Genomic DNA, 57,671 nt, shown 5'->3' on the forward strand with positions numbered 1-57,671 from the left:
TGTTCCAGAACCGTCCCGAGTGGCGCGCCGATGCTGGCGTGGGCAAGACTGTGGTCAGCAGTGGCTTGATTGATCGGGTGGCGGCGCGTATGGGTCGACGCCTGTATGAAGTGCCAGTGGGTTTCAAGTGGTTTGCCGACGGGCTGTTTGACGGCTCCCTGGGCTTTGGCGGCGAAGAAAGTGCCGGCGCCTCGTTCTTGCGCAAGGACGGTAGCGTCTGGAGCACCGACAAGGACGGCCTGATCCCGGCCCTGTTGGCGGCGGAAATGACCTCGCGCAAGGGCCAGGACCCCAGTCAGATCTACCGTGGGCTGACGGATGCACTGGGCGAGCCGTTTGCCATTCGTGTTGATGCCAAGGCCACGCCGGCGCAAAAAGCCTTGCTCGGCAAACTGTCACCGGATCAAGTCACGTCCACACAACTGGCCGGGGAAAGCATCCAGCAGATCCTCAGCCATGCGCCCGGTAACAACCAGGCGATTGGCGGGCTGAAAGTCATGACCGAAAACGGCTGGTTCGCCGCGCGGCCATCGGGCACCGAGGATATCTACAAGATCTATGCCGAGAGCTTTATTGGCGAGGATCACCTCAAGCGTCTAGTGCAAGAGGCTCAGGTGTTGGTGGATGGGGCGATTTCGTCCAAGTAACACCGTGGATTAGAGGTGGGGCGGTTGGGTACATATCCGTTATTTTGGTTAGGGCGGCTTAGGGTTACGCCCTTACGGCGTGTCACTTTGCAAAAGCGGCAAAGTAACCAAAGCGCTCTTGCCCCACCACTTGGTGCCTCGCTTAGGCTCGGCATGCCTTCACTCCGGCATTGCTCCGTGGGCCGCCGCGATGGGCCATCCTTGGCCCAGCGCGGCTAAACCGGCGTCCTGCCGGTTTACCCACGGATCAATGCCTGCGTTCAGCCATCGTGGTTAACGGGGCGCCTTAGATCAAGATCAAAAGCACGGCGGCCTGGTAGCCGACCTGAGTGGTGAAAAGCAAAAGCGGATCTACTGCCCACTGTCCACTGTAGGAGCGAGCTTGCTCGCGATGGTCGTTAACGATGACGCTGGCTTCCTGGATGAACGCGGTGCCCTCAGGTTCTTCGCGAGCAAGAACTAGGCGTCCCCCTCGCTCCTACAGAAAAGCGGATGGGCACTGGCTTTGCTCTGCTCTTGATCTGCCTGCCCATAAAACCAGAGGCCGAACGCAGGTATTGCGCAGTGGGTAAACCGGCAAGGATGCATGTGCGGTGTAACTGACCTACCTCGGGATACCTAGCCCCTGGCCGGCCCATTGCCAATCTGCCAGACAAATGGCGGTTCAGTCCCGTTGATCACCCAATCCCCGACAATCCGTGCCTTGTAGATCACCGGGTTGTGGGACGACACCGTGCGCGCATTGCGCCAATGCCGATCCAGGGATTTACCCTCGCGGATATCCGAAGCCCCCAGGGCATTGAACAGCTCACTGCTGGCGCGCTGGATCAACTCTGACACCACCACCTGAGCCGTGGCCGACTCGATCTCGGCAGCGACATTGGCCTCGCGCTCCAGCGCGTCATCCCCGCCAAAGCGCGCCAGGTAAGCCCGCTGTGCCGGTATCGTCGCTTTCAAGGCGCTGGCCTCGGCGGCGTATACCAGGGCGGCGACTTCACCGACCACCTGCTGAATCTGTGCATCCTGGCTGACACGGGCGGCATTGCCGTGGCTGTAGATGCGTTTACGCGCACGAACCTGATAAGCCACATCCTTGAGCGCCGCGCGGCCGATACCGGCCAATGTTGCCAGCAGCACCAACTGGTAAAACGCCGTCTGGTATTTGAAGCGCGTGGCAAAGTCGATCACGTTCTCGGCATCAACCACCGCATCGGTAAACCGCGATGTGCCGCTGCCCGTGGTGCGTTGGCCAAAACCGTCCCAGTCATCGCTTTGCACAATCCCCGGCTGGCGAGTGCGGGTGGCGGCAATCACGTCGCCGCCGGTGTCGCTGCGCTGGGCGTAGACGTCGATCCAGTCGGAGAAAATGCTCCCGGTGCTGTAGAACTTCTCGCCGTTGAGTTTCCACTTGTCGCCGTCGGGGCTGACCTTGGTGATTACATCACCGATGGCAACGCTGCCGATTTCGGTCCAGGCACAGCCGACGATATCGCCGTCGACAAAGCGCTTGAACCACAGATCCCGACCAGCGCCGGGCGGTGCATTCAGACGGTCCTCGGCAAAGGCGAAGTGCCCGCGCAGGGCCTGGGGTACGTTGGAGTCGGCTTCAGCCAACTCAATCAACAGTTCAAACAGCTGAGGCAGGGACGCGCCGCCACCACCGTATTCCACCGGCACCCGCACCGCGCCGAAACCAGCTTCTTTCAGCCACTGGATCGGCTCACGGGGCAGGGCGCGGGTTTGCTCACGCTCCACGGCACCTTCGGCGATACGCTCAAAGATCGGCCGGAAGCGCTCGGTCAGGGCCTGGTAATCGACGCCGGTGGACAGTGGGTTGATGACATGTTGCTCGGTCATGGGGACAGCTCCTGGGCAGGCAAAAAAGGCGGTGCGTTGCCAAGGTGTTTGCACGGTCCATGCCGAGGTTAAAACCCCGTATTTACAGGGCAACAACCTGCTTCAAGTGTTGCGCCACCAACAGCAATCCAACAAACCCCCGATATCTGCAACATCAGACAGTGCGGGGTGTCCACACCCAATTACCGCCCCAGAGCCCTGGCTTCGGGCATCTGCAATACGCTGGCACGCTTGCTGCTCCATGCCCTGCATATCCCCTTGTGTGAGGTACCGTTCAATGAGTCAGCAAGCAGTCAAATTTGCCTATTGGGTGCCCAACGTCAGCGGCGGGCTGGTGGTGAGCAAGATCGAGCAGCGCACCAGTTGGGGCATCGACTACAACCGCAAACTGGCGCAACTGGCCGAGGAAGCCGGGTTCGAATACGCCCTGACCCAAATCCGTTTCACCGCCGGCTATGGCGCCGAGTACCAGCATGAATCCGTAGCCTTCAGCCACGCGTTGCTGGCGGCGACCACCACGTTGAAAGTCATCGCGGCGATCTTGCCCGGCCCGTGGCAACCGGCCCTGGCGGCCAAGCAACTGGCGACCATCGATCAACTGACCAACGGCCGCGTCGCCGTCAACATCGTCAGCGGCTGGTTCAAGGGCGAGTTCCAGGCCATCGGTGAACATTGGCTGGAGCACGACGAGCGCTATCGCCGCTCCGAAGAATTCATCCGCGCCCTCAAAGGCATCTGGACCCAGGACAACTTCACCTTCAAGGGTGATTTCTACCGATTCAACAACTACAGCCTCAAACCCAAGCCTCTGGGCGAACCCCATCCGGAGATTTTTCAGGGTGGCAGCTCCCGCGCAGCACGAGATATGGCCGCACGTGTCTCGGACTGGTACTTCACCAACGGCAACACCCCGCAAGGTATCAAGGCCCAGGTCGATGACATTCGCGCCAAGGCCGCCGCCAACAACCACTCGGTAAAAGTCGGGGTCAACGCCTTTGTCATCGCCCGCGACACCGAAGAGGAAGCCCGCGCGGTGCTCGCTGAAATCATCGACAAGGCCGACCCCGAAGCGGTCAATGCCTTTGGCGACGCGGCAAAACAAGCTGGCAAGGCATCACCGGAAGGCGAGGGCAACTGGGCCAAGTCCAGCTTCGAAGACTTGGTGCAGTACAACGACGGCTTCAAGACCAACCTGATCGGTACCCCGCAGCAGATTGCCGAGCGTATCGTCGCGCTCAAAGCGGTGGGCGTGGACCTGGTACTGGCGGGGTTCCTGCACTTCCAGGAGGAAGTGGAGTACTTCGGCAAACGGGTATTGCCGCTGGTACGCGAGCTGGAGGCCAAGGCCGGGATCAAGCAGGTAGCCTGATCGCTCACCTGGCATACACCACGACCGCCGCGCGCAACTTGTTATTGCCAAACCGGCACATCCGTTCGAACTCCCCGCGGCTGACAGGCAGGTGCTGGCAGTCCAGGGGCTGGCGGTGCTGGCTGTGGTCCACGTCCGGGTCATGCAGGTAGACAAAGTCTTCGTCGCAATCGGTGACGATCACCCAGTGGGGTGACTTGGAGCGGGTCAGGCGGTAGCTGCTGATCAAGACCAGCGGTTGCCCGCCATCACGCAGTACCTGCGGCAAATCCAGCGGCCCGCCGAGCACCTGCTCGACATCGCTGCTGGCCAGTTCTTCCTCGAAGGCGTCATGCACCAGGCGCATGACGTCTTTTTTGTGCTGATCACGCACCCCGTCCAGAAACAACGGCCCGCTGACATTGACCTGCATGTGCACCCGAAAGCCTCGACGCCAGGCTGACAGCGCCAACCCTTGAGGGCTGCAGCCGCCATGGCCGGCGGTCATGAACACGGTGGTCGCCTCGCGCCAGATTTGCAGTTCTTCGCGCCGCTGAGCCACACGCTCAGGTTGCAGGGCGCCCATGGCCATCAGCAAGCTCGCCGCGCCGCAGGTGAAGTCGGTGGTCTGCTGGTAATACGGCACGCTCAGGGCCCTGGCTTCCTGATGCTGGAGAATGCGCTTCTCCAGGCGCAGAGCGTCGGTGTGATCTTCGTAATAGTCATTGATCAGGGCAAAGCGCCGGTAGCCATTGCGCTCGTACAGGGCGATGGCGCCGGGATTGTCGGTGCGCACCTCCAGGCGCAGGTAGGCACAGTCATGTTCCACGGCGCAGTCTTCAATACGCGCCAGCAGTTGCTTGCCCAGCCCCATGCCACGGGCAGGAGCGGCAATGGCGATTGAATACAGGCGTGCCAGCGAAGTACCACGATGGAACAGCACCAGCGCGTAGCCGAGTAGCTGCTCTTCGTTTTCGGCCACTAGCAGGCGCCCGTTGGCACGGCTGATCATCCACTGAAAGCTGCGGGGCGAGAGCCGGTCAGTGGTGAAGCAATGCTCTTCCAGTACCACTAAGGCCGGTAAGTCATCAAGGGTTGCAACGCGAAAGGAAAGAGCCATATGACCGCCGTAAAAGTTGCGTAACGAAACGGGACTTCTCTGAAATATCGTGCTTAATAGAAAAGGTCTAGTTCTCTAAAGCGGATCAATCAATATGTCAGCGGTACAAGGTCATTGGCGTGAAGTATCCGAGCAAACAGTGGCGGCGACAATAACTTCCGCCGGTTATTTTCCCACACCTCCCAAGCCGTCAAGTCAAGTCGTGATTATTGTTGAGCGCAAGGAGGACTGGGCCTCCTACTTCCCCAGCGAAGACATTGTTACCGCCCAGGAATACCTTGAGCAAACCCGGGAAAGCGAAACCGGCAAGCGGGTCCAGGTGATCAACCTGTGTCGCAGCTACAAGTACCTGGGACACGGCTACTACTGCTCGCTGCTGGCCGAGGCGCGTGGCCACAAGGTTATTCCGTCGGTGCGCACCATCAGCGAGCTGACGAAAAAATCCCTCTACGGCCTGGCCCTGGATGACCTGGATAAAACCCTTGATAAAGCCCTGAGCCATCATCTTTATAGTAATACCGAAGGTTTTACCCTGACACTTTATTTTGGCCGAACGAATATCGAGCCACTGCAGGACTTGGCTCGCCAGTTGTTTGAAGCGTTTCCGTGTCCGATATTGCTAGTTGAGTTTCGTAAGAATAACGGCTGGCATATCGAAGGCATAAAATCTGGCGTGTTGCATAAGTTGCGTGACGATCAGGAAGATCAATTCGCCAACGCCCTGGACAACTTCAGTCGCAAGATCTGGCGACAACCACGCTCCCGCCGCCTGGCCCGTTATGACCTGGCGATCCTTCATGATCCCCAGGAACAGTTGCCGCCGTCCAACGCCAAGGCGCTGGAGAACTTCGTGCGAGTGGGCAAGGGCTTGGGCATCGATGTCGAGCTGATTGAACGCAAGGATTACTCCCGCCTGGCCGAATACGACGCCCTGCTGATCCGCGAGACCACCAGCGTCGACAACCACACCTACCGCTTCGCCAAGAAGGCTGAGAGTGAAGGGCTGGTGGTGATGGATGACCCCGCCTCGATCCTGCGTTGTACCAACAAGGTCTACCTCACCGATATGCTGAAAAGCCATCAACTGGGCATGCCCGCCACCGAGATCCTCTACAAGGAGCGACCGGAAGATTTCGAACGGGTCGGCGAGCGCCTGGGCTTCCCCCTGGTGTTGAAAATACCCGACGGTTGTTTCTCCCGAGGGGTGATCAAGGTGGAAAGCCAGCAAGAGCTGCTGACGGCCACCGCCGAATTGTTCGAACATTCTGTGCTGTTGCTGGCCCAGGAGTTTTTCTACACCGAGTACGACTGGCGCATCGGCGTGCTCAACCGTAAGCCGATCTTTGCCTGCCAGTACTTCATGTCCAAGGGCCATTGGCAAATCTACAACCACAAGGCCATCGGCCAGGACATCAACGGCGAGTGCCGCACCATGGCGGTCCACGAAGCGCCCAAAGCGGTGGTGGACCTGGCGGTGAAGACCGCCAACCTGATCGGCGACGGGCTGTACGGAGTGGACCTCAAGCAGTCCGGCGACAAAGTGGTGGTGATCGAGGTCAACGACAACCCTAACATGGACGCCGGTATCGAAGATGCCTACCTGCAGGACGACTTGTATTCCCTGGTGCTGGAAGAATTTGTCCGCCGCCTGGAACTCAAACGCCAAGGCCAGGGGTGGTAATGCACGATGATTCAGTGCTTTGAATTGACCGATGGCGCGCTGCGCAGCAGTCAGCGCGAGGCCGCCGACATCATGCTGTTCAACAACCCCGATGCCCACGAGCGGGAACTGCTGCGCGATCACTACAAGCTTGACGAGCACGCCCTGGCCTCGGCGCTGGACCCGGACGAGGTGTCTCGCATCGAGTTTCACCCTGACAACCTGTTCCTGATCTGGAAACGCCCGGAAAACTACTCCGGTGCCGGCAACCTGGTGTTCGAAGTATCGTCCTGCGGCCTGCTGTTTTCCCAAAACCGCCTGCTGGTGATTGCCACCGGCGACAGCCAGCTTTCAGGCCTGGGCGCCCGCAGACCCCTGTATACGCCGTTGGATGTGCTGCTGGACTTGCTGCTCAACAACGTCCATCACTACCTCGGCCACCTCAAGGTGATCAAGATGGTTGCCCGTGAGTTGCAGCAGCAATTCAACGCCTCCATGCACAATCGCCATCTGATGCAGATGTTCAACCTCAGCGAAAGCCTGATCTATTACATCAACGCCTTGCACAGCAACGGCGCGGTGCTGGCCCGCTTGCGCAACCACGGCGAAAAGGAACATTTCAGCGCCCAGACCCTGGGGTTGATCGACGACCTGATCATCGAGAACAACCAGTGCTACAAACAGGCGGAGATTTATTCCAACGTGTTCTCCGGGTTGATCGAGGCCCGGGGCAACCTGATGAACAACAGCACCAACAACCTGCTGCGCAAGCTGACGTTGATCAACGTGGTGTTCCTGCCATTGAACCTGATTGCCAGTATTGGCGGCATGTCCGAGTTCAGCATGATGACGACGGGCACGCCGTGGTGGGTGTCGTACCCCTTGTTCCTGACTGCGATGGGATTGGCGGCGGGGTTGATGGTGCTGGGGCTAAAGCGCATTGCAGGAGGCGCCCACCCGTAGAGACCCTGTTCGCGGTCAAGCTTTAGCGAGGCTGCGTTGGGGGCTGATCTGATGGTGGCGGTGTGGCGCCGACGTAGCCTCGCTGGAGCTCGACAACTGCTACGGTGGTTTTTGTGTAGATACTCCCCTGTATGGGCTTTATGTTGGCTGTAAAGTCAACACCTCAAACCCGTCCGCCGTCACCACCACGGTATGTTCCCACTGCGCGGACAAGCTGTTGTCACGGGTTACTACCGTCCAGCCATCTTTCAAGCTGCGCACTTTGGCGCTGCCCTGGTTCAGCATTGGCTCAATGGTGAACACCATGCCTTCACGCAACTCCATCCCCGTGCCGGGACGCCCGAAGTGCAGGATCTGCGGTTCTTCGTGCATTTCCCGGCCGATGCCATGCCCGCAATACTCACGCACCACGCTGTAGCCATTAGCTTGGGCGTGGTGCTGGATGGCATGACCAATATCCCCCAGGCGCGCACCGGGCTTGACCTGACGAATCCCGGCCCACATCGCCTCAAAGGTCATTTCCACCAGGCGCCGGGCCTTGGGCGTCACCGTGCCGATCATGTACATCTTGCTGGAGTCGGCGATAAAGCCGTCTTTCTCCAGGGTAATATCGATGTTGACGATATCGCCATCCTTGAGCACAGCCTTGGCATCCGGCATGCCATGGCACACCACTTCATTGATCGAGGTATTGATGGAAAAGGGGTAGTCGTATTGCCCAAGGCTTGCCGGCCGGGACTGCAAATCCCGTCGGATAAAGGCTTCGACGGCACGGTCCAACTCCAGGGTCGTCTGACCTGCGCTCACAAAACCGTCGAGCATGCTGAAGACCTGAGCCAGCAGGCGGCCCGACTCACGCATCAGTGCGATCTGTTCGGCATTCTTGATCATCAGCCACGGCCCCGGATCAGGTCAGGCTTGTCCAACAGCAGCTTGTTGATCAGGTCGTTGTAGGCCAGGTGCGGATTGAGTTCGGCCAGCAGGCCGATCTTGATCCAGAACTCCGCCTGGGCGTTGATGGAGCGGTCCATGGTGGCGCTGGCCAGACGGATTTGTTCATGCAGTTGATCGGTGATCTTGACGATGCCCATGAGCTTCACTGTGCAGGTTGATATACGAAGCGTATACGTTGCGTATATCAATAGTAAAGTCAGGGTTACGCGGCAGCTTGCGATGCCTTGGCCGATTGACGGTCCTGCAACCCGCGAACCACCAGGTACAGCAGTGGCCCAACGGACACGAAAATTGCCGTGAGCAACAGGTACGGCAGCACCGACAGTGCTGACCGACCACGGCTGCGAGCATCCTTGTACATCCAGATGCCGGCGAGTGTTGCCAGCAGGTACAAATCAATCACCACCTGCGCTGTGTCGGGGCGAGACATCAGGCTGATGCCGAAATCGAGCAAGGACTGCTCAGCTTGCAGCATCACCGAGACGGTGTAGCCGACGAAGGCGATGAGGGCGACCAGGGGCAATACAAGCTTTTTCATAGACGTTCCTTCCTTGGACAGGCAGCAAAGAGCTGCTCAGATTAGCGGAACGACTCCACAACTCAATGGCCGTTTGCCATTGACTTGTCATAAGCCGCCGGTTAATTTTGATTCATGACATTTCAAGCTTTACGTTCACAGCCAAACATTATTACCGCCATTTCTCATTTGGCGGGATAGCGCACGGCTGCACCCAAACCCGCCCTAGAGGCGGGTTTTGTTTTTCCGTCTCCAGAGCCTTGAACCAAAAGCCAGGAGACATCGATGAGCACCAGCCAGCCACGTCCCGTGACCCAGACCGTTGAGCGGGGACTGCTTGAGCACTATGTAAAAAAGAGTCTCGCGGTGTCGGTCAACTACGACGACACCCGCTCCATCACCGAGACTTCGGGCGCCTTGGCCGTTGCCGGTATCCGCAACCATGTTGCGAAAACCGGCGTCCAGGGGCAGACATAGGTAGCAATAAACTCCGGAGCCAATATCAACTTCGACAGCTTGCGCCATGTTGCCGAGAGGGTGGCCGCCCAAGAGCCGGTATAACCATGGATTAAACGTTTAAGCGAAACTATTCGGCGGCGGTTTTATTGACCGTGGCCGACGCTGACCAGACTCGATAGCGAACTTCGACATCTTTTGGCACATATATAACGATGGGCAACTTGCTGTTGTAGCGCAGGACGAATCCATCGCCTACCACCGGTACAAAGTCGGTACGGGTCTTGCCATCCGGACACGCCAATAGCGTACTCATCGGGCCGCTGACTTTATCTAGGCGGTAATAGGAATAGCCCCAGCCCTCAAGGTTCTTTTCTTCCAGCACGCCGCCCAATCGTTGGCGATTGCAATCGACAGGCAAGGTCTTTGCGGCAAGGATTTCTACCTTGAAGTTATCTTCCTGAGGGTGCGCCGGAAGATGGATGACCTGACGAACGAAACCCGCGTCCGCCTTGGGGTAGGGTGCAATATCTTCGAGTTTTGCGGCATTGGCCTGGGTGCAAAGACCTGCCATGCCAAGGAGGGCGAGTGAGATGCGCAGAGAGGGAATCATGAGGCGTCCTTGGGAAAATATACGGATAGAGCATTCATTTGGATGGGTCGCTTTGAAAGCGTCACTGGGCAAAACGAACGTGTCCACGATGCCAGCCTGCGCGCCTTGCTGCAAATTGCATGATTGCACGCAGGCTTAATTGCAGAATGCACGAGCCGTCAAACGTGAGTAATTGGCAAATCATTGATCCTGGTGCGCGCGGACTCGTACTCGCACACGGCATGTTTAATGCTACGAATATATTTTGTTACCGCGCGATTGAGTTGTCGGCGTAGCAATGAACCACTTCAAACGGGTGAGTGCTAGCGGTCTGCCACACAACTTATGTAAGTATCGCTGCCGCTTATGAGAAAAGGGTCCAACGCTTCAAGACTCAGCCGAGTAGGCTTGGTGGTTGAAACCGTCTTCCATGGTTGGCAAGGCGCAACAGGCAGGCGCAACCGTGCGGCTGCCAACGATACGTACATCCATAAAAACCTATTGGCAGTCTCAAAAAAGGAGAGGTTGGCCATGCTTTCGGATCTAGAGTTACGCAGCATTATTGAAGGAAGTTTCCTGCCTAAACGTTGCGAATGCATCAAGGCCGAGGATGCTTCGCTGACGGTCAAAATCTACGACGACAAAGACCATGAGCGAGTGAATCTGCTAGTGACGGGCATTCGGGCGGATAAACTCGATAGCAGTCGAGCCATCTGCAATCTGATCACCGGGTTGCGCGAAGACCTCAAGCAGCAACACATCCCTCCTCTTACAAGAGTCGGTGCGCGTCCCTACTATTATTAAAGGGAGGGCTGCGGCTGTGTAAGCGCTGACTTCTGGGCCTGGATAAATGCCAGGCCCAACGCCGCTTCTGTGATCACCGCCAGCAAAATTCCGGGCCCCGCGTGGCCGTTGAGCCATTCGCCGACTCCCAGCACCGCCAGCGCAAAACAGCCGGTCACAAAGCCTGTGGTCATGGCTCGCCGTGTGGCCGATGGCAGGGCATGCCGGACTCGATAAAACATAATGCCGATGCCCAGGAACAATGCGGCGTTGCGTCGGGAGACCAATCCCGTGGCGCTCGAATACTCGACACTCCACAGCCACAGCAGCAGGTCGGGCCGCAGCCCCCAGATGATCGCCAGGGCGAAACACAGCAGGGCGGTGAAGGTGGCGACGGTACGGAAGCTGAGCTGCATGGCGAATCCTTTCGGCCGTTTCAGAAGGGCAAAAGCATACCGGGTGATGAGGCGCTTGTCCCGAGTGCTTACCGTCCCGCGCCATCAATTCTGCAAAGTACACGCATCGAAAGTCCCATGCCTTTTCCTCTAACCAGAAAAGTCTGATACGGCGAGGTTGCGCGCTGTTGCTAACGTCTCTGTCGGAGCCATCCACGTGATGGAAAACAGGTAGGCGGACATGAACAACAGGCGGAATTAACCTTGCAACAAAAAATCGCAGCAGAGTTTCTCGGGACGTTCTGGCTGACGTTCGGCGGTTGTGGCAGTGCAATCCTAGCGGCGGAGTTTCCAGAGTTGGGTATCGGCTTTGCCGGCGTTTCCCTGGCGTTTGGCCTGACGGTGCTGACCATGGCCTATGCGGTGGGCAGTATTTCTGGAGCGCATTTCAACCCGGCAGTGACCATCGGCCTGTGGGTCGGGCGTCGAATGCCGGGGGGCGATGTGTTGCCTTACATCATTGCCCAGGTTGCCGGAGCTATTGTGGCGGCTGCGGTTCTGGCACTGATTGCCAGCGGTCGTCCGGATTTTGAGTTGGGCGGGTTTGCCGCAAATGGGTTTGGCGAGCTGAGTCCGGGGCAATACAGCCTGCTGGCCGCGATAGTGGCAGAAGTGGTGGCAACGTTCTTTTTTGTATTCATCATCATGCGAGTCACCTCACCCGGTGCGCCGGTGGGGTTTGCCCCCATCGCCATTGGCTTGACGCTGACGTTGATCCATCTGGTGCTGATTCCAGTCACTAATACATCAGTGAACCCGGCCCGCAGCACAGGGCCGGCGTTGTTTGCCGGTGGTGCGTATCTGACACAACTCTGGGTGTTCTGGGCTGCTCCAATAGTGGGAGGTGTGGCGGGAGCGCTGGTTGCCCGGGCGGTCAGGGAGAAATAACGCTGTAGGCGCGCACCGACACGGTCGGCGCGCGGTTTGTCCAAGTCAGTCCAACTGGTGACGATACGGCAAGTCCGGACCGGTCTTGGCGCAGGTCAAGGCGGCGGCGCGAATGGCAAACTTGAGCATGCTGTCGAGCTGTTCACGCGTCAGCTGTTGCAGCCCATCGACCGAGTCCAGTTGCTGCTCGGTCAACCAGGCGATCAACGCCGCCTGGAAGGTATCACCAGCGCCGACGGTATCGGCCATCACCACCTTGACCGCAGTCGCCGACCAACTGCCGTGCTGACGGCTAAACACCGTGGCGCCATCGCCGCCACGGGTCAGGAAGATCAGTTGGCAACGGTGCTGCAACCAGCCTTGCAACACGCTTTCCGGGGTTTGGCCGGGGTAGAGCAGGTGCAAGTCCTCATCACTAACCTTGATTAGGTCGGCATGCTTGACCAACTCGGCCACGCGCTGGCGCCATAGTTCGATGTTCGGCTCGGGATTCAGGCGAACGTTGGGGTCGAGGCTGATCAGGCGTTTGCCACTTTCCCTACGGACCAATGCCAACAACGTGTCGGCAATCGGCTGCACCACCAGGGAGAAGGAGCCTATGTGCAAGCCGCGAACTTCTGGCCCCAGCGCTGGTAAATGCTGCACCTGTAATTGCCGGTCAGCGCAGCCTTCACCGCGAAAGCTGTATTGCGGTGAACCGTTGGCGCCCACGGCAACCATCGCCAAGGTGGTCGGTGCGGCAAACTCCAGCAGGTAATCCTCGCGTACGCCTTCCAGCTTGAGCACCTGCAGCAAACGCTGCCCCAGGTAATCACTGGATAAACCAGCGAACAGCCCGGCGTCGATGCCCAGGCGGCGCAGCCCCACCGCAACGTTGAACGGCGAGCCGCCAGCAATGGCCTTGAAATTGACCTTCGATGCCTGGCCGCTGGCATCGTCTTCGCTGAAAAAATCAAACAGCGCTTCGCCACATACCAAATACATATTCGTTCGCTCTTAAAGGGATGCTACGTGCTGTTGATAACGCTCATAGGCGTGTTGATAGGCGCTGACGCTGGTTGCCACAGGCTTGCTCAGGCTGGCCGGATCGACACTGACGCAACGAGCGCAAAGGGCCGCCAGGCTTTCACCAGACTGGCACCAGGCCGCCTGGATCGCCGCGCCCAGGGCCGCCGCTTCACTTTGTTCGGTACAGATGACTTCGGTGTTCATGATATCCGCGACCATCTGCCGCCACACCGGGCTTTTCGAGCCGCCACCGATCAGGCGGATACTTTGACTTTGCAGGCCGGCCTGGCGCAACAGGTCCAGACCGTAGCGCAAACCGAAGGTGGTGCCTTCGACCACCGCGCGACACAGATTGGGTCGGGTCAGGTTGGTCATGGTCAAGCCATGTAGGCTGCCGGTGGCGTGGGGCAGGGCGGGCACTCGCTCGCCGTTGAGGAACGGCAACATGCTGACGCCATCGGCACCAATCGGGGCCTGGGCGACCTGGGCGTTGAAGCTGGCCAGGTCCAGGTCCAGCAGCTCGCGGATGACGCCGGTGGCGTTGGTCAGGTTCATGGTGCAGATCAACGGCAGCCAGCCGCCGCTGGACGAACAGAAGGTTGCCACCGATGCCTGGGGGCTGACGCTGGGTTGATCACTGAAGGCGTAGACCGTGCCGGATGAGCCGAGGCTCATGGTGATCACGCCAGGGGCGATGTTGCCGGTGCCGATAGCGCCCATCATGTTGTCGCCGCCGCCGCTGGACACCACGGCATTGGGGTTGATGCCCAGGCGTTCGGCGATGGCCGGGAGAATGCTGCCCACTGCCTGATTGGCCTCAATCAACTGCGGCAGTGCCGCTTCCAGGCGTCCGTCGGGGTCGATATGACGCAGCAGTGGCAGATCCCACTCACGGGTTCGCACGTTGAAGTAGCCGGTGCCCGACGCGTCACCGTATTCGGCGCATGCGCGGCCGGTGAGCCAATAGTTGAGGTAGTCGTGGGGCAGCAGGATATGGGCGATGCGGGCGAAAACGTCCGGGTGTTGCTCGCGGGTCCAGAGCAGTTTCGAGACCGTATAGCCTGGCGCGATGGCCACGCCCAGGCGCTCCAGGGAACCCTGTTCGCCGCCCAGATGTTGCAGCAGTCGATCGTTTTGCGGGGCGGTTTCGGTGTCGCACCACAGCTTGGCCGGACGCAATACCTGGCCTTGGTCATCGAGCAACACCAGGCCATGTTGCTGGCCGGAGACGCCAATGCCGAGGATGTCCTGGCCGTCGACCCCTGCCTGCTGAAGCGCACGGTGAGTGGCTTCGGTGAAGGCGTCCAGCCACTGGTGGGTGTCCTGTTCGCGGCGGCCATTGGCGCCGCTGATCAGCGTATGGCTGGCCGCGCCCAGGCCAAGAACCTTGCCGCTGGTGGCGTCGATGACGATGGCCTTGGTGCCCTGGGTACCGCAATCGATACCTAGGAAAAGGTTTTGCTGGGTCATTACGGGTTCCTTCAACTGATATTGGCCAGCAACCGCTCCAGCGTCTTGCTCACACCCACATCGCGCAAACTGGCAAAACACCGTTCAAACGCTGCCACAAACGCTGGCGAGTTGGGAATGGAGGTGCCAAAAATCTCTTCCACCCCCAGCAAGCGTTGACTGATCAATGCATCGTCAGTCACCAGGCCCTGGCAAAATTCGGCACGGGGATCGGGGATCTTGTAGCTCACACCGTTTTCATCCACACCCTTCAAATACAGCGCCCAGGCTGCTACGACCAGCGCCGCACGCTCGGTCTCGCGACCGTCGGCAATCAGCCGATTGATGGTTGGCACAGTGAACTTGGGAAATTTCGACGAACCATCGGAACACACTCGCTCCAACTGATCGGCAATCGCCTGGTTAGAGAAGCGATCCACTAGGGTCTGCTTATAGTCTGTCAGGTCGATGCCCGGCACGGGCGCCAGTTGCGGCGTCACATCCAGGTCCATATAAGCACGCATATAAGCCACGAACAGCGGATCGTTCATGGTTTCGTGGACAAAACGATAGCCCTTGAGAAAACCCAGGTACGTCAGCGCCAGGTGACTGCCGTTGAGTAGGCCAATTTTCATCTCTTCATAAGGCGTAACGTCATCGGTGAACTGCACACCGACCTTTTCCCAGGCCGGGCGGCCGTTGACGAACTTGTCTTCCAGCACCCACTGCACAAACGGCTCGCAGACCACCGGCCAGGCGTCGTCGATGCCGTGTTCGTCATGCAATTGCAGGCGATGGGCCGAACTGGTCATCGGTGTGATGCGATCGACCATGGCATTGGGGAAACTGACATTGGCCTTGATCCAGTCATACAGGTCGGCATTGTGCAGCGCAGCGAAGGCCAGCAACGCCTTGCGGGTGACGGCGCCATTGTGTGGCAGGTTATCGCAGGACATCACGGTGAACGCAGGAATGCCGGCGGCACGGCGCTTGCTCAGGGCGGCGCAGATAAAACCGAACACGGTTTTCGGCGCGCCCGGATGGGCCAGGTCATGCTGGATCTGCGGCAGGTGGGCCATGAATTCGCCGCTGCTGTCGTCGATGCAGTAGCCGCCTTCGGTGATGGTCAGCGAGACGATGCGAATCTCTGGGCTGGCCAGTTTGTCGATCAGCACCTGGGCACTGTCTTGCGCCAGCAGCATGTGGCTGATAGCACCGATAACCCGCACTTCGGTGTCATCGGTATCACCGAGTTCATACAGGGTAAACAGATAGTCCTGACTCGCCAGGTCATCCCGCGCCTTGCGGTCTTCTGCCCGTAGGCCAACGCCGCAGATGCTCCAGTCCAGGTCCACACCGGTGTTCATCAAGGCATCGGTGTAATACGCCTGATGAGCCCGATGGAAACCGCCGACGCCGATATGGGCAATGCCCTGTTTGGTATCGGCAATGGCGTAGGCTGGCAATTTCACTTCGGGGGCCAGTTGCGTGAGGTTTTGCTTGTTCAGTTTCATCAAGGGTTCTCGCGAAATCAGGCGGCAGCGCGCAGTGGACGGGCCACAGCCACGCCATCGGTGTCGAAAAGATGGCAGTGCACCGGGTCCAGGTGCAGCTTCAACGTTTCGCCATACTGGCTGGCCATGTCGCCACGGATGCGCAGGGTCAGCGGTTCGCCGTTTGATGTAATGACGTGGCAAAAGGTGTCGCTGCCCAGGCGCTCGCCGACATCGGCGGTGACGGTCAGCGTGGTATCGCCGGGCGAGGCGAGTTCCAGGTGTTCCGGACGAATACCCAGGGTCACCTGGCTGCCGATGCTCAGGGTTGGGCTGCTCAAGGGCAGACTGATGCGCGTGCCAGCATCCAGCTCGACTTCGCAGCCCTGGCTTTCAAGCCGCGTGACCTTGCCTTTGAGAAAACCCATTTTTGGCGTGCCCAAAAAGCCCGCGACAAACAGATTGGCCGGTTGGTGGTACAAGTCCAGCGGCGAGCCGACCTGTTCAATACGGCCGCTGTTGAGCACCACTACCTTGTCAGCGAGGGTCATGGCTTCCACTTGGTCGTGAGTTACGTAGATCATGGTCGCTTGCAGTTCTTTATGCAGGCGCGCCAGCTCCAGGCGCATCTGCACCCGCAACGCGGCGTCAAGGTTGGACAGCGGTTCGTCGAACAGGAAGATTTTCGGATTGCGCACAATGGCGCGGCCGATGGCGGCCCGTTGACGCTGACCACCAGAGAGCTGCTTGGGCTTGCGTTCCAGCAACGGGCCGAGTTCGAGAATGCGCGCCGCTTCATTGACCTTGCTTTCGACGATTTTCTTGTCGACACCCGCCAGGTCCAGGGCAAACGACATGTTCTTGCGCACGCTCATATGCGGGTACAACGCATAGGTCTGAAACACCATCGCCAGGTCGCGCTTGGCCGGGGTCACTTCGGTGATGTCGCGGCCATCCAGTTCGATGGTGCCTTCGCTGACTTCTTCAAGGCCCGCAATCAGGCGCAGAAGGGTGGATTTACCGCAGCCTGACGGGCCGACGAAGACTACGAATTCCTTGTCATTCACTTCCAGGTCGATGCCCTTGATGATGGAAAAGCCTTCGAAACCTTTTTGCAAGTTCTTGATTTTCAGGTTGGCCATGATGGGCCTCCACTTCTAATTATTGGTGTTGAAAGGGCCGTTATTTCACGGCGCCGAAAGACAAGCCGCGGACCAGCTGTTTCTGGCTGATCCAGCCAAAAATCAGGATCGGCGCGCAGGCCAGGGTCGACACCGCGGACAACTTGGCCCAGAACAAGCCTTCGGGGCTGGAGTAGGAGGCGATCAATGCGGTCAATGGCGCAGCGTTGGACGAGGTCAGGTTCAGCGACCAGAACGCCTCGTTCCAGCACAGGATCAGCGACAGCAACACCGTGGAGGCCAGGCCACCCTTGGCAATCGGCAGCAGCACCCGGACCATTTCCTGCCACAGCGTGGCGCCGTCCAGGCGCGCGGCTTCGAGGATGTCCTTGGGAATGTCCTTGAAGTAGGTGTAAACCATCCAGACCACGATCGGCAGGTTGATCAAGGTGTAGATGATGATCAGCGCAACCCGCGTATCCAGCAGGCCAAGGCTCTTGGCCAGTAGGTAGATCGGCATCAGTACGCCCACTGGCGGCAGCATTTTGGTGGACAACATCCACAGCAGCGTGCCCTTGGTGCGCTGGGTTTCGTAGAAGGCCATGGAGTAGGCCGCCGGCACCGCAATCAGCAGGCACAAGGCGGTGGCGCTGAAGGAAATCACCACCGAGTTCCAGGCGAAGCTGAAGTAGTTGCTGCGCTCGTTGATGTGCAGGTAGTTCTCAAGCGTGGGCGTGAAAATGAACTGCGGCGGCGTGGCAAAGGCGTCGATTTCGGTCTTGAAACTGGTAAGCACCATCCAGAAGATCGGGAAGAAAATCAGGATCGCGATGGCCCAGGCCAATGTGCCGAGCAGCAGGCTTTGCAGGCGGCGGGATTGTTGAAGCGTCATGGCGCGGCCCTCAAGGCTTGTCAGTCAGGTTTTTGCCGAGCATCCGCACCAGGATGATCGCCGCGATATTGGCAATGACCACGGCAATCAAGCCGCCGGCCGACGCCATGCCCACGTCGAACTGCACCAGCGCCTGGTTGTAGATCAGGTAGGCGAGGTTGGTCGAGGCGTAGCCGGGGCCACCGTTGGTGGTGGTGAAGATTTCAGCGAACACAGAGAGCAGGAAGATGGTTTCAATCATCACCACCACGGCGATGGGGCGCGCCAGGTGGGGCAGGGTCAGGTGCCAGAAAATCGCAATGGCACCGGCACCGTCCAGGCGGGCGGCTTCCTTTTGCTCCTGGTCGAGGGACTGCATGGCGGTCATCAGGATCAGGATGGCGAAGGGCAGCCATTGCCAGGACACAATGATGATGATCGACAACAGCGGGTAATGGGCCAGCCAGTCCACAGGCTGGGCGCCGAACAGCTTCCACACCGCCGCCAAAACGCCAGACACCGGGTGGAAAATCAGGTTCTTCCAGATCAGCGCACCAACGGTGGGCATGATGAAGAACGGTGAAATCAGCAAGACCCGCACCAGTCCTCGGCCGAAGAACTCGCTGGCCTCAAGCAGGGCACTGATCAGCACGCCCAGCACCACGCTGATCAACAACACGCTGCCCACCAGCAACAGAGTATTGGTCGCACCAGGCAGGAAGCCTGAATCGGTAATGAAGTAGGTGAAGTTCTCAAGGCCCACGAATTGGTTTTCGCCGGGATAGAGCAGGTTGTAGCGGATCAACGAAAAGTACAGGGTCATGCCCAGCGGCACGATCATCCACAGCAGCAACAAGGCCACCGAGGGGCTGACGAGGAACCAGCCGGGGTTGATCAGGCGGCTTTTACGCGCCTTTTCTGGCTGAGCAGTTTGCACTTGGGCAGTGGTGGTATTCATGGTGATCACATGCTGAGTAGTGTCAGGGCGAAGTTACCCTAGGCGCTCCGGCTTATTGTTGTGTTGTGGCGAGCGGGCTTGCCCGCTCGCCACAAAAACGCCCTCGCCACAAGTTACTTGGGGTAGCCGGCACGCTTCATTTCGCGCTCGGTGGTGGTCTGCGCCTGCTTGAGCGCATCGTCGACGGTCATCTGCCCGGTCAGCGCACCCGAGAAGAACTTGCCAACCTGGGTGCCAATGGCCTGGAATTCAGGAATGGTCACCAATTGGATGCCGATGTACGGCACAGGCTTGAGGGTCGGCTTGGTCGGATCGGCCACTTTCAGCGACTCCAGGGTCACCTTGGCAAATGGCGCGGCCTTCATGTATTGCTCGCTGTAGGTCGAGGTACGCGTGCCTGGCGGAACGTTGGCGATGCCGTCGGTCTTGGCCACCAGTGCACTGTATTCCTTGGAAGTGGCCCAGGCACTGAACACCTTGGCGGCGTCCTTGGCCTTGGAGCTGGTCGGGATTGCGAGGGACCAGGAATACATCCACGACGTGCCTTTGTCCGTGACCTGATGGGGCGCGAAGGTGAAACCGACATGATCGGAGACCTTGCTTTGGGTCTTGTCGGTGACAAACGAGCCGGCAACGCTGGCGTCGACCCAGATCGCACACTTGCCGCTGTTGAACAGCGCCAGGTTTTCATTGAAACCGTTGCTGGAGGCACCCGGCGGACCGGATTTTTTCATGTTATCGACATAGAAGTTCAGCGCGTCCTTCCACTCGGGGCCGTTAAATTCCGGCTGCCATTTCTCATCGAACCAGCGTGCACCGTAGCCATTGGCCAGGGTGGTGATCAGCGCCATGTTCTCGCCCCAACCGGCCTTGCCCCGCAGGCACAGGCCGTATTGTTCCTTGTCCTTATGGGTGAGCTTTTCGGCAAACTCGCCGATCTGCGTCCAGGTGGGATGCTCAGGCATGGTCAGCCCAGCGTCCTTGAACAGGTCGGTGCGGTAATAGGTGATGGAGCTTTCGGCGTAGAACGGCAGGGCGTACAGCGAACCCTTGACGGAAAGACCGTCGCGCACTGAAGGGAAAACGTCGTCCAGGTCGTAGGTCGCCGGCAGATCCTTCATAGGTTCCAGCCAGCCCTTGGCTCCCCAGAGTGCGGCTTCGTACATGCCGATGGTCAACACATCAAACTGTCCGCCCTGGGTGGCGATGTCCGTGGTCAGGCGTTGGCGCAGGACGTTTTCTTCGAGCACCACCCAATTGAGCTTGATGTCCGGATGTTCGGCTTCGAAAGTTTTCGAGAGCTTTTGCATGCGGATCATATCGCTGTTGTTGACGGTGGCAATGGTCAGGGGTTGCGCGCCAAGACTGACGGCGCTGAGGGTCATGCAAGTAGAGGCAAGCAGTGCTTTAGCTGTGAACTTCATCGCGCACTCCATTTCCGCACCCAAGGGCAACGGAAGGACAGTTTTTGTTGTTGTGTCTTCCAAGGCTGCTGGAAGAGTGTGCGTTGATTACAGCCTTCTAATGGCGTGCTGACAAATCCTTGGGAACACAGGGACTGATACTTTTTTGCACTGAGCCCGAAATCAGCTGAAACGATTTCCCCGATTATCCGTAGCGTTGTCGAGCCCCTCAACGCTTGACCGTCTGCGTCTCAGGCCAGGTTCTGCTCGGTCAACCGCTGCACCGCCAAGTGCCGATAATGGGATGGCGTCATACCCTTGAGCTGCTGGAAGCGCCGATTGAAGTTGGAAATATTGTTGAAGCCAGATTCAAAGCACACATCCGTCACTGCCTTGTCGCCATCGGCCAGCAGTTCACAGGATTTGCTGATGCGCAGCCGATTGACGAACTCGATAAAAGTGCGCCCAGTGGCCTGTTTGAATACCCGGGAAAAATAGGTGGGCTTCATTCCCAGGTAGTCGGCCACTTCTTCCAGAGGCAGCTCCCGCGCGTAGTGGGCAAAAATGTAGTCCACCGCGCGGTTGGTGCGGTCGATGCTGTGTTCATCGGCCAATTGCGGCGTGGTCACGCCGGAGAGCAGCTGATAATCCTCGCAGGCGCTGAGCACCTCCAGCAGGATAAAGAAATGCCCGAGGCGCGCTATGCCTCGGGCGTCTTCGATGCGCTGCATCAGCGTCATGGCCTGGGCGATGGTGTGCTTGCAGCGGAACTCGATGCCGTACTGCGCCCTGTCCAGCAGCGGGGCAAGGGCCTTGAGTTCGGTGAAGATATGGCTGGCGCCGTCAAACAGCTCATCGGTAAAGTTCACCAGCATGTCGCGCTTGGGCACCACTTCGTCTTCCGCCACCTGGCTGATCCAGTTGTGGGGCAGGTTGGGGCCAGTGAGGAACAGGCTTTGCGGATAGAAGTTGCCGATGTAATCGCCGATGAACACCTTGCCGGAGCTGGCGACGATCAAGTGCAGTTCGTATTCCTTGTGGAAATGCCAGCGCACCAGCGGACACGGGAAACCGTGCTGGCGATAGATGATGGACAGGCCGTTGTGGTCGTCCATTAACTCGTAGGAAGGATCGGTGATTCTCGCTGCTCGGGTCATGCTGCAGTCGCTTTTATTGTGGTTGCCCACAGGATAATGCCCCCATGGGCGCAACCTCGCCAGCGCCTGTGTTTAAAGTGTGCGGTTTTTTGCCTCGATCCACTGTGCCATGTACTGGGTACTTTTATGCAGGTGGTGGCGCAGCATACTGCCGGTGAAGTTGATGCGCCGGTGCTGGGCCAACTCGCCACGGCACTGATCCAGCCGCTCGACCAGCGCCGGGCCGTGTACGTCTTGCGAGTAACGGCGGGCAAGCAACTGCCGGCCGTCTTCCTGAGCCAGGGTCCAGCGGTCGCGGTCCTGATACAGGGCAACCGCTGCGGCGGCCAAGGCGCTGGCGCTTTCTTCAATAACGCCGGGCCAGGCTTGCTCATCGTTCATGCCTTCAGCACCCATAGGAGTGGTGATATTCGGCGTGCCACAGAGCATCGCATCCGCCAGTTTGCCCTTGATTCCTGCGCCAAAGCGCAGCGGCGCCAGGCAGATACGCGTGGCCGACATCACCGCCAGCGCATCCTCGGCCCAGTTCATCACATGAAAGCCCTGGGCCGGATTGTGCAGCGCGGTGGCCTTGGGCGGGGTGTAGGCACCGTATATATGCAACTGGACGCCGGGCAGTTGCTGGCGGATCAACGGCCACAGGCTGTTCTTCATCCAGAGCACCGCATCCCAGTTGGGCGCGTGGCGGAAGTTGCCGATGCTGAGAAAGTGCGCGCGGTCTTCAAAAGGCGTGAAGGCTTCAGTCGGCGGCTCCAGCATCAACGGGCACCAGTGGAGCAGGGCGGCCGGCACCTTGAACTGCTCGGTGAGCAGGCGGATTTCAACGTCGGAGATCATCAGGCTGATATCGCAGCGGTAAATTGCTGCGATCTCGCGCTTGGCCAGGTCGGTGTCGGCCATCAACTGGAATTCTTCCTCCAGCGCGGGGGCGAACAGTGCGCCGAAATCGTCGCCGTCCGGATCGGCCTTGAGGTGGTCCTTAAGGCGCTGATGACGGGCGTCCCGCAGGCTTTGCAAGTCTGAGGTTTCCAGCACCCGCAGCGCATCCGGGCAATGCTTTTCGACGCGCCAGCCAAACTGTTCCTCCATCATGAAACGATCGAACAGCACGACATCCGGGGCTAGTTCACAAATAAAATCGTCGAAACTGCTGTTATTGAGCTCGATGGCGCATTCGCCAATACCCAGCGCCAGCAAGTCGGCCTTGTGTTCGCCAATCGTTGCCGGGCTGCTGAAGGTAATGTCCCAGCCTTGATCAAGGAAACTGTGCAGAATCTGCATCATGTGCCCGCCTGCGGCCGACGAGCGAGGTTCCGGCCAGACATAACCAATGACCAGGACTTTGGTGGCGGGCTGATTCATTGACGGCGGTTTCCTTGAAGGGCGGGCGAAAAGCGCGCAATTAAACCACAACCGCGTGGCGTGACAATTTGTGTCTTGCGGTAGGTAGCCACGGCACTTTGTGGTTAACTTCGGCCTCTCGAATTCGTTTAACCAAAACCCAGCATAAGGATTCTGTTCATGGCTCAAGTCACCCTTCGTGGTAACCCTGTCCAGGTTGAAGGCGAATTGCCGCAAACCGGCTCCAAAGCTCCAGCCTTTACTCTGACCGCTGGCGATCTGTCGGAAGCAACCCTGGCCACTTTCGCCGGCAAGCGCAAAGTGCTGAACATCTTCCCAAGCGTTGATACCCCCACCTGCGCCACTTCGGTTCGCAAGTTCAACGCCCAGGCCAACGAACTGAACAACGCAGTAGTACTGTGTATCTCCACCGACCTGCCCTTCGCCCAGGCGCGCTTCTGCGGCTCCGAAGGCCTGGAAAACGTGAAGAACCTGTCGGACTTCCGCGACGCTGCCTTCGCCGTTGACTACGGTGTGGCAATCGCCGAAGGCCCACTCAAAGGCCTGACCGCTCGCGCCGTCGTGGTGCTGGATGAAAACGACAACGTGCTGCACAGCGAACTGGTATCTGAAATTGGCCAAGAGCCTAACTATGAAGCAGCCCTGGCTGTTTTGAAGTAACTGTTACGGCAAATGACTGTCGCTTTGCAGTAACACGCTTGATGCATGATTGCGGCCTGGCCTAGTCCAGGCCGTTTTTATTTGCGGTTCAGCGGCTTAGCCCTGATACCGGATGTTGTAAGTCAAAACGTAGATGTTTGTAGGCTCGAAGGTAAATAGCCGGTAAAGGCGCTTTTCTTAAAGCCCGACAGTGCTTATCTTTCAGCCTCCCCAAGAAGAAGCTCTCGCGCCCAATGGTTGATCACTCCATGCAATCCTCCCCCCGCAACTCCCGCCGCTGGCTGTTCGGCTTGTTCGTCCTGTTGGTTATCGCCGGCCTGTGCTGGAAATTCTGGCCAACGGGGGCTGCCCAAAATGAAGCACCGGCTGGTCGCACCAGCAAAACCGGGATGATGCGCCCCGGCTTCGGCGGTTCCACCGCCCCGATACCAGTCCGCGTGGCGCCGGTGGTGCAGGGGGAATTCCCTGTGTACTACAAAGCCTTGGGCACGGTAACGGCGTTGAACACCATTAATGTGCGTAGCCGGGTCGGGGGAGAGTTGGTCAAGATTGCCTTTGAAGAAGGGCAAATGGTCAAGGCAGGCGACCTGTTGGCGGAAATAGACCCGCGCAGTTACCAGAATGCCTTGCTCCAGGCCCAGGGCACGCTCTTGCAGAATCAGGCCCAGTTGAAAAACGCCCAGGTCGATCTTGAGCGTTATCGCGGTCTCTATGAGCAGGACAGCATCGCCAAGCAAACCCTGGACACCGCAGCCGCGCTGGTTATGCAGTATCAGGGAACGGTCAAGACCAACCAGGGCGCGGTCGACGACGCGAAACTCAACCTCGAATTCACCAAGATCCGCGCTCCCATCGCCGGGCGCGTAGGCCTGCGTCAACTGGACGTCGGCAACCTGGTCGCCGCCAATGACACTACCGCCCTGGCCGTGATCACCCAGACCCAACCCATCAACGTCGCCTTCACCTTGCCGGAAAACTCCCTGCAAACCGTGCTCGCCCGTTATCGCACCGGCAACAAGCTGCCAGTGCAAGCCTGGGACCGTGGCGACGTGAAGCTGCAAGCCACCGGCGTGTTGCAGAGCCTGGACAACCAGATCGACGTCACCACCGGCACCCTGAAATTCAAGGCGCGCTTCGATAACCAGGACCAGGTGCTGTTCCCCAACCAGTTCGTCAACGTGCGACTGCTGGCTGACACCCTCAAGAATGTGGTGTTGGCGCCGTCGGCGGCGATCCAGTTCGGCAACAATGGCACCTTCGTCTATGCCCTCGATGGCGACAAGAAGGCCAAGATCCGCCCACTGGTGATCGGCGACACCGACGGCGAAAATACTGTGATCAAGGAAGGCCTGGCCGCCGGCGACCGCGTGGTCCTGGAAGGCACCGACCGCTTGAAGGACGGCAGCGACATCGAAGTGGTCAACGACAGCGCCGATGTCCCGACCAGCCCTACCGAACACTTGCAGGGCAAGCCGGCGGCGAAAGGCGAAGGCAGCCCGGCTAATGCCGGCAAGGCGCAAAAGGCCGGCGCATGAACCTCTCACGGCTGTTCATCCTCAGGCCCGTCGCCACCACCCTGAGCATGCTGGCCATCGTCCTGGCAGGCCTGATTGCCTACCACCTGCTGCCGGTGTCGGCCTTGCCGCAGGTGGATTACCCGACCATTCGCGTCATGACCCTGTACCCCGGCGCCAGCCCGGACGTGATGACCAGCGCGGTCACCGCTCCCCTGGAGCGTCAGTTCGGGCAAATGCCCGGGCTGACCCAGATGGCGTCCACCAGCTCCGGCGGCGCCTCGGTGCTGACCCTGCGCTTCAACCTCGACGTCAACATGGACGTCGCCGAGCAACAGGTCCAGGCCGCGATCAACGCTGCCACAAACCTGCTGCCCAAGGACTTGCCGGCGCCCCCGGTGTACAACAAGGTCAACCCCGCAGACACGCCAGTGCTAACCCTGGCCATCACCTCAAAAACCATGCTGCTGCCCAAGCTCAATGACTTGGTCGACACCCGCATGGCGCAGAAAATCGCCCAGATCAGCGGCGTCGGCATGGTCAGCATCGCTGGCGGCCAGCGCCAGGCGGTCCGCATCAAGGTCAACCCAGAGGCTCTTGCCGCCAATGGCTTAAACCTGTCGGACGTGCGCACCTTGATTACCGCCTCCAACGTCAACCAGCCCAAGGGCAACTTCGACGGCCCGACCCGCGTCTCGATGCTCGACGCCAACGACCAGTTGGTCTCGCCCGAGCAATACGCTGAACTGATCCTTGCCTACAGCAATGGCGCGCCGTTGCGCCTCAAGGACGTCGCGCAAATCGTCGACGGCGCCGAAAACGAACGCCTCGCTGCCTGGGCCAATGAAAACCAGGCCGTGCTGCTGAACATCCAGCGCCAACCGGGTGCCAACGTTATCGAGGTGGTGGACCGGATCAAGGCGCTGCTGCCCAGCATCACCGACAACCTGCCGGCCGGCCTGGAGGTAACGGTGCTCACCGACCGCACCCAAACCATCCGTGCTTCTGTTACCGACGTACAACACGAATTGCTGATCGCCATCGCCCTGGTGGTAATGGTGACGTTCCTGTTCCTGCGCCGATTCAGCGCCACCATTATTCCGTCGATTGCGGTACCGCTGTCCCTGGTGGGCACCTTTGGCGTGATGTACCTGGCCGGTTTCTCCATCAATAACCTGACGCTGATGGCCCTGACCATCGCCACTGGCTTTGTGGTGGACGACGCCATCGTCATGCTGGAGAACATTTCCCGCTATATCGAGGAAGGCGAAACACCCATGGCCGCGGCGCTCAAGGGTGCCAAGCAGATTGGCTTCACCCTGATTTCCCTGACGCTGTCGCTGATCGCCGTACTGATTCCGTTGCTGTTCATGGCTGATGTAGTGGGGCGCCTGTTCCGCGAATTTGCCATCACCCTGGCGGTGGCAATCCTGATCTCCCTGGTGGTGTCTCTGACTCTGACGCCGATGATGTGCGCGCGCCTGCTCAAACGCGAACCAAAGGAAGAGGAACAGAGCCGCTTCTACAAGGCCAGCGGCGCCTGGATCGACTGGCTGGTCGCCGCCTACGGGCGCAAGTTGCAGTGGGTGCTCAAGCACCAGCCGCTGACCCTGCTGGTGGCTATCGCTACCCTGGGCCTGACGGTGGTGCTGTACCTGGTGGTGCCAAAGGGCTTTTTCCCGGTGCAGGACACTGGGGTGATCCAGGGCATTTCCGAAGCGCCGCAATCTATCTCCTTTGCCGCCATGAGCCAGCGCCAGCAGGAACTGGCGAAAATCATCCTGGAAGATCCGTCAGTCGAAAGCCTGTCGTCTTACATCGGGGTCGACGGTGATAACGCGACCCTCAACAGCGGCCGCCTGCTGATCAACCTCAAGCCTCACCGCGAAAGAGACCTGAGTGCCACGCAGATCATCACTCGCCTGCAACCGCAACTGGACAAACTGGTAGGCATTCGCCTGTTTATGCAGCCGGTGCAGGACCTGACCATCGAAGACCGTGTCAGTCGCACCCAGTACCAGTTCAGCATGTCCTCGCCGGATGCCGACTTGTTGGCGCTGTGGAGCGGCAAGCTGGTGCACGCACTGAGCGAGTTGCCGGAACTCACCGATGTCGCCAGCGACCTGCAGGACAAGGGCTTGCAGGTGTATTTGGTGATTGACCGTGATGCAGCCTCGCGCCTGGGCGTATCGGTGGCGACCATCACCGATGCGCTGTACGACGCCTTCGGCCAGCGACAGATTTCTACCATCTACACCCAGGCCAGCCAGTACCGCGTGGTATTGCAAGCCCAGTCCGGGGAAAGCCTGGGGCCGGACGCTCTGAACCAGATCCATGTGAAGACCACCGACGGCGGCCAGGTACGGTTGTCGAGCCTGGCCCATGTCGAACAGCGCCAGGCACAACTGGCGATTACCCATATCGGTCAGTTCCCGGCGGTGATGATGTCGTTCAACCTCGCGCCCGGCGTGGCGTTGGGCAAGGGTGTGGAACTGATCAACCAGATGCAGAAGGACATCAGCATGCCGGTGGGCGTGCAAACCCAGTTCCAGGGCGCCGCCCAGGCGTTCGAGGCTTCGCTGTCGAGCACCTTGCTGCTGATCCTGGCGGCGGTGGTGACCATGTACATCGTGCTGGGGGTGCTCTACGAGAGCTATATCCACCCGATCACCATTCTCTCGACCTTACCATCGGCGGCGGTGGGGGCCTTGTTGGCCTTGCTGCTCAGTGGCAACGACCTGGGGATGATCGCCATCATCGGCATCATTCTGCTGATCGGTATCGTCAAGAAGAACGCGATCATGATGATCGACTTCGCCCTCGACGCCGAGCGCAACCAGGGGCTTGACCCGCAAACGGCGATTTATCAGGCGGCGCTGCTGAGGTTCCGGCCGATCCTGATGACCACCCTGGCGGCCTTGTTCGGTGCGGTGCCGTTGATGTTGGCCACGGGTTCCGGCGCCGAATTGCGCCAGCCGCTGGGCCTGGTGATGGTCGGCGGGTTGCTGTTGAGCCAGGTGTTGACGCTGTTCACGACGCCGGTGATCTACCTGTACTTTGACCGCCTTGGCCGCCGCTGGCGCAAACAGCCCGAGCGCCTGGAGCCGGTTGAGCCATGAACCTGTCCGGACCTTTCATTCGTCGGCCGGTAGCCACCATGCTGCTGAGCCTGGCGATCATGCTGCTGGGCGGCGTCAGCTTCAACCTGCTGGCGGTGGCGCCATTGCCGCAGATCGACTTCCCGGTGATTGTCGTGCAAGCCAGCTTGCCCGGCGCCAGCCCCGAGGTGATGGCGTCTACAGTGGCAACGCCATTGGAACGCTCCTTCGGCGCAATTGCCGGCATCACTACCATGAGCAGTTCGTCGAGCCAGGGGTCGACCCGGGTGATCCTCGCCTTCGACAGCGACCGCGACATCAATGGCGCGGCGCGGGAAGTACAGGCGGCGATCAACGCCTCCCGCAACTTGCTGCCCAGCGGCATGCGCAGCATGCCCACCTATAAAAAGATCAACCCGTCCCAGGCGCCCATCATGGTGCTGTCGCTGACCTCGGACGTGTTGCCCAAGGGCCAGCTCTACGACCTGGCCTCGACCATTCTGTCCCAAAGCCTGTCCCAGGTGCCGGGGGTCGGTGAAGTACAAATTGGCGGCAGCTCCCTGCCGGCGGTGCGCATTGAACTGGAACCCAAGGCCCTCGACCAGTACGGCGTGGCCCTGGACGATGTACGCAACACCATCGCCAATGCCAACGTGCGCCGCCCCAAGGGTTCGGTGGAGGATGGCCAGCGCAACTGGCAGATCCAGGCTAATGACCAGCTGGAAAAAGCCAAGGACTACGAGCCCCTGGTGATTCGCTACCAGGACGGCGCGGCACTGCGCCTGAGCGACGTAGCCAAGATCAGCGACGGTGTCGAAGACCGCTACAACAGCGGTTTTTTCAACAACGATTCGGCGGTGCTGCTAGTGATCAATCGCCAGTCCGGCGCTAACATCATCGAGACCGTGGCGCAGATCAAGGCGCAGTTGCCGGCGCTGCAGGCGGTGTTGCCGTCCAGTGTCAAGCTGAACCTGGCCATGGATCGCTCGCCGGTGATCAAAGCCACCTTGCACGAAGCCGAGATGACCCTGCTGATCGCCGTGGCCCTGGTGATCCTGGTGGTGTACCTGTTTCTTGGTAACTTCCGTGCGTCGTTGATCCCGACATTGGCGGTGCCGGTGTCCCTGGTGGGCACCTTTGCGGTGATGTATCTGTTTGGGTTTTCCCTGAACAACCTGTCGCTGATGGCATTGATCCTGGCCACTGGCCTGGTGGTGGACGACGCCATCGTGGTGCTGGAGAACATTTCCCGGCACATCGACGACGGTATCCCACCCATGAAGGCCGCGTACCTGGGGGCCAAGGAAGTCGGCTTTACCTTGCTGTCGATGAATGTGTCGCTGGTGGCGGTGTTCCTGTCGATCCTGTTCATGGGCGGAATCGTCACCAGTTTGTTCCGGGAGTTCTCCATCACATTGGCGGCAGCAATCATTGTCTCGCTGGTGGTCTCCCTGACCTTGACCCCGATGCTCTGCGCCCGCTGGCTCAAGCCCCATGTCAAAGACCAGGAGAGCGGCTTGCAGCGCTGGAGCCGCAAGGTCAACGACCTCATGGTCGCCGGTTATGCCAGTAGCCTGGACTGGGTACTCAAGCACCGGCGCCTGACCCTGCTCAGCCTGTTCGTGACCATTGGCGTCAACGTCGCACTGTACGTGGTGGTGCCGAAAACCTTTATGCCGCAACAGGACACCGGGCAGTTGATCGGTTTTGTCCGCGGGGATGACGGGCTGTCCTTCAGCGTCATGCAGCCGAAGATGGAAATCTTCCGCAAGGCCGTATTGCAAGACCCAGCGGTGGAAAGTGTGGCGGGTTTTATCGGCGGCAACAGTGGCACCAACAATGCCGTGATGCTGGTGCGGCTCAAGCCCATCAGCGAGCGCAAGATTTCCGCGCAGCAGGTCATCGAGCGCATGCGCAAAACCGTGCCACCGGTGCCGGGCGGGCGATTGATGCTGATGGCCGACCAGGACCTACAGTTTGGCGGGGGCCGCGACCAGACCTCCTCGCAATACTCCTACATCCTGCAAAGTGGCGACCTGGCAGCCTTGCGCCTGTGGTACCCGAAAGTGGTCGCCGCCTTGCGTGAATTGCCAGAGTTGACCGCCATCGACGCCCGCGAAGGCCGTGGCGCGCAACAAGTCACGCTGATCGTCGACCGCGACCAGGCCAAGCGCCTGGGGGTGGACATGGACATGGTCACCTCAGTGCTGAACAACGCCTACAGCCAGCGGCAGATTTCCACCATCTATGACAGCCTCAACCAGTACCAGGTGGTCATGGAGGTCAATCCGAAATATGCCCAGGACCCGATCACTCTGAAGCAGGTGCAGGTGATTACCGCAGATGGCGCACGGATTCCCTTGTCGACCATCGCTCACTATGAAAACAGCCTGGCGGACGATCGTGTCAGTCACGAGGGCCAGTTCGCCTCGGAAGACATCGCTTTCGACATGTCCCCGGGAGTCACGGTGGCGCAGGGCACAGCCGCCATCGAGCGGGCAATTGCCAAGGTCGGTCTGCCGGAAGACGTCATCGCCAAGATGGCGGGTACCGCCGACGCCTTCGCTGCCACCCAAAAAAGCCAGCCGTGGATGATCCTCGGCGCCCTGGTGGCGGTTTATCTGGTTCTCGGGATTCTGTATGAAAGTTACATCCACCCGTTGACCATCCTCTCGACCTTGCCCTCGGCCGGTGTCGGTGCCTTGCTGTCGATTTACGTGTTGGGCGGTGAGTTCAGCCTGATCTCCCTGCTCGGGCTGTTCCTGTTGATTGGTGTGGTGAAGAAAAACGCCATCCTGATGATCGACCTGGCGCTGCAACTGGAGCGCAAGGACGGCATGGAACCGCTGGAGTCGATTCGCAGCGCCTGCCTGCTGCGTCTGCGGCCAATCCTGATGACCACCCTGGCGGCGATCCTCGGCGCGTTGCCGTTGCTGCTGAGCACCGCCGAAGGCGCGGAAATGCGCCAGCCCCTGGGCCTGACGATTATCGGCGGCCTGGTGTTCAGCCAGATCCTGACCCTTTACACCACCCCGGTGGTTTACCTTTATCTCGACCGCCTTCGCCGCCGTTTCAACGGCTGGCGCGGGGTGCGTACCGATGCTGCCCTGGACACTGCGCTATGACTGATTCCACATTTGCAAAGGGCGCCATGACTCGCGGCTCCAGCCTGCTGGCTCTGGCGCTCTGCGCCTTGATGCTCAGCGCCTGCGCCATCGGCCCCGACTACAAGCGCCCGCAGCTGAGCGAGCCGGTCCAGTACAAAGAGGCCAAGGGTTGGCGCCAGGCCTCGCCAAGCGACTCTTTGGCTCGTGGTGCCTGGTGGGAGTTGTACGGTGACAAACAGCTCAACGATCTGGTGGATAAGCTCAACAACGCCAACCAGACCGTCGCCCAGGCCGAGGCCCGCTACCGTCAGGCCCAGGCATTGGTGCGCAGCTCAAGGGGCGCGTTTTTTCCCACCGTGGACTTGAGCGCCGGGAAAACCCGTGCCAGCCAGGGTACCGGCAGCAGCAGCGCCAGCCTGAGCAGCTCCAGCAGCGGAATCCGCGATACCTTCAATACCCAGTTGGGCGTCAGCTGGGAAGCCGATATCTGGGGCAAGTTGCGCCGTGGCCTGGAAGCCAACGAAGCCAGCGCCGAAGGCAGCTCGGCGGACTTGGCGGCCATGCGCCTGAGCCAGCAATCGGAACTGGTGCAGAATTATCTGCAACTGCGGGTCATGGATGAGCAGACCCGCTTGTTGCAAGCCACGGTCGAAACCTACCAACGCTCGCTGCAAATGACTGAAAACCAGTACCGCGCCGGCGTGTCCGGCAGGGACGCCGTGGCCCAGGCGCAGACGCAGCTCAAAAGCACTCAAGCCAGCATGATCGACCTGATCTGGCAGCGCGCCCAGCTGGAAAACGCGATTGCCGTGCTGATCGGTATTGCACCCACCAACTTTGAGCTGGCAGTGAGCAAGGACATTCCCGCCCTGCCGCAGATTCCGGTCAACCTGCCATCGCAACTGCTGGAGCGCCGCCCGGACATCGCCTCGGCGGAGCGCGCAGTGATTGCCGCCAACGCCAATATCGGCGTGGCAAAGACCGCCTACTACCCAGACCTGACCCTAAACCTTGCAGGCGGCTATTCCAGCAGCACCTACGCCGACTGGATCAGCCTGCCGAATCGCTTCTGGTCGGTGGGGCCGAAACTGGCCATGACCCTGTTCGACGGCGGCCAACGCTCGGCGGAAGTCGACCGCGCCGAAGCGTCCTACGACGAAACCGTGGCCAAGTACCGCCAGACCGTACTCGACGGCTTCCGTGAGGTGGAAAACTACATGGTCCAGCTCAAGGTCCTGGAAGATGAGGCAGGGGTGAGCAACGAAGCGCTGGAAGCCGCTCGCGAATCCTTGCGCCTGACCCAGAACCAGTACAAGGCCGGGCTGATTGCCTACCTCGATGTGGTCACCGTCCAGGCCACCGCCTTGAGCAACGAGCGCACCGTGCTGACCTTGCTGCAAACCCGCCTGGTGGCCAGCGTACAGTTGATCGCGGCATTGGGCGGCGGTTGGGATGGGCAGATGCAGGTGAGCGACAAAGAGTAAACAAACACCCTGGTGGGGACTACCTGCAGCAGTTGTCGAGCCCAGCGAGGCTGCATCCGGTCGCACCGCCGCCACCAAGCCAGGCACTGGCACCAGTCGCCCCCGACGCAGCCTCGCTAAAGCTCGACAGCTGCCACGGAAATAGCACCAAATCGTCACTAGTGGCCTTCTGATAATATTCCCCCTGCGCGGGAATTAATCTAGCTACAATCGCCGACTTTTCCATCCAGCACGGATGCCATTCGGCCCGTCGGCCACGAGACGTCCCATGCTCACCGGTAGTTACTCCCCCACGCTGGTCCTGATTTCCCTGTTTGTGGCGATCCTCGCTTCCTATACCGCTCTGGATCTGACCGGGCGTATCGCCACGGCCAAAGGTCGCACTGTGTACTTGTGGATGGCGGGCGGCGCCCTGGCCATGGGCATTGGCGTCTGGTCGATGCACTTTATCGGCATGCTCGCGTTTCACTTGCCCATTAGCCTTGGCTACGACATAGGCATCACAGCGCTATCGCTGTTGATCGCGGTTCTCTCCAGCGGCTTTGCCCTCTGGTTGGTGAGCCAGCCACGTTTGCCGGCCTGGCAACTGGCGTTTGGCGCGTTGATCATGGGCGCGGGCATCAGCGCCATGCACTACACCGGCATGGCGGCCATGCGCATGACGCCTGGCATCGACTATGACCCAACGCTGTTTGGCGCCTCTCTGTTGATTGCCGTCGGCGCCTCGGCTGCGGCCTTGTGGATCGCCTTCAACCTGCGGCGCAATACCCCTTATGTGCGCCTGGCACGAGGTGGCGCGGCGCTGGTCATGGGCGTGGCAATTGTCGGCATGCACTACACCGGCATGGCTGCTGCGCGGTTTGCCGACGGCAGTTTTTGCGGTGCCGCTCTGGATGGTTTGACTGGCAAGGGCCTGGATAGCCTGGTGCTGATCACCACCCTGGCGGTGTTGGCCATTGCGCTGTTGACCTCATTGCTGGACGCCCGCCTTGAAGCCCGCACCGCCGTGCTGGCCGACTCCCTGACCCAGGCCAATCAGGAGCTGACCCACCTGGCCCTGCACGACACCCTGACGGGGCTGCCCAATCGCACCCTGCTCGCCGATCGCATCCAGCAGGCCACGCAACTGGTAGCCGAGCAGGGCGGCTGTTTCGCCCTGATGTTTATCGATCTCGATGGCTTCAAGCCCGTAAACGATGCCTTCGGCCATCACATGGGCGACCAGTTGCTGCGCGAAGTCGGCCTGCGCTTGCGCGAAGACTTGCGCAGCCAGGACACGTTGGCGCGAATCGGCGGCGACGAGTTCGTGCTGTTGGTGCAATTGAACCAGCCCGACGATGCGCTGCGCCTGGCGGAACGTCAGGTAGGCCTGATCAATCAAGCCTTCCGTGTGGCGGAGCATGAGCTGAAAATTTCTGCCAGTGTCGGCATCGCGCTGTTCCCCGGCAACGGCGCCACGCCCCAGGAATTGCTGATGAACGCTGACGCGGCGATGTATCACGCCAAAAGCATGGGCAAAAACGGCTACAGCTTTTTCGACGTATCGATGAACACCAACGCCCGCAAGCAGCTGCAGTTGTTGCAGGACTTGCGCAACGCCGTGGATCAGCAGCAATTGCGGCTGTTCTACCAACCCAAGTTTGACGCCCTCAGCGGTCGGCCGGTGGGTGCCGAAGCACTATTGCGCTGGGAACACCCGCAACACGGCTTGTTACTGCCGGACAAGTTCATTGAACTGGCAGAAAAGACCGGGCTGATCATCCCCATCGGCGAATGGGTGCTCAATGAAGCCTGCAGGCAGATGCAGGTGTGGTTTGCCCAAGGATATCGCGACTGGCGCATTGCGGTGAACCTCTCGGCCTTGCAGTTTTGCCATGCCGGGCTGGTCACCAGTGTCGCCAACGCCCTGAAGCGTCACCAATTGCCGGCCAACAGCCTGACCCTGGAAATCACCGAAACCACCGCCATGAGCGATGCCGATGCGAGCATGACGGTATTGCAGAAACTCTCGGAAATGGGCGTTGACCTGTCCATCGATGACTTTGGCACCGGCTACTCCAGCCTGATGTACCTCAAGCGTTTGCCGGCCAACGAGTTGAAGATCGACCGGGGCTTTGTGCGCGACCTGGAGCACGACAGCGACGACGCCGCGATTGTCTCGGCCATTGTTGCGCTGGGTCAGGCCCTGGGCCTGCGGATTGTCGCTGAAGGGGTGGAAACCGATATGCAGCAAAATTTCCTGACGCGACTGGGCTGTGATTCATTGCAGGGCTATCTGCTGGGGCATCCGTTGCCGGCGGACGGTTTCATGAGCGCCATTGTGGCGAAGGAACTCGCTGGCGTGCCTCAAGTAGCGACACCCTGAGATCATTGACCTCAGTCCATGCAAAACCCGACTAGCGCAGGTATTCTTGAATCCAACCGTTATACGTTGATTCAGGAGACCGTACACATGGACAAAGTCGTCATCATCACCGGTGGCAGTCGTGGGATCGGGGCCGCCACGGCCTTGTTGGCGGCGCGCCAGGGTTACCGAATCTGTATCAACTTCCAGTCCGATGAAGAGGCAGCGCTGCGTGTCCTGGAGCAGGTCCGCGCCCTGGGCGCCCAAGCGATTGCGGTGCGTGCCGATGTCAGCATCGAGGACGAAGTGATCAGCCTGTTCAACCGGGTCGATGCCGAGCTGGGCCGAGTCACTGCGCTGGTCAATAACGCAGGCACCGTGGGGCACAAGTCGCGGGTCGATGAGATGTCCGAGTTCCGCATCCTGAAAATTCTCAAGACCAACGTGCTGGGCCCGATCCTCTGTGCCAAGCACGCAGTGCTGCGCATGTCGCCCAAGCATGGCGGGCAGGGCGGCAGTATCGTCAACGTCTCATCGGTGGCCGCTCGTCTCGGCTCGCCCGGTGAATATGTTGACTACGCGGCGTCCAAAGGCGCAATGGACTCCTTCACCATCGGTCTTTCGAAAGAAGTGGCGGGTGAAGGCATCCGGGTCAACGCAGTGCGCCCTGGCTACATCTACACCGATTTCCACGCCCTGAGTGGCGACCCGGATCGGGTCAGCAAGCTGGAGTCGGGTATCCCGATGGCCCGTGGCGGACGTCCGGATGAGGTGGCGGAAGCGATTGTCTGGCTGCTGTCGGACAAGGCGTCCTACGCTACCGGGACCTTTGTTGACCTCGGTGGTGGCCGCTGAAAAACTGCCTGCTCCTGCGGGAGCGGGTCGCTATCAACCCGTTGGTCCCTGGGGCTATTCAAGTCAGGTATTTATTGCCCGCCTCAATCGCTCAAAAAGACCGCACGATCCGTCCCAATGTCTCCATGGCCTTTTCCGAGGCCTCATCCCAGGGACTGCCATAGTTCAAGCGAATGCAGTTCCTGAACCGCTGGGTCGGCGAAAATATCGGCCCCGGCGCAATGCTGATGCCTTGGGCCAACGCCATCTGGAACAACTTCAACGAGTCCGTTTGCTCGGGCAATTCCAACCACAGGAAATACCCACCCGCTGGCTGGCTCACGCGGGTTTGTGCCGGAAAATAGCGGGCGATGGCGGCAAGCATGGCGCTTTGCTGTTCTTCCAGGGCATAACGCAACTTGCGCAGGTGCCGGTCGTAGCCACCATGTTGCAGGTAGTCGGCAATCGCCGCCTGGGCTGGCATTGACGCGCACAACGAGGTCATCAATTTCAGCCGTTCGATCTTCTGCGCATAACGCCCGGCAGCCACCCAACCGATGCGATAACCAGGAGCCAGGCTTTTGGCGAAGGAGCCGCAGTGCATCACCAAACCTTCGGTATCGAACGCCTTGGCCGGTTTAGGTGCCTGTTGGCCGTAGTACAACTCGGCGTAGACATCGTCCTCGATCAGTGGCACCTGATGGCTGCGCAACAACTCCACCAGTTCCTGTTTCTTGGCTTCGGGCATGGTGGCGCCCATGGGGTTCTGGAAGCTGGTCATGCACCAGCAAGCCTTGATCGGGTAACGTTCAAGACTTTGGGCCAGCACTTTGAGGTCAATGCCATCGCGCGGGTGTACGGGAATTTCCACGGCCTTGAGTTTCAGCCGCTCCAGCACCTGCAGGCTGGCATAAAACGCCGGGGCTTCGATGGCCACCAGGTCGCCGGGCTCGGTCACGGCTTGCAGACACAGGTTCAGCGCTTCCAGGGCACCGTTGGTGATCAGCAACTCCTCCATGGGCAGCATCAAGCCGCCGACCATGTAGCGCAGGGCAATTTGCCGGCGCAATTGTGGGTTGCCCGGTGACATGTCCGTGACCACCATGCGCGGGTCCATCTCCCGACTGGCACTGGCCAGGGAACGGGCCAGGCGCTGTAGCGGAAACAGCGTCGGACTGGGAAAGGCCGAGCCGAAGGGCACAGTCTGCGGGTCCTTGATGGAGTCGAGCACCGAAAACACCAGCTCGCTGACGTCGACTTCGGTGGATTCGTGTACATGTGCACTGACCACCGGCTCGGAAAACGGGCTTGGCGCATGGGTGTTGACGAAGTACCCGGAACGCGGCCGGGCGCGGATCAGGCCACGACGTTCCAGCAGGTAGTAGGCCTGGAACACCGTGGATGGGCTGACGCCGTAGGTCCGGCTGGCATAACGCACCGACGGCACCCGCTGGCCAGGCCCCAGGACGCCGGAGCGGATCAGTTCTGCGATGTCGTCGGCGAATTTTTCGTAGCGTTTCATCGGAGCCTAATAGGGTAAGTAAGTTAAGAGCAAACTCTGCTCCTGTGGCGAGTCCGCTCACAACAACATCATCAACGGTTAAGCGGCGACACAAACCGGCTGTCGGCGACACTATAAACGCCCGGCTCATCAATATCCGTGACCTTGAAGCTGATGGTCTGGGAGCTGCTGGCAGGCTTGTCGCTGGTCATCGCCACCGACACCGGCACATCGGTTATTTCCCCCGGTGCCAAACTGATCTCGGTCTTGCCCTGAAGCTGGAAGCCATCACCGTCCACTAACTCAAGACGATAATCCTGACGCTGCTGGGTCTTGTTGATGACCTTGAGGCTGTAGATGTTCTCGATCAAGCCTTGGCTGTTTTCGCGAAACATCCCTCGGTCCTTGGTCACGTCCAGCGACACCATCGGCCGCTGCACCAGCGCCATCACCAAGGCTGCGATCATCACCAGCAGCACCGCACTGTAGCCGATCAACCGTGGCCTGAGCAGGTGGGTCTTGCCGCCTTGCAACTGATGCTCGCAGGTGTAGCTCACCAGGCCACGGGCATAGCCCATTTTGTCCATGATTGAATCACAGGCGTCGATGCAAGCCGCACAGCCGATGCACTCCATTTGCAAACCGTCGCGAATGTCGATGCCGGTGGGGCAGACCTGTACGCACAGGTGGCAGTCGATGCAGTCACCGAGGCCGACATCCGCAGGTTTCACTTCGCGTTTACGTGGGCCACGGCTCTCGCCACGGGCCACATCGTAGGAAATGGTCAGGGTGTCCTTGTCGAACATCACGCTCTGGAACCGTGCATACGGGCACATGTGCATGCACACCGCTTCGCGCAACCAGCCTGCGTTGATGTAAGTCGCGCCTGTGAAAAACAACACCCAGAACAGGCTGACACCGCCCATCTGCCAGGTCAGCAGCTCCTCGGCCAGGGGCCGGATAGGCGTGAAGTAGCCCACAAAGGTCAAGCCGGTGAGCACGCTGATGGCCAGCCACATCGTGTGTTTGACTGAACGCCGCAGCAGCTTGCTCAGGCCCCAGGGGGAGGCCTGCAGCTTGATGCGCTGGTTTCGCTCGCCCTCAGTGACCTTTTCGCACCACATGAACAGCCAGGTAAACGAGCTTTGCGGGCAGGTATAACCACACCATACCCGGCCGGCAAATACCGTGATCGCAAACAGGCCGAAGGCTGCGATGATCAACAACGCCGACAACAGGATGAAATCCTGGGGCCAGAAGGTTGCGCCGAAAATGTGAAATTTGCTTTCTGCAAGGTCCCACAACACCGCCTGCCGTCCGCCCCAGTTCAGCCACACGGTGCCGAAAAACGCCAGGAACAGAAAACCCGCGCCACTCAAGCGCAAGGTGCGGAACAAACCGGTAAAACTGCGGGTGTGAATCAGGTTGTCACTGGATTTGGCCTTCATCTTCTTTGGATGTGCAGGCTCAAAGGTTTCAACTAATCGGACGGGGATTCTATCGCTCATGGTCTTTCGCTCATCAGCCTCCATCAGGCGGATGAACTATGCCGGGCGATCTGTTTGCATAACAGACTCAGGTATAGCGATAAAAAGCGGATCAGATGGATTGCCGACCCGCTCCTGCGTCAATCTGCTGCACCCCCGTGCGGCCTGGGGCAGCGCCTGTATCGGCAGCCGTAAAGCGGTGCTGATACAGATCAATCAAATCACCGAATCACCCTCGGTCACCTTCAAGTGCTTACGACCATCCTTGGCGCCTGCTACGGTCAAGGCGTCGGCTTCTGCTTCAGTGATGTAGACACGTTGGCCGTCGACTTCAACGGCGGACATGGATTTTTCGCTGTCGGTGATCACCGTGACAGCCGTGGCGGCGAGGCTTCGTTCTTCGCCGTCCTCGTCGACCTTGAAGTAACAGGTCTGGTTTTCGATACGTACTGGCATGATGCTCTCCTTCTCGTCAGGTACTGATCATTAGGGTTCGACAACAGGTAAATGGTTTCCGGCAACTGACTGGCGGTCGCTGCTGTCCATCCTTTATCGACCTATAAACAAGGACCGCTCCATGGACGCCTGGTGGCAAGAAGTCTGGCAAACCCTGCAAGCGGAATTCGCTGACATAGGCGATGCCCGGCAACTGACACAAATCACCGTGCGCCTGCTGATCGCCGCGATCCTGGGGGGCATTCTGGGCTTTGAGCGAGAACAAAAAGGCAAGGCTGCCGGCGTGCGCACCCACATGCTGGTGGCCATGGGCGCTGCGTTGTTCGTGTTGGTGCCACAAATGTCCGGCTCCCAGGCCGATGCCATGAGCCGCGTGGTGCAGGGCGTAATCGCCGGGATCGGCTTTCTGGGTGCCGGTACCATCCTCAAGGGCAAGGAAGATCAGGAAGGCCAACACGTCAAGGGGCTGACTACCGCAGCCGGGCTGTGGATGACCGCCGCCATTGGGGTGGCGGCGGGGATGGGCAGGGAGTCGACGGCGGTGTTGAGCACCCTGTTGGCGCTGCTGGTGTTCAGCGTAATGCCCAGGATTGTACGGCTGCTGGAGAAGGAGTAATCATCCTTCAGGCAATCACTGGCGGCATCGTCGTGGGTGGGTCTTCCTTCGCCGGGGGCGTTGTGCCGGGTGGTTCCTGCTCCGGGATCGGCTCAGGTTCGGTGGGTGGCAAGGTTGGTTGATCAATGTTGGGATCAGGTGTTTCAGCCGGGATAGGGATATTCATCGGTGTGGCCTCCTTTGTGCTTTGCTGTATCGGTGGACAATCGGCCTGGCCAATTGATTCCCGTCCAATAGCGGCACATCCATCTGAACTTTTCACCGGCTAGCGGGCTCGGACTTTATACGGCCCGGCTCAGGAAGAGCTTTGTCGTACCGCACTTGGGATCTGGCACAGGAGCGTCCACGGGGCGTAAGGAGTGATGCTCGATGACTGCTGAACTATCGAAACAAAACGTACTCACGAAAAATGATGAAACGTCCATGTTTCCACTGTCCCAGGCACTGTTGTTGCCCAGGATTGCCATAGAAAGCACCACACCGATGATCGACGGCGGCGAGTTCGCGGTCAAGGCCATCGTGGGGCAGCGGATCAAGGTAGCCAGCAAGGTCTTCGCCGACGGCCATGACAAGCTGGCGGTGCTGATTCGCTGGCGGCCGCTGAGTGACGAGCGCTGGCACAGCGTGGTTATGACCGATGTCGGCAATAACGGTTGGGAAGGGAACTTTACGGTCACCGCTCAAGGCCCGCATCAATATTGCATTGAGGCCTGGATCGATCAGTTCGCCAGCTTCTGCTACGAACTGGGCAAAAAACATGCAGCCCGCGTTCCCGTCAGCCTGCAATTGCAGGAAGGCCGCAGCCAGGTGTTGCAGGCCGCCGAACGCAGCGAAGGCGAGTTACGCGAGCACTTGATGCTGTTGCACCACGAGCTGTCGGGCTTGCTGGAAACCGAGCAAGTCGCGCGCTTCCTGCACGAAGACAGTGCGCACCTGATGGCTCAGGCCGATCACCGCGCCTACTTGAGCATCAGCCCGGTCTATCCGCTGGATGTGGAGCGCGAGGCCGCGCAGTTTGCCAGCTGGTACGAGCTGTTTCCCCGCTCGATCACCGATGATCCAGCGCGCCACGGCACTTTTAACGACGTGCATTCGCGGCTGCCGATGATCCATGACATGGGTTTTGACGTGCTGTATTTCCCGCCGATCCATCCTATCGGCCGCAGCTATCGCAAGGGCAAGAACAACGCCCTGACCGCAGGCCCCGATGATCCGGGCAGCCCGTATGCCATTGGCAGCGAGGAGGGCGGCCACGAGGCAATCCACTCGCAACTGGGCACCCGCGAAGATTTCCGCCGCCTGGTGGCCGCCGCCGCAGACCATGGCCTGGAAATCGCCCTGGACTTCGCTATCCAGTGTTCCCAAGACCACCCGTGGCTCAAACAACACCCCGGCTGGTTCAACTGGCGGCCCGACGGCACCATCAAATATGCCGAGAACCCGCCGAAGAAATACCAGGACATCGTCAACGTCGACTTCTATGCCGCCGACGCCATCCCCAGCCTGTGGATCGAGTTGCGGGACGTTGTGCTGGGCTGGGTCGAGGAGGGCGTCAATACTTTCCGCGTCGACAACCCCCACACCAAGCCGCTGCCGTTCTGGCAATGGGTGATTGCGGACGTGCGAGAAAAACACCCACAGGTCATCTTCCTCGCCGAAGCCTTCACCACCCCGGCCATGATGGCGCGGCTGGGCAAGGTCGGTTACTCCCAGAGCTACACCTATTTCACCTGGCGCAACACCAAGGCCGAGCTGAGTGAATACCTGAGCGAACTCAACGAGTCGCCGTGGCGCGAATGCTTCCGACCCAACTTTTTCGTCAATACGCCAGATATTAACCCCGGCTTCCTCCATGAGTCTGGCCGCGCCGGCTTTCTCATCCGCGCGGCCCTGGCGACCATGGGCTCAGGCCTGTGGGGCATGTATTCGGGTTTTGAATTGTGCGAAGCCGCAGCGGTGCCCGGCAAGGAAGAGTACCTGGACTCGGAGAAGTACGAGATCCGCCCCAGGGATTTCACCGCGCCGGGCAACATCATTGCCGAGATCGCCCAGCTCAACCGCATCCGTCGGCAGAACCCGGCGTTGCGAACTCACTTGGGCTTGAAGCTCTACAACGCCTGGAACGACAACATCTTGTACTTCGGCAAACGCTGCGAGGACGCCGGCAATTTCATCCTCATCGCGGTGAGTCTCGACCCGCTCAATGCCCAGGAAGCCAATTTCGAATTGCCGCTGTGGGAGATGGGCCTACCGGACGACGCCCAGACCCAGGGCGAAGACTTGATGAACGGCCACCGCTGGACTTGGCACGGCAAGCACCAGTGGATGCGACTAGAGCCGTGGCATCAGCCGTTTGGTATTTGGCGGATCACTGTTTAAAGGGCTTTTTGTGGACAGTTAAAACATCGCCACTTTTTAGTTTTTTATGAATTCCCAGGAGTTTCCAATGGCGAAGAAACCCAAGGCTGCCACCTTTATCAAAGACCCGCTCTGGTACAAGGATGCGGTGATTTATCAGGTTCACGTCAAATCCTATTTCGACTCCAATAACGATGGTATAGGCGATTTTCCAGGGCTGATCGCCAAACTCGACTACATCGCCGAGCTGGGTGTGAACACCATCTGGGTGCTGCCGTTCTACCCCTCGCCACGCCGTGACGACGGCTACGACATCGCCGAATACCGTGGTGTGCACAGCGACTACGGGACCATGGCCGACGCCAAGCGTTTTATCGCCGAAGCCCATAAACGCGGCTTGCGGGTCATCACCGAACTGGTGATCAACCACACCTCCGACCAGCACCCGTGGTTCCAGCGCGCCCGCAAGGCCAAGCCAGGTTCCAAGGCCCGGGATTTCTACGTCTGGTCCGATGACGATCAGAAATACGACGGCACCCGCATCATCTTTCTCGACACCGAGAAATCCAACTGGACCTGGGACCCAGTGGCCGGCCAATACTTCTGGCACCGTTTCTACTCCCACCAGCCGGACCTTAACTTCGACAACCCGCAAGTCATGAAAGCGGTGCTCTCGGTGATGCGCTACTGGCTGGACATGGGCATCGACGGCCTGCGCCTGGATGCCATCCCGTACCTGATCGAGCGCGACGGCACCAACAACGAAAACCTGCCGGAGACCCACGACGTCCTCAAGCAGATCCGCGCCGAAATCGACGCCAACTACCCGGACCGCATGCTGCTGGCCGAGGCCAACCAATGGCCGGAAGATACTCAACTGTACTTCGGGGACAAAAAAGGCGATGACGGCGACGAGTGCCATATGGCCTTTCACTTCCCGCTGATGCCGCGCATGTACATGGCGCTGGCCCAGGAAGACCGCTTCCCGATCACCGATATCCTGCGCCAGACCCCGGAGATTCCAGCCAATTGCCAGTGGGCGATTTTCCTGCGTAACCACGATGAACTGACCCTGGAAATGGTCACCGACAAAGAGCGCGACTACCTCTGGAACTACTACGCCGCTGACCGCCGTGCGCGCATCAACCTCGGTATTCGCCGGCGCCTGGCGCCGCTGATGGAGCGCGACCGTCGCCGCATCGAGCTGCTCAACAGCCTGCTGCTGTCGATGCCCGGCACGCCGACCCTGTATTACGGCGATGAAATCGGCATGGGCGACAACATCTACCTGGGCGACCGTGACGGCGTACGCACACCCATGCAGTGGTCCATCGACCGCAACGGCGGCTTCTCCCGCGCCGACCCGGCCAGCCTGGTGCTGCCGCCGATCATGGACGCGCTCTACGGCTACCAGTCAGTCAACGTCGAAACCCAGGCCCAAGACCCACACTCGTTGCTGAACTGGACCCGGCGGATGCTGGCGATTCGTAAACAGTCCAAGGCCTTCGGTCGCGGCAGCTTGAAAATGCTCTCACCCACCAACCGCCGCATCTTGGCCTACACCCGCGAATACACGGGCGACGACGGCAAGCACGAAATCATCCTCTGCGTGGCCAACGTTTCGCGCAGCGCCCAGGCGGCGGAGCTGGACTTGTCCGCATTCGCCGGCATGGTCCCGGTGGAGATGCTCGGTGGTAATGCGTTCCCGCCCATTGGCCAGCTGAACTTCCTGCTGACCCTGGCGCCTTACGGCTTTTACTGGTTCGTGCTGGCGGCGGAAAACCAGATGCCGAGTTGGCACGTGGAACCTACGCAAAGCATCCCGGACTTCACCACTCTGGTACTGAAAAAACGCCTCGAAGAATTGCTCGAAGTGCCATGCCGCACCACCTTGGAACAAAACTCGTTGCCAGCCTGGTTGCCCAAGCGTCGCTGGTTTGCCAGCAAGGATTCGCTCATCGACAGCGTGCACATCGCCTACGGCGTGCGCTTTGGCGACCCGCAGCATCCGGTGCTGCTCAGCGAGATTGAAGTCACCACAGCTGGGCAGGTCAGTCGCTATCAACTGCCCTTGGGCTTTTTGGCCGAAGACCAGTTCACCAGCGCCTTGCCGCAACAGCTCGCGTTGGCCCGTGTACGGCGAGTGCGCCAGGTTGGCCTGGTCACGGACGCCTTCAGCCTCGACACCTATATCCGCGCGGTGATTGAAGGCCTGCAAGCCAACACCGTGCTCACCTCAACTGACGGCGACATTCGTTTCGAACCGACGGAGCAGTTGGCCAAGCTGGAACTCAACGACGACTCAGAGGTGCGCTACCTCGCCACCGAACAGTCCAACAGTTCAGTGGTGGTGGGCGCCAGCCTGGTACTCAAGCTGATCCGTAAAGTCAGCGCCGGGGTACACCCGGAACTGGAGATGGGCGCTTACCTGACAGCCGCCGGCTACGAACATATCTCGCCGCTGCTGGGCTCGGTGATCCGCCGCGATGCCGAAGGCCAGGACAACTTGCTGATGATTGCCCAGGGTTACCTGAGTAACCAGGGCGATGCCTGGGGCTGGACCCAGAACAACCTGGAACGGGCGATTCGCGACGAATTGGCCCAGGCCATCTCCGAGCAGGAACAGCACTACAACGCCTTGGGTGAGTTGGCCGACTTCGCAGGCCTACTCGGCCAGCGCCTGGGTGAAATGCACCTGGTATTGGCCGCGCCTACTGCCAACAAGGACTTCAAGCCCGAGGTCACTTCCGTCAAAGACAGCCAGGGTTGGGCCAAGCAGGTGGGGGCGCAAGTCGACCGCGCCTTGCACTTGCTCAAACAGCATCAAAGCAAACTGGCCACCGCTGACCAGGCGCTGGTCAGTGCAATGCTGGTGCAGAAAAAAGCCATCGCCACCCACGTGCAGGATCTGGCCAAGGCCACGGTGGGCGGCTTGCGCATTCGCGTCCACGGTGACTTGCACCTGGGCCAGGTGCTGGTGGTCAAGGGCGATGCCTACCTGATCGACTTTGAAGGGGAACCGGCGCGACCGCTCCATGAGCGTCGCGGCAAGCACAGCCCGTACAAGGATGTCAGTGGCGTGCTACGGTCGTTCGACTATGCCGCCGCCATGGCCCTGAATGTGCAAGGGGTAGATCACTCGACCGAGGCCAACGCCGCACGGCAACGGGTGGCCGATCGTTACTTGAATGAAGCGCGGCTGGCATTTATCCAGGCCTATCATGAGGCTACGACTACACTGGCCCATGACTGGCAGGACGCCAAGGGCCAGGAGGCAGCGCTGGCATTGTTCAGCCTGGAGAAGGCCGCGTACGAAGTGGCCTATGAAGCGGAAAATCGCCCGACCTGGCTGCCGGTACCGTTGCAAGGTTTGCACGGACTGCTCAGCGGACTGAAGCCATTATCCAAAACTGCACGCGCAGGGGAGACGTCATGAGTTTTACAGACAAGGAAGCGCTGCAACCCAAGCTTGCGGTAATGCCGGCAACCCAGGATATCGAAGCCTTGGTGCGGGCCGAACATCACGATACATTCTCGATCCTTGGCCCCCACGATGATGAAGAGGGCGGCCAGTTTATCCGCGCATTTCTGCCAGAGGCCTTGAGTGTTCAGGTGCTGGCCCGCGACAGCGGTGAGCACGTCGGCGATCTGGATGCGACTCCGGTGCCTGGCTTGTTTGTCGGGCATTTCTCGCCCCGCCAGGGCTATTTGCTGAAAATCCAGTGGGCGGGTGGCGAGCAGATCACCGAAGACCCTTACAGCTTCGGCCAGTTGCTGGGCGAGATGGACCTTTACCTGTTTGCCGAGGGCAATCACCGCGACCTGAGCAGTTGCCTCGGCGCCCAGGTGATGAGCATCGACGGCATCCAGGGCGTGCGTTTCGCGGTGTGGGCGCCCAATGCCAAGCGTGTTTCCGTAGTTGGCGACTTCAATATTTGGGACGGTCGCCGCCACCCGATGCGCCTGCGCCATCCAGCCGGCGTGTGGGAGATATTCATCCCGCGCCTGCAACCCGGTGCTGCCTACAAATACGAAATCCTGGGCACCAGCGGGATTCTTCCGCTCAAGGCCGACCCCATGGCGCTGGCCACGCAATTGCCGCCGGACACCGCTTCCAAGGTCGCTTCGCCGTTACAGATTGACTGGCAGGACCACGCCTGGATGCAGGCCCGTGGCGAACAGCAATTACCGAGTGCACCGCTGTCGATCTATGAGTTGCACGTCGGCTCCTGGCAATGTGAACTCGACGAGTTGGGCGAAGTGTCCCGCCAGTACGGCTGGCGCGAGTTGGGTGAACGACTGATTCCCTATGTGCAGCAGCTGGGTTTCACCCATGTCGAGCTGATGCCGATCATGGAACACCCGTTTGGTGGCTCCTGGGGTTATCAGCCGCTGTCGCAATTTGCCCCCAGTGCCCGCTTTGGCTCGCCGGACGATTTTGCCGCCTTCGTCAACGCCTGCCATCAGGCCGATATCGGCATCATCCTTGACTGGGTTCCGGCGCATTTCCCCACCGACACCCACGGCCTGGCGCAATTTGACGGCACGGCGCTGTACGAATACGGCAACCCACAGGAAGGCTTTCACCAGGACTGGGACACGCTGATCTACAACCTGGGCCGCACCGAGGTTCATGGTTTTATGCTGGCTTCTGCGCTGCACTGGCTCAAGCATTTCCATATCGACGGCCTGCGGGTGGATGCAGTGGCGTCGATGCTCTACCGCGATTACTCGCGCAAGGCCGGCGAGTGGGTGCCTAACCGTCATGGCGGTCGGGAAAACCTCGAAGCCATCGACTTCCTGCGTCACTTGAACGACGTGGTAGCCCTTGAAGCCCCCGGTGCCTTGGTGATCGCCGAGGAATCCACTGCCTGGCCAGGCGTCAGCCAACCGACCCAACAGGGCGGCCTGGGCTTCAACTACAAGTGGAACATGGGCTGGATGCACGATTCGCTGCACTACATCCAGCAGGACCCGCTATACCGCGCCCACCATCACAACGAACTGAGTTTCGGCCTGATGTATGCCTGGTCCGAGCGGTTCATCCTGCCGATTTCCCACGATGAAGTGGTTCACGGCAAACACTCGCTGATCGACAAGATGCCTGGCGACCGCTGGCAGAAATTCGCCAACCTGCGGGCTTACCTGTGTTTTATGTGGGCGCATCCGGGCAAGAAGCTGCTGTTTATGGGCTGTGAATTCGGCCAGTGGCGCGAGTGGAACCACGATCAGCAGCTTGATTGGTATTTGCTGCAATACCCGGAACACCGCGGCGTGCAAAAACTGGTGGGCGACCTCAATCGCCTGTATCGCGAAGAACCGGCGTTGCACGACCAGGACGACGCGCCCCAGGGCTTTCAGTGGCTGATTGGCGATGATGCGATCAACAGCGTCTACGCCTGGCTGCGCTGGAGCAAGGATGGCCGGCCGGTGTTGGTGGTGGCCAACTTCACCCCGGTGCCCCGTGAGGCGTACAAGGTCGGCGTGCCGTTTGCCGGGCGCTGGGGCGAAGTGATCAACAGTGATGCCGACACCTATGCCGGTTCCAACTATGGCAATGGTGGCGGGGCGTTTACCGAAGAGGAACCGCGCCATGGCCAGCCGCTATCACTGTCGTTGAATCTGCCACCCTTGGGTGTGCTGATTCTGCGGCCGGAGGGCTGATTTTCAGACCAGACTCAACAGTGGACTGGCTACACAAACACAATCTCATACGGCTCGCGCATTCGCTCCAGCAACACCTGCGCGAGCATCGGCGCCAGTCCGATCTCAGGATCACCCACCAACTGACTCTCATAGGCGTGGGCCGCGTGAAGCTTGCGGGCCACGCTCCAGGTGCTAAGGCGAACCTTGCGGGCTCGCTGCCAGGGAATGACCGCAGCTTCACGGGCAGGCCAATGCCAGGCCCAGATCGGCAGTTCCAAAAGACGCGCGCCCATCAGGGCGCAGGCTTTGGCGGTGGCACGGCCGACCGCGTCGTGGTCGTCGTTGCCATCGGTGCGCCAAGTGGTAAACACCACATCGCCGGGTTGCAGGTAACGGGCAATAAACTGGCTCAACTGTTGCTCTCGGGCCGCCAGGGCATTGTCGGTAAAACCACCGCGAATCCATTTCAGGCTGTGCAACGGCACACCCAGGCGGCGTAAAGCCTCGACACTTTCCTGCGGGCGAAACACGCTCAGGCGCTGCGCCGGCCACAGGCTGGAGCCCGGATGGCTGGCACTGCCGTCGGTGACGGAAATCAGCTTCAGGGAATAGTCGAGTGTGCTCAGCAGTTGCAGCAGGCCACCGCAGGCCAGCACTTCATCGCCGGGGTGCGGGGCGATTACAACGACGCGTGCGCCAAAGGGCACGAGCGTGACCGGGTTGATGACGGGGATTTGCGCCAGCTGTGGGGCGCTGTTCCAGATTTGCGCGGGACCACGGCGGCCTTCTCTCAGAGGTACAGGCTTCATGAGTGTCACGTCCTTGTCCTGGCCGTACCCCGTTGACGGGACGACTCTTCTTTGGTCCCGCGAGAATCAATGTTCTCGCGGTGTGCAGGCGTTCCAACCCTGGATTGCCGTGGCAAGAGTATTGATCATAGTCGGTGAAAAAATCCAGGCAGGTCTATTTCACACCTCGTCCTCATGTTGCAGTTCGAACAACAGCAGCGATCTTCCCGTCACAGCATATTCATGGTCGAAATCAAACCTCTCCTGGCCGCGCACGGCCGGTTGGTTGGTGTCGATCATGCAGGTCCAGAAGCCGCCATCGGGTACCGGCGGCAGGCGGAAATTGACCATGTCGTGGTGGGCGTTGACCACCAGCAGCAAGGTCGCATCGGCACCAGCACGGCGTATTCCGGTTTCCTGGGCGCGGCCATCCATCAACATGCCGAGGCAGCGACCCTGGCTGTCTTGCCACTGTTCGGTGCTCATCTCATTGCCGTCCGGGGCGAGCCAGGTCACGTCCTTGACGCCGATGTCTTCGTTGTAATCGCCCACCAGGAAGCGCCCCCGACGCAGGATCGGATAAGTCAGGCGCAGCTTGATCAGGCGTTTGACGAACTTGAGCAAAGCCTTGCCATCGTCATCCAACTCCCAGTTGACCCAGCCGATTTCACTGTCCTGGCAGTAAGCGTTGTTGTTGCCGTGTTGGGTGCGGGCGAACTCATCACCGGCCACCAACATTGGCGTGCCCTGGGCCAGGAGCAGGGTGGCGAAAAAATTGCGCATCTGGCGCAGGCGTAGGGCATTGATTTCAGGATCGTCGGTAGGGCCTTCAACACCGTGGTTCCACGACAGGTTGTTGTTGCTGCCATCCTGGTTGTCCTCGTCGTTGTCCTCGTTGTGTTTGTCGTTGTAGGACACCAGATCGTGCAGGGTGAAACCGTCGTGGGCGGTAATGAAGTTCATCGAGCTGTAGGGCCGGCGACCGCGCTGGTTGAACATTTCACCGGAGGCGGTCATGCGCCCGGCAAAATCGGCCAGTTGGCCGTCGTCGCCTTTCCAGAAGGCACGCACGGTGTCGCGGAAGCGGTCGTTCCATTCCACCCAGCCTGGTGGAAAGTTACCGACCTGATAGCCGCCAGGGCCAATGTCCCAGGGTTCGGCGATCATCTTCACCTGGCGCAGCACCGGGTCCTGGCGGCAAGCAACAAGGAAGCTGTGGCGCTCTTCGAAACCGTCGTGGTAACGCCCCAGAATGGTCGCCAGGTCGAAGCGGAAGCCATCGACGTGCATTTCGGTGGCCCAGTAGCGCAGGGAGTCAGTGACCATTTGCAGCACGCACGGGTGACTCAGGTCCAGGGTGTTGCCGGTGCCGGAGTCGTTGATGTAGAAGCGCTTGTCGTCGGGCATCAACCGGTAGTACGAGGCGTTGTCGATGCCGCGCATCGACAGGGTCGGGCCTTGCTCGTTGCCTTCGGCGGTGTGGTTGTAGACCACATCAAGAATCACTTCCAGACTGGCTTCGTGCAGATGGGCGACCATCTCCTTGAACTCGGCGATCTTGCCGCTGGCCAGGTAGCGCGGGTCGGGGGCAAAGAAGGCGATGCTGTTGTAACCCCAATAATTGGTCATGCCTTTTTGCAGCAGGTGCTGATCGTTGACGAAGGCATGGATGGGCAGCAACTCCACCGACGACACCCCCAACTGACGGATGTGCTTGAGCACATCATCGACCATCAGCCCGGCGCAGGTACCCCGCACGGCTTCTGGTACCGAGGGGTGACGCATGCTGATGCCGCGCAGGTGAGTCTCGTAAATGATGGTGCGATCCCAGGGTGTGCGCACGGGTTGGTCATTGCCCCAGGTGTGGGCCGGGTCGATGACTTTGCACTTGGGCACGAAGGGCGCGCTGTCGCGTTCGTCGAAGCTGAGGTCGGCGTCGGGGTGGCCAATGGTGTAGCCGAACAGGGCTTCGGACCATTTAAGCTCGCCCACCAGTTGTTTGGCGTAGGGGTCGATCAGCAATTTGTTGTGGTTGAAGCGGTGGCCGTTGGCCGGGTCATAAGCACCATACACGCGATAGCCGTAGATCAGCCCCGGATGGGCGTCGGGCAGATAGCCGTGGAAGGTCTCGTCGGTGTATTCGGGCAGCTCGATGCGTTCCAGCTCAATTTCGCCGGTGTCGTCGAACAGGCACAGCTCGACCTTGGTGGCGTTGGCGGAGAACAGAGCGAAGTTGACCCCCAGGCCGTCCCAGGTAGCGCCGAGGGGGAAGGGCAAACCTTCACGAATCCGCGACGGCTCGGTATCAGGCGTCGATTGGGTTTTGTCGGGTTTGCTCATTGATATGCTCCTGCAAATGGGTTCTTCAGGCGAACAGGGCCGTTCGTGGCAATCGGGCTTCTTGTGGCGAGCGGGCTTGCCCGCTCGCCACAAGAAGCCCGATTGCTACAAAGAGCACATCAGCCATGGGCTGTGATCAGCTCGCCGGTTTGCGCGGCGCTTTCGGCTTGGACTTGACGGCCGGTTTCTCCACCGCGCTCGCCGCTTTGGCAGGTGCCGCCGGCTTAGTTTTCGGCTTGGCCTTGGCCTTGGGCGCCTTGCTTGGCGTCAGCGCTTCAGCTTCAGCCAGTTTGCGCGCCATCTCCCAATGACGCGCCTCCTGGCCTTGGGGTTTGCCTTCGGACTCCCAGATCTGATACGCGAATTCGCGAACGCGTTTGTCTTCGGTACTCATCGCAATGCTCCTCACAGAAAAGTTCAGCTTTCTTGACCATTAGGATTGATAAAGATATTCACCGGAAAATCCCCCAGGGCTGCGCGGATACTCAACTCCTTGTTGGGTGTGACTGCGCCTGTTCGAAAAAGTCCCTTCCAATTTTTGGTTGTTACGGTGAACGGTAATTTGACCCGGGTATCGCCCCAAACTTGCGCGCCAACGTGGGGGTTGGCGCTGTTTTCAAGCAGGCTGTGGGTCCAGCGCGGCACCACCACCAACAGCCGTTTTCCTTGATGTTCACGGCAGAACGCTATGACTCGATCTGCATGCTCACCTACCACCTCCAACGGTTCGTAGCTGCCCTTGGCAAACAGCGCCGGGTGGGCCTTGCGCAAGGTCAACACCTGGGCAATCAGCGCCTGTTTGATACGCCCGTCACGCCAATGCTGAAGCAGTTGCCTCACTTCGACGGGCGATTGCAGCGCCTGTTGCCGGGCATTGAAATCCACCGGTCGACGGTTGTCCGGATCTACCAGGCTGAAGTCCCAGAACTCATCGCCCTGGTACAGGTCCGGCATGCCCGGCACGGTGAGGTGCAGCAAGGATTGCGCCAGTCCATTGAGGGCCCCGGCCGGCGCGATGGCCTGGGCGGCGACACCAATGGCTGTGCGCAGCGCTAACCCCGAATCGTCCAGCAACAAACGGCGCAGGAAAGCTTCGACACCTTGCTCGTAAAGCTCGTTGGGCGCGCTCCAGCTGCTGTGCAGTTTGGCTTCGCGCAAAGCCTTCTGTTGCCACTGCCAGAGCCTCTGATGATAGTCGCCAAGGCCCGAGGCATTGTCGCTATCGAGGTCCAGGGGCCAACTGCCCAGCAGCACTTGGTAGAGGATCAACTCGTCACCCGCCGAGGGCGTGGCTTGATCGCTGCGCAACGGCGCGGCAAGCGCGCGCCAATGCTGCACCTGCTCGGTGTACCAAACGGCACACTCGCTGAGCACTGCCAGGCGGGCGCGGCTGTCTTCGCCGCGCTTGTGGTCATGGGTGGCGGTGGCCAGCAGGTTGTCGGGGAAGGTCTGCAAGCGTTGTTGATTGGCCGCGTGGAAGTGCGCCAGGGGCGCGCTGAACTGCTCGGTGCTGAAGCCTACGTCATTGCGCGACAGCAGCACCGCCGAACGATAGAACGCGGTGTCTTCCACGGCCTTGGCCGCCGCCGGGGAAGTCAGTTGCTGGAAGCGCACACAGGCGTGCTTGAGGATCTTGCGTTCGCGACCCAGAGGACGGTCACGCCAGGGCTGGCCGCCCAGCCATTTTTCCAGGCAGTCGAGGACCGGCCAGTCGCCTTCGCTCAAGGTGCTGCGGGCACCGCTCAAGGCTCGCATAAAGAACACGTCGTCGCGCTCACTGCGGCCACGGGCGCTGATGTAGGTGCGATAGACCGGGAAGTGCACGATCAGCTCCTGCAAGGCGCGGCGAATAGCGCCCAGGGTCAGATCGCGGCTCATCACGTCGTCACGGGCCACCTGTAGCAGGGCCTGGGCGACGCTTTCAAAATCCCCGGCCAGGGAACCGTTGAGGATCTGCTGGCGGGCCAGCCAGGCTTCCTCGATAAACGCTGATGGACGTTCGGTGTTGCCGGTCCATAGCTCGGCCAAGGGTTCAAAGCCTGCGGGGTCATGTTGCAGCAGTGACAGTTGGTTCATGAACTCATAGCCGGTAGTGCCGTCGACCCGCCAGTCCTCATGCAGGGTTTCCCCTTCGCCGAGGATTTTTTCGACGTAGATCGGCAAGTGCTGGTCCGGCGATAGCGCATCCACCCGGCGTCGCAGCTTGCGGCAGTAACCGCGTGGGTCGGCCAGGCCGTCGATATGGTCGATGCGCAGGCCATCCACCAGGCCTTCGCTGATCAGGTGGAAGATCTTGCTGTGGGTGGCCTCGAACACGGCGCTGCGCTCCACCCGCAAGCCGCCCAGTTCGTTGACGTCGAAGAAGCGCCGCCAGTTGATGTCGTCTGCCGCCGTGCGCCAGTTGGCCAGGCGATAGCTCTGTTGTTCCAGCAGATGATGCAGGCGGGTAAAGCCTTGCGGCTCTCGCGAGTCGAAGAGGCTCAGGCTGTGCTCGATGGCGTCCAGGATCGTTGGGGCGCCAGCCAGGTCGACCAATTCCTGTTTCAGGATCGCGGCCTGGGGGTAGGCATCGGGCTGGTAGGCGAGGGTGCTGAAGCGGTCGGCCAAGGCCTTGAGCGGCTCATAAGCACGCAGTATGTCGCCGTAATCGCTGGGGCAGATCGGGAAGCGGTGTTCGTAGTGTTCGACGAAGAAGCTGCCGTGCTGTGGATCGAAGCGCAGTGGGATAGTGCCGGTTTGCAGCGCCTCCCCGTAGTCGCTGCCCAAAAACGGCATCAGCAACTGGCCCTTGAGCAGCGGGTCAGGCGAATGCCACTGGATGTCGAAAAATTCGCTGTAGGGGCTCAAACGGCCCCATTCCAGCAGGTCCAGCCACCAGGCGTTGTCGCTACCACCGACGGCCATGTGGTTGGAGACGATATCGAGGATCAGGCCCATCTGGTGTGCACGCAGGGCCGCCACCAACCGGCGCAGTGCCGGTTCGCCGCCCAGCTCGGGGTTGACGGTGGTGGGGTCGACTACATCGTAGCCGTGCATGGAACCGGCGCGGGCACTGAGCAACGGCGAAGCATAGAGATGGCTGATACCCAGGCGGGCGAAGTAAGGCACCAACGGCACTGCGTCATCAAGGGTAAAGCCTTTATGAAATTGCAGGCGCTGAGTAGCCCGAAGGGTCAATGGCTTCACCGGTCACGCTCGTGGGCTTGATTGCGCGCGACTGCCAGCAGTTCAAGGCGGCGCGCGGCGTTTTCGTTGTCGAGCAGGGTGGCAGCTGCTCCCGGCAGGCGACGACGCCAATTGGGATGGGTGTCGGTGGTGCCGGGCAGGTTGGCTTGTTCTTCAATGCCCAGGGCATCTTCCAGGGGCAGCAAAACCAGAGGGGCGCGGGTGTGGCCCAGGTAACGCACGCTGGCGTCGATCATGTGGTCGGTTTCGTTGCGCACTTCATCGCGAAAATTCTGCGGGTCCTGGCTCAAGGCCTGGCGCAGTGACTGGCGTTCCCGCAGGCGGTGTTCGCTCCACTGCTCGACGGTGGGCGTATCAATGAGCTCCAGTTGCACATTCCAGTCGATATCACGGCTGTGCCACCAACCATTGAGAGTGGGCAGGTCATGGGTGCTGGTGGTCGCCAGGGCATTGTCCGGCCAATCGAGGATAGGTTTGAATTGGCCGCCATGGTCTTGTTCGAACAGCAGCACGCGCATGCCGAGGATCGAGCGGGCGATCAGTTTTTCCCGCAGGCCGTCAGGCACAGTGCCGAGGTCCTCGCCGAGGACGATGGCCTGGTGCCGACTCGATTCCAGGGCCAACAGTCGCAGCAGGTCATCCACCGGGTAATGCAGGTAGGCGCCTTCTTGGGGCGAGGCGTCCATGGGGATCACCCACAGCCGTTGCAGGCCCATCACATGGTCGATGCGCAAACCTCCGGCATGGGCAAAGTTGGCCTGCAGCATTTCGATAAAGGCGCGAAAGCCGTTGCGCTTGAGGCCTTCGGGGGAAAAAGCGGAAATGCCCCAGCCCTGACCGGCGCGGTTGAGGATGTCCGGCGGCGCGCCCACAGTCAGTTCGGCGAGCAGTTCGTCCTGGCGACTCCAGGCCTGGCTACCCGCGCCATCGGCACCTACGGCCAGGTCTGCGATCAGGCCGATGCCCATGCCGCTGCCCCTGGCGGTTTGTTGCGCCCGCGCAAGGCCGCGAGCGATCAGCCATTGGCTGAAGGCAAAGAAGCCGATTTCTTCGCCATTGTCTTGCGCAAACTGCACCAGTGCCGGGCTGTGGGGGTCGCGCCAGTCATGCGGCCAATGGCGCCAGTCGAGGCTTTCACCGTTGGCGGCGCGCTCGGCCTGTACCGCCTCGAAGCGGCAGTGGTTTTCCAGGGCCTCGCCACCGGCCTGGCGAAAACTCAGGAAGTCGGCGTGTTGCGGGTGGTTGCCTTGGCGAAAATCCTGGTACAGCGTGCGCAATAGCTGTTGTTTGGCCTTGGCCGCAGCGGGCCAGTCGATCAGGCTCTGTTGTTCAAGCGCCTGCAGTTCATCGGCCAGGCCGCTGGTCTCGATGGCGCTGCGCAGCGCCCGTTCGCCGAGGATGCAACCCGGCGAAGCATAAAGGCTGTTAAGGAACAGGCGGCTGGAGGGGGAATAGGGGCTGTAGCGCTCAGTGTCGGCGCTGAACATGGCGTGCATCGGGCTGATCGCCAGGGCATCGGCGCCTCTTTCGGCGGCGGCGCGGGCCAGGTGCTCCAATGCCTGCGTGTCGCCAAACCCACCGTCACCGCTGCGGCGCAGGGCGTACAGTTGGGCGCTGAGGCCCCAGGCGCGGGCGGTTTGGCTGTCTACGGCTTCGGCGACGCTGTAGCAATGAGTCGGCGCCACTGCCAGGGTGAAGTGTTGCTCGGCAATGTGCGCCTGGTGGTAACCCACCGGCATCGAACCGACGAGAGTCGCGTCGGCGTCCAGCTCAAGGTCCAGGACGCTGCCGTCTTCCAGGTGGAGCTGGCAGGGCGTGCCTGGCGCAAAGTAGCGCGCCAGGTCCAGGCCTGCGCCAACATCCACGGTCAGCAGCGGTGGCAGGTGTTTGTCTTGTTGCACCCGCGCCAGGTCTTGCAGGCTGGCCGCAATGGCTTTGTCGCTGTCGGCGGGGTGGCCCAGGCCTTTGAGCACGGCGCGCAAGGCGTCGGGGCTGACACGTTGCGGGCGGCCGTTTGCGTCGATCCAGTCGACGGCCAGGCCCGCTCGGCTGGCGAGTATTTCCAATTGCGCTTCGCTCAAGGGTGCTCTCCAGTAAGGGTTGAGGATTCGCCCGGGGTCAGGCTGACACGGGCGCTAAAGGGCGCGAGCAACGTGTCATTGACGGTTGAAACCGGGGTCACAAACAGGCTGTGGACACCTGTTGGGTGCTTGAAGGTGGCAGGACTCAGATTGAGGTCGATCTGCAGCACGCTGCCATCGCCAAGGCGCCAGCGGGCAGAGATCGCGCCTTGCCCCAGCACGTGTGCACCCAGCGCCACGCTGCCCGGAAGATGCGGCACGATGTGTCGGTGGCGCAGGCTCAGCAACTGGCGGTACAGCTGGGAAGTGCTGCAATCGGCAAGGGCCGGGGCAGAACGGCGGAAGGTTTGCAGGGCGTTGGGATCGGGAATACGTTCGCGCCGCTCGGGGTCGGTGAAGGCGGCAAATTCGGCAAATTCGTTACGCCGACCTTCGCGCACCGCTTCAGCCAGCTCGCCGTGGTGGTCGGTAAAAAACAGGAACGGCTCTTCAGCGTTGACTTCATCGCCCATGAACATCAGCGGGATCATCGGTGACATCAGCAGCAATGTCGTAGCGGCCTTCAATGCTTGGGGGGAACAGAGTTGATGCAGGCGTTCGCCCAGGGCACGGTTACCGATCTGGTCATGGTTTTGTAGAAACAGCACAAATGCGCTGGGCGGCAAGTGCCTGCTTGGCTCACCGCGTTCACTGCCGTGACGGGTAGCGTGGCCCTGGTAGATAAAGCCTTCGCTCAGGCAGCGCGCCAGTTTGGCGGTGGGGTCGTCGGCAAAGTCGGCGTAGTAGGCATCGGTTTCGCCGGTCAGCAGCACGTGCAGGGCGTTGTGCCCGTCATCGTTCCACTGGGCATCGAAACCTTGCTCCAGCAGACTTGCCTGGTTGAATTCATTTTCCAGCACCAGCCACACGTAACGCCCCGAGTCCACTTGCTGACGGACCCGCTGGGCCAGTTCCTGGAGGAACTCGGGATCGTTGATGGCGTGCACCGCATCCAGGCGCAGGCCGTCGAAGCGGTACTCCAGCAACCACATCAGGGCGTTGTCGATAAAGAACTCGCGCACTTCACGGCGGCGAAAGTCGATGCCGGCGCCCCAGGGCGTGTGAGTGTC

At 60.2% G+C, this 57,671-nt stretch carries 43 protein-coding genes and 2 pseudogenes (2 of these 45 only partly in view); 19 read left to right on the plus strand and 26 right to left on the minus strand.

Annotation, left to right across the window (positions count from 1 at the left end; genetic code table 11):
- Both pgm and FQ182_RS30695 read left to right on the plus strand, forming a co-directional pair.
- On the plus strand, positions 1–647 hold the 3' portion of the coding sequence (gene pgm, locus FQ182_RS15170) for a phosphoglucomutase (alpha-D-glucose-1,6-bisphosphate-dependent) (RefSeq protein ID WP_149413354.1). Its footprint begins 1,000 nt before the window's first position; 647 of the gene's 1,647 nt are visible here — the last part of the coding sequence; its start codon lies beyond the left edge, outside the window; its stop codon occupies positions 645–647.
- 349 nt (positions 648–996) lie between these two features.
- Positions 997–1,104: pseudogene (locus tag FQ182_RS30695) on the plus strand (outer membrane lipoprotein carrier protein LolA); the annotation flags it as partial.
- A gap of 161 nt (positions 1,105–1,265) precedes the next feature.
- On the opposite strand, the gene FQ182_RS15175 reads toward FQ182_RS30695, so the two are convergent.
- On the minus strand, positions 1,266–2,504 hold the full coding sequence (locus tag FQ182_RS15175) for an acyl-CoA dehydrogenase family protein (RefSeq protein WP_149413353.1): 1,239 nt from the start codon (positions 2,502–2,504) through the stop codon (positions 1,266–1,268).
- A gap of 277 nt (positions 2,505–2,781) precedes the next feature.
- Between FQ182_RS15175 and sfnG the strand changes: the two genes are divergently transcribed.
- Entirely contained in the window at positions 2,782–3,873 is a 1,092-nt protein-coding gene (gene sfnG, locus FQ182_RS15180) for a dimethylsulfone monooxygenase SfnG (RefSeq protein ID WP_149413352.1), read from the plus strand.
- Between the two features lie 4 nt (positions 3,874–3,877).
- Here sfnG and FQ182_RS15185 read toward each other — a convergent pair whose 3' ends face one another.
- The gene (locus tag FQ182_RS15185) at positions 3,878–4,972 is read right to left on the minus strand and encodes a GNAT family N-acetyltransferase/peptidase C39 family protein (RefSeq protein ID WP_149413351.1); all 1,095 of its coding nucleotides are present in this window, start codon (positions 4,970–4,972) and stop codon (positions 3,878–3,880) included.
- A gap of 94 nt (positions 4,973–5,066) precedes the next feature.
- Here FQ182_RS15185 and FQ182_RS15190 point away from each other — a divergent pair, with 94 nt between their 5' ends.
- Positions 5,067–6,653, plus strand: coding sequence for a RimK family protein (locus FQ182_RS15190; RefSeq protein ID WP_149413350.1), 1,587 nt, complete (start codon positions 5,067–5,069; stop codon positions 6,651–6,653).
- A 6-nt stretch (positions 6,654–6,659) separates the two neighbouring features.
- Positions 6,660–7,595: a magnesium transporter CorA family protein gene (locus FQ182_RS15195; RefSeq protein ID WP_149413349.1), complete on the plus strand. Its 936-nt coding sequence runs from the start codon at positions 6,660–6,662 to the stop codon at positions 7,593–7,595.
- 138 nt (positions 7,596–7,733) lie between these two features.
- Here FQ182_RS15195 and map read toward each other — a convergent pair whose 3' ends face one another.
- From map to FQ182_RS15210, 3 genes are all read right to left on the minus strand, one after another.
- Positions 7,734–8,486, minus strand: coding sequence for a type I methionyl aminopeptidase (gene map / locus FQ182_RS15200; protein WP_149413348.1), 753 nt, complete (start codon positions 8,484–8,486; stop codon positions 7,734–7,736).
- Complete coding sequence (locus FQ182_RS15205) at positions 8,486–8,686, minus strand: ParD-like family protein (RefSeq protein ID WP_133102580.1); 201 nt, start codon at positions 8,684–8,686, stop codon at positions 8,486–8,488. The genes map and FQ182_RS15205 overlap by 1 nt, the downstream gene beginning before the upstream one ends.
- 65 nt (positions 8,687–8,751) lie before the next feature.
- A complete protein-coding gene (locus tag FQ182_RS15210) occupies positions 8,752–9,087 on the minus strand; it encodes a DUF2834 domain-containing protein (RefSeq protein ID WP_149413347.1) in 336 nt (111 codons plus the stop codon).
- Between the two features lie 342 nt (positions 9,088–9,429).
- Here FQ182_RS15210 and FQ182_RS15215 point away from each other — a divergent pair.
- Positions 9,430–9,627: pseudogene (locus FQ182_RS15215) on the plus strand (threonine ammonia-lyase, biosynthetic); the annotation flags it as partial.
- Between the two features lie 25 nt (positions 9,628–9,652).
- Here FQ182_RS15215 and eco read toward each other — a convergent pair.
- The gene (gene eco, locus FQ182_RS15220) at positions 9,653–10,135 is read right to left on the minus strand and encodes a serine protease inhibitor ecotin (RefSeq protein ID WP_178114459.1); all 483 of its coding nucleotides are present in this window, start codon (positions 10,133–10,135) and stop codon (positions 9,653–9,655) included.
- 510 nt (positions 10,136–10,645) lie between these two features.
- On the opposite strand from eco, the gene FQ182_RS15225 reads away from it, so the two are divergent.
- A complete protein-coding gene (locus FQ182_RS15225) occupies positions 10,646–10,918 on the plus strand; it encodes a DUF1652 domain-containing protein (RefSeq protein ID WP_149413395.1) in 273 nt (90 codons plus the stop codon).
- Here the strand turns inward: FQ182_RS15225 and FQ182_RS15230 are convergent.
- Positions 10,915–11,313: a hypothetical protein gene (locus FQ182_RS15230; RefSeq protein WP_149413346.1), complete on the minus strand. Its 399-nt coding sequence runs from the start codon at positions 11,311–11,313 to the stop codon at positions 10,915–10,917. The genes FQ182_RS15225 and FQ182_RS15230 overlap by 4 nt on opposite strands.
- 243 nt (positions 11,314–11,556) lie before the next feature.
- On the opposite strand from FQ182_RS15230, the gene aqpZ reads away from it, so the two are divergent.
- Positions 11,557–12,240: an aquaporin Z gene (aqpZ, locus tag FQ182_RS15235; RefSeq protein ID WP_149413345.1), complete on the plus strand. Its 684-nt coding sequence runs from the start codon at positions 11,557–11,559 to the stop codon at positions 12,238–12,240.
- A gap of 45 nt (positions 12,241–12,285) precedes the next feature.
- Here aqpZ and FQ182_RS15240 read toward each other — a convergent pair whose 3' ends face one another.
- The 9 genes from FQ182_RS15240 to FQ182_RS15280 all read right to left on the minus strand — a co-directional run bounded on the left by FQ182_RS15240 (position 12,286) and on the right by FQ182_RS15280 (position 23,062).
- Entirely contained in the window at positions 12,286–13,224 is a 939-nt protein-coding gene (locus FQ182_RS15240; protein WP_149413344.1) for a carbohydrate kinase, read from the minus strand.
- Positions 13,225–13,236: 12 nt separating this feature from the next.
- Positions 13,237–14,718 (minus strand): xylulokinase, encoded by a 1,482-nt coding sequence (gene xylB, locus FQ182_RS15245; RefSeq protein WP_149413343.1) that lies wholly within the window; start codon positions 14,716–14,718, stop codon positions 13,237–13,239.
- Positions 14,719–14,729: 11 nt separating this feature from the next.
- Positions 14,730–16,211 (minus strand): mannitol dehydrogenase family protein, encoded by a 1,482-nt coding sequence (locus tag FQ182_RS15250; protein WP_149413342.1) that lies wholly within the window; start codon positions 16,209–16,211, stop codon positions 14,730–14,732.
- A 17-nt stretch (positions 16,212–16,228) separates the two neighbouring features.
- A complete protein-coding gene (locus FQ182_RS15255; RefSeq protein WP_149413341.1) occupies positions 16,229–17,332 on the minus strand; it encodes an ABC transporter ATP-binding protein in 1,104 nt (367 codons plus the stop codon).
- A gap of 40 nt (positions 17,333–17,372) precedes the next feature.
- Positions 17,373–18,203, minus strand: a complete 831-nt coding sequence (locus tag FQ182_RS15260; RefSeq protein WP_149413340.1) for a carbohydrate ABC transporter permease — start codon at positions 18,201–18,203, stop codon at positions 17,373–17,375.
- 10 nt (positions 18,204–18,213) lie between these two features.
- On the minus strand, positions 18,214–19,140 hold the full coding sequence (locus FQ182_RS15265; protein WP_149413339.1) for a carbohydrate ABC transporter permease: 927 nt from the start codon (positions 19,138–19,140) through the stop codon (positions 18,214–18,216).
- 113 nt (positions 19,141–19,253) lie between these two features.
- Positions 19,254–20,564 (minus strand): sugar ABC transporter substrate-binding protein, encoded by a 1,311-nt coding sequence (locus FQ182_RS15270; protein ID WP_149413338.1) that lies wholly within the window; start codon positions 20,562–20,564, stop codon positions 19,254–19,256.
- 230 nt (positions 20,565–20,794) lie between these two features.
- Positions 20,795–21,700, minus strand: a complete 906-nt coding sequence (locus FQ182_RS15275) for an AraC family transcriptional regulator (RefSeq protein WP_149413337.1) — start codon at positions 21,698–21,700, stop codon at positions 20,795–20,797.
- A gap of 72 nt (positions 21,701–21,772) precedes the next feature.
- Positions 21,773–23,062: a glycosyltransferase gene (locus FQ182_RS15280; protein ID WP_149413336.1), complete on the minus strand. Its 1,290-nt coding sequence runs from the start codon at positions 23,060–23,062 to the stop codon at positions 21,773–21,775.
- 159 nt (positions 23,063–23,221) lie between these two features.
- On the opposite strand from FQ182_RS15280, the gene tpx reads away from it, so the two are divergent.
- The 7 genes from tpx to FQ182_RS15315 all read left to right on the plus strand — a co-directional run bounded on the left by tpx (position 23,222) and on the right by FQ182_RS15315 (position 36,124).
- Positions 23,222–23,722 (plus strand): thiol peroxidase, encoded by a 501-nt coding sequence (gene tpx, locus FQ182_RS15285; RefSeq protein ID WP_149413335.1) that lies wholly within the window; start codon positions 23,222–23,224, stop codon positions 23,720–23,722.
- Positions 23,723–23,955: 233 nt separating this feature from the next.
- A complete protein-coding gene (locus FQ182_RS15290; protein WP_149413334.1) occupies positions 23,956–25,257 on the plus strand; it encodes an MdtA/MuxA family multidrug efflux RND transporter periplasmic adaptor subunit in 1,302 nt (433 codons plus the stop codon).
- Complete coding sequence (locus FQ182_RS15295) at positions 25,254–28,355, plus strand: MdtB/MuxB family multidrug efflux RND transporter permease subunit (RefSeq protein ID WP_149413333.1); 3,102 nt, start codon at positions 25,254–25,256, stop codon at positions 28,353–28,355. The genes FQ182_RS15290 and FQ182_RS15295 overlap by 4 nt, the downstream gene beginning before the upstream one ends.
- Positions 28,352–31,459 carry an efflux RND transporter permease subunit gene (locus FQ182_RS15300; protein ID WP_149413332.1) on the plus strand — a complete coding sequence of 1,036 codons (3,108 nt, stop codon included), beginning with the start codon at positions 28,352–28,354 and terminating at the stop codon, positions 31,457–31,459. The genes FQ182_RS15295 and FQ182_RS15300 overlap by 4 nt, the downstream gene beginning before the upstream one ends.
- Positions 31,456–32,925, plus strand: coding sequence for an efflux transporter outer membrane subunit (locus FQ182_RS15305; RefSeq protein WP_149413331.1), 1,470 nt, complete (start codon positions 31,456–31,458; stop codon positions 32,923–32,925). The genes FQ182_RS15300 and FQ182_RS15305 overlap by 4 nt, the downstream gene beginning before the upstream one ends.
- Before the next feature lie 268 nt (positions 32,926–33,193).
- On the plus strand, positions 33,194–35,290 hold the full coding sequence (locus tag FQ182_RS15310; protein ID WP_149413330.1) for a bifunctional diguanylate cyclase/phosphodiesterase: 2,097 nt from the start codon (positions 33,194–33,196) through the stop codon (positions 35,288–35,290).
- A gap of 87 nt (positions 35,291–35,377) precedes the next feature.
- Positions 35,378–36,124: an SDR family oxidoreductase gene (locus tag FQ182_RS15315; protein WP_149413329.1), complete on the plus strand. Its 747-nt coding sequence runs from the start codon at positions 35,378–35,380 to the stop codon at positions 36,122–36,124.
- A 91-nt stretch (positions 36,125–36,215) separates the two neighbouring features.
- Here FQ182_RS15315 and mapR read toward each other — a convergent pair whose 3' ends face one another.
- From mapR to FQ182_RS15330, 3 genes are all read right to left on the minus strand, one after another.
- Positions 36,216–37,625 (minus strand): GntR family transcriptional regulator MpaR, encoded by a 1,410-nt coding sequence (gene mapR / locus FQ182_RS15320; protein ID WP_149413328.1) that lies wholly within the window; start codon positions 37,623–37,625, stop codon positions 36,216–36,218.
- Between the two features lie 71 nt (positions 37,626–37,696).
- Positions 37,697–39,112, minus strand: coding sequence for a cytochrome c oxidase accessory protein CcoG (gene ccoG / locus FQ182_RS15325; RefSeq protein ID WP_149413327.1), 1,416 nt, complete (start codon positions 39,110–39,112; stop codon positions 37,697–37,699).
- Between the two features lie 195 nt (positions 39,113–39,307).
- The gene (locus FQ182_RS15330; RefSeq protein WP_149413326.1) at positions 39,308–39,547 is read right to left on the minus strand and encodes a DUF3203 family protein; all 240 of its coding nucleotides are present in this window, start codon (positions 39,545–39,547) and stop codon (positions 39,308–39,310) included.
- A gap of 121 nt (positions 39,548–39,668) precedes the next feature.
- Here FQ182_RS15330 and FQ182_RS15335 point away from each other — a divergent pair, with 121 nt between their 5' ends.
- Positions 39,669–40,163 carry an MgtC/SapB family protein gene (locus tag FQ182_RS15335; protein WP_149413325.1) on the plus strand — a complete coding sequence of 165 codons (495 nt, stop codon included), beginning with the start codon at positions 39,669–39,671 and terminating at the stop codon, positions 40,161–40,163.
- 7 nt (positions 40,164–40,170) lie between these two features.
- On the opposite strand, the gene FQ182_RS29815 is transcribed toward FQ182_RS15335, so the two are convergent.
- Complete coding sequence (locus FQ182_RS29815) at positions 40,171–40,329, minus strand: hypothetical protein (RefSeq protein WP_178114460.1); 159 nt, start codon at positions 40,327–40,329, stop codon at positions 40,171–40,173.
- 203 nt (positions 40,330–40,532) lie between these two features.
- Between FQ182_RS29815 and FQ182_RS15340 the strand changes: the two genes are divergently transcribed.
- From FQ182_RS15340 to glgB, 3 genes are all read left to right on the plus strand, one after another.
- Positions 40,533–42,542 (plus strand): alpha-1,4-glucan--maltose-1-phosphate maltosyltransferase, encoded by a 2,010-nt coding sequence (locus FQ182_RS15340; protein ID WP_149413324.1) that lies wholly within the window; start codon positions 40,533–40,535, stop codon positions 42,540–42,542.
- A gap of 67 nt (positions 42,543–42,609) precedes the next feature.
- Positions 42,610–45,957 carry a maltose alpha-D-glucosyltransferase gene (gene treS, locus FQ182_RS15345; protein ID WP_149413323.1) on the plus strand — a complete coding sequence of 1,116 codons (3,348 nt, stop codon included), beginning with the start codon at positions 42,610–42,612 and terminating at the stop codon, positions 45,955–45,957.
- Positions 45,954–48,185, plus strand: coding sequence for a 1,4-alpha-glucan branching protein GlgB (gene glgB / locus FQ182_RS15350; protein ID WP_149413322.1), 2,232 nt, complete (start codon positions 45,954–45,956; stop codon positions 48,183–48,185). Before treS ends, glgB begins: the two co-directional genes overlap by 4 nt.
- Positions 48,186–48,214: 29 nt before the next feature.
- Here the strand turns inward: glgB and FQ182_RS15355 are convergent, their stop codons facing one another.
- The 6 genes from FQ182_RS15355 to treZ all read right to left on the minus strand — a co-directional run.
- Complete coding sequence (locus FQ182_RS15355; protein WP_149413321.1) at positions 48,215–48,976, minus strand: PIG-L deacetylase family protein; 762 nt, start codon at positions 48,974–48,976, stop codon at positions 48,215–48,217.
- 159 nt (positions 48,977–49,135) lie between these two features.
- On the minus strand, positions 49,136–51,295 hold the full coding sequence (gene glgX / locus FQ182_RS15360) for a glycogen debranching protein GlgX (protein WP_149413320.1): 2,160 nt from the start codon (positions 51,293–51,295) through the stop codon (positions 49,136–49,138).
- 136 nt (positions 51,296–51,431) lie between these two features.
- Complete coding sequence (locus FQ182_RS15365) at positions 51,432–51,689, minus strand: DUF2934 domain-containing protein (protein WP_149413319.1); 258 nt, start codon at positions 51,687–51,689, stop codon at positions 51,432–51,434.
- A gap of 23 nt (positions 51,690–51,712) precedes the next feature.
- Entirely contained in the window at positions 51,713–54,481 is a 2,769-nt protein-coding gene (locus FQ182_RS15370; RefSeq protein ID WP_149413318.1) for a malto-oligosyltrehalose synthase, read from the minus strand.
- Positions 54,478–56,562, minus strand: a complete 2,085-nt coding sequence (gene malQ, locus FQ182_RS15375; RefSeq protein ID WP_149413317.1) for a 4-alpha-glucanotransferase — start codon at positions 56,560–56,562, stop codon at positions 54,478–54,480. Before malQ ends, FQ182_RS15370 begins: the two co-directional genes overlap by 4 nt.
- Positions 56,559–57,671, minus strand: the 3' portion of a protein-coding gene (gene treZ, locus FQ182_RS15380) for a malto-oligosyltrehalose trehalohydrolase (protein ID WP_149413316.1). Its footprint extends 657 nt past the window's final position; only the last 1,113 of its 1,770 coding nucleotides appear in the window; its start codon lies beyond the right edge, outside the window; the stop codon is at positions 56,559–56,561. Before treZ ends, malQ begins: the two co-directional genes overlap by 4 nt.

This window comes from Pseudomonas sp. ANT_H4 (genome assembly GCF_008369295.1).
Lineage (GTDB): Bacteria > Pseudomonadota > Gammaproteobacteria > Pseudomonadales > Pseudomonadaceae > Aquipseudomonas.

What these genes read in the sequence shown, in the direction of transcription:
- FQ182_RS15195 (WP_149413349.1), top strand. Translation starts at nt 6,660, where the DNA reads ATGATTCAGTGCTTTGAATTGACCGATGGCGCGCTGCGCAGCAGTCAG.
- FQ182_RS15315 (WP_149413329.1), top strand. Translation starts at nt 35,378, where the DNA reads ATGGACAAAGTCGTCATCATCACCGGTGGCAGTCGTGGGATCGGGGCC.
- glgX (WP_149413320.1), bottom strand. Translation starts at nt 51,295, where the DNA reads ATGAGCAAACCCGACAAAACCCAATCGACGCCTGATACCGAGCCGTCG.
- mapR (WP_149413328.1), bottom strand. Translation starts at nt 37,625, where the DNA reads ATGAAACGCTACGAAAAATTCGCCGACGACATCGCAGAACTGATCCGC.
- FQ182_RS15185 (WP_149413351.1), bottom strand. Translation starts at nt 4,972, where the DNA reads ATGGCTCTTTCCTTTCGCGTTGCAACCCTTGATGACTTACCGGCCTTA.
- FQ182_RS15305 (WP_149413331.1), top strand. Translation starts at nt 31,456, where the DNA reads ATGACTGATTCCACATTTGCAAAGGGCGCCATGACTCGCGGCTCCAGC.
- glgB (WP_149413322.1), top strand. Translation starts at nt 45,954, where the DNA reads ATGAGTTTTACAGACAAGGAAGCGCTGCAACCCAAGCTTGCGGTAATG.
- FQ182_RS15210 (WP_149413347.1), bottom strand. Translation starts at nt 9,087, where the DNA reads ATGAAAAAGCTTGTATTGCCCCTGGTCGCCCTCATCGCCTTCGTCGGC.
- FQ182_RS29815 (WP_178114460.1), bottom strand. Translation starts at nt 40,329, where the DNA reads ATGAATATCCCTATCCCGGCTGAAACACCTGATCCCAACATTGATCAA.
- FQ182_RS15300 (WP_149413332.1), top strand. Translation starts at nt 28,352, where the DNA reads ATGAACCTGTCCGGACCTTTCATTCGTCGGCCGGTAGCCACCATGCTG.
- FQ182_RS15240 (WP_149413344.1), bottom strand. Translation starts at nt 13,224, where the DNA reads ATGTATTTGGTATGTGGCGAAGCGCTGTTTGATTTTTTCAGCGAAGAC.
- eco (WP_178114459.1), bottom strand. Translation starts at nt 10,135, where the DNA reads ATGATTCCCTCTCTGCGCATCTCACTCGCCCTCCTTGGCATGGCAGGT.
- FQ182_RS15190 (WP_149413350.1), top strand. Translation starts at nt 5,067, where the DNA reads ATGTCAGCGGTACAAGGTCATTGGCGTGAAGTATCCGAGCAAACAGTG.
- FQ182_RS15225 (WP_149413395.1), top strand. Translation starts at nt 10,646, where the DNA reads ATGCTTTCGGATCTAGAGTTACGCAGCATTATTGAAGGAAGTTTCCTG.
- tpx (WP_149413335.1), top strand. Translation starts at nt 23,222, where the DNA reads ATGGCTCAAGTCACCCTTCGTGGTAACCCTGTCCAGGTTGAAGGCGAA.
- FQ182_RS15290 (WP_149413334.1), top strand. Translation starts at nt 23,956, where the DNA reads ATGGTTGATCACTCCATGCAATCCTCCCCCCGCAACTCCCGCCGCTGG.
- FQ182_RS15340 (WP_149413324.1), top strand. Translation starts at nt 40,533, where the DNA reads ATGACTGCTGAACTATCGAAACAAAACGTACTCACGAAAAATGATGAA.
- map (WP_149413348.1), bottom strand. Translation starts at nt 8,486, where the DNA reads ATGATCAAGAATGCCGAACAGATCGCACTGATGCGTGAGTCGGGCCGC.
- FQ182_RS15280 (WP_149413336.1), bottom strand. Translation starts at nt 23,062, where the DNA reads ATGAATCAGCCCGCCACCAAAGTCCTGGTCATTGGTTATGTCTGGCCG.
- xylB (WP_149413343.1), bottom strand. Translation starts at nt 14,718, where the DNA reads ATGACCCAGCAAAACCTTTTCCTAGGTATCGATTGCGGTACCCAGGGC.
- FQ182_RS15330 (WP_149413326.1), bottom strand. Translation starts at nt 39,547, where the DNA reads ATGCCAGTACGTATCGAAAACCAGACCTGTTACTTCAAGGTCGACGAG.
- FQ182_RS15265 (WP_149413339.1), bottom strand. Translation starts at nt 19,140, where the DNA reads ATGAATACCACCACTGCCCAAGTGCAAACTGCTCAGCCAGAAAAGGCG.
- FQ182_RS15270 (WP_149413338.1), bottom strand. Translation starts at nt 20,564, where the DNA reads ATGAAGTTCACAGCTAAAGCACTGCTTGCCTCTACTTGCATGACCCTC.
- FQ182_RS15295 (WP_149413333.1), top strand. Translation starts at nt 25,254, where the DNA reads ATGAACCTCTCACGGCTGTTCATCCTCAGGCCCGTCGCCACCACCCTG.
- FQ182_RS15230 (WP_149413346.1), bottom strand. Translation starts at nt 11,313, where the DNA reads ATGCAGCTCAGCTTCCGTACCGTCGCCACCTTCACCGCCCTGCTGTGT.
- FQ182_RS15335 (WP_149413325.1), top strand. Translation starts at nt 39,669, where the DNA reads ATGGACGCCTGGTGGCAAGAAGTCTGGCAAACCCTGCAAGCGGAATTC.
- FQ182_RS15275 (WP_149413337.1), bottom strand. Translation starts at nt 21,700, where the DNA reads ATGACCCGAGCAGCGAGAATCACCGATCCTTCCTACGAGTTAATGGAC.
- FQ182_RS15250 (WP_149413342.1), bottom strand. Translation starts at nt 16,211, where the DNA reads ATGAAACTGAACAAGCAAAACCTCACGCAACTGGCCCCCGAAGTGAAA.
- FQ182_RS15365 (WP_149413319.1), bottom strand. Translation starts at nt 51,689, where the DNA reads ATGAGTACCGAAGACAAACGCGTTCGCGAATTCGCGTATCAGATCTGG.
- FQ182_RS15175 (WP_149413353.1), bottom strand. Translation starts at nt 2,504, where the DNA reads ATGACCGAGCAACATGTCATCAACCCACTGTCCACCGGCGTCGATTAC.
- treS (WP_149413323.1), top strand. Translation starts at nt 42,610, where the DNA reads ATGGCGAAGAAACCCAAGGCTGCCACCTTTATCAAAGACCCGCTCTGG.
- FQ182_RS15205 (WP_133102580.1), bottom strand. Translation starts at nt 8,686, where the DNA reads ATGGGCATCGTCAAGATCACCGATCAACTGCATGAACAAATCCGTCTG.
- ccoG (WP_149413327.1), bottom strand. Translation starts at nt 39,112, where the DNA reads ATGAGCGATAGAATCCCCGTCCGATTAGTTGAAACCTTTGAGCCTGCA.
- FQ182_RS15310 (WP_149413330.1), top strand. Translation starts at nt 33,194, where the DNA reads ATGCTCACCGGTAGTTACTCCCCCACGCTGGTCCTGATTTCCCTGTTT.
- FQ182_RS15355 (WP_149413321.1), bottom strand. Translation starts at nt 48,976, where the DNA reads ATGAAGCCTGTACCTCTGAGAGAAGGCCGCCGTGGTCCCGCGCAAATC.
- FQ182_RS15260 (WP_149413340.1), bottom strand. Translation starts at nt 18,203, where the DNA reads ATGACGCTTCAACAATCCCGCCGCCTGCAAAGCCTGCTGCTCGGCACA.
- sfnG (WP_149413352.1), top strand. Translation starts at nt 2,782, where the DNA reads ATGAGTCAGCAAGCAGTCAAATTTGCCTATTGGGTGCCCAACGTCAGC.
- FQ182_RS15255 (WP_149413341.1), bottom strand. Translation starts at nt 17,332, where the DNA reads ATGGCCAACCTGAAAATCAAGAACTTGCAAAAAGGTTTCGAAGGCTTT.